Consider the following 55,761-nt stretch of genomic DNA (forward strand, 5'->3'; position numbering starts at 1 on the left):
GGCAATGCCGTTAAGTTAAGAAGAAAGCTCCCTCTCCTGCTGGAGAGGGTTGGGGTGAGGAGGATCAAAAATAAGGAAAAATACTTTATTTTGATCCCCCCATCCCAACCTTCTCCCGAAGGGAGAAGGAGCGAAGCTTCTCTTAACTTAATGGCATTGGGGGGGGTAACCTCAGCTGGCAACCTTGATCTTTTCCCAATGAAACTCGGGATGCGGCATGGGCTTGCCGATGCCGTAGCCCTGCGCATAATCAATGCCGATGCCGGCCAGCACCTCCAGAATGTCCTGATTTTCGACGAATTCGGCTATCGTTTTGATGCCCATGCCTTGGCCGACGCTGTTGATGGCGTTCACGAAAAGCTGATCTTCGCGGCTATGCACGATGTTTTTAACGAATGAGCCGTCAATCTTCAAATAATTGACCGGCAATTGTTTCAGATAGCTCATCGATGAAAAACCGACACCGAAATCGTCCAGCGCGAAACTGCCGCCGATGCTTTCGATTTGCAGGATCAAATCATGCGCGGCTTGCAGTCTCGTTACCGCCTGCGTTTCGGTGACTTCAAAAATGAAATGCTCCGCATCGAGGTGGTATTGCTGTAAAAACCGGCTGATCACGGTAAAGGCATCCGGGTTGGACAGCATTTCGGCCGACAGATTGATCGACATTTTGATATTGCAGCCTTGCCGCAAGAGTTCGGCCTGTGTTCTGAACGCCAGTTCGATTACACGCAGGTCGATTTGATAAATCAGCCCGGTTTGTTCCGCGACCTCGATAAACTTTGCCGGAGGGGATATTTCTCCACCCTCGCCAACCATTCTGAGCAAACATTCGTAATGCACAATCGTCCGGTCGGCAATCCGCATGATCGGTTGGTAATACAGTACGAAGCGGTTTTCCTCGAGCGCCTTTTCGATCCTGGCCTTCCAGGTCACCCGGCTCTTGATTTGTTTGCGGTTGATGTCGTCATGGCTGGCCAGCCGCCAGCCGCCCCGCCCTTCTTCTTTCGCCCGATACATCGCAATGTCGACCGACGCCAACAGATCATGCGCACTGCAATTGCCTTCCGGAAACATCAATAAGCCCGCGCTGACCGAGACGCGGTGCTGCTCACTGTCAATGCCAATGACGACGGTGGCCATTTCGCTGCATAATTTCTGCGCCAGATCCTCGGCCTGTTTTTGATCGACATTGGAGGCTAAAAGGATAAATTCGTCGCCACCGAAGCGCGCGATAATATCCGCCTGGCGCGTGATGTGCCGGAGTTTTTCGGCCACCTTGACCAACAGTTCATCGCCGACCTGATGACCGCTGCTGTCGTTGATATATTTGAATTGATCGATATCGAAGAACACGATAGCGGACTTGTGATCTTGCCGAATTGCCAGACTGATCGCATGTTCAAGCTCCTTCTCGAATTTACGGCGATTATAGAGGCTGGTCAGGGGATCGTGTTCGGCCAGCCAGGTCAGGCGATTTTCCGATTTTTTGCGTTCGGTCAGATCGAGACCAACGACCAAGGTTTCATCCGTCGATTCGACACCGAGTTCTTCGATGAACAGCGGCGACAAATACCAGGAAAGATAGAGCTCGGAACCGTCCACCGCAAAAATCGGACACTCGAACTGCAAACTTTTGGTCTGCGTTCGCTCAAAAACGCCGTTCGACGCGCGGATCAGTTCGGAAGTCTCTGGGGTAAAAAACAGCTCGGAAAATAGTTTGCCGACCAGATCGCTTGCCGAATAGCCGGTTAATTGCTCGGTAAATTTATTGACCGTGCGGATCATGCCCGTTTTGTCGATGGTCAAAATGATCACCTGCGCGGTGTTCAGCATATTATCGATAAAGTTTTTCTCGATTAAAAGCTCCTTTGCCTGATTCGACAGGGCTTGAGTGCGCTGATTGACCTGATCATCGAGTTCTTGCAGCGTGCAGATCAGTGCATGCGACGCGCTTTCCAGCACATCGATTTCGTCCTTGACCCATGCGCGTTTCGACGGCCGGATATGCTTTGCAACGGCGTGATATTGTTTTTTCGCAATCAGCGGGAACACATTGACCAGACTCTTGAGTCGTCGCGTCGGTCCGATCAATAAAAACAACAAGACACCGCCGGATAATAGCAGGCTCAACAAACCGCTCAGCGCATACAAGGCGGTTGCCTGCTTGACGCTATTCAATGATGAGCTGACATCTTCGATAATCAGCAACCGTGTTGAGTCGCTGCCTTCAAAAGGCAGTGAAATAAGGTCGTAAGTCTTACCGCCGACTTCGATAATCAGCGATCCTTGCGGCAAATCTTCAGGATGCCGCTTGCTGACTTCTGTCAGCAATGCCGAATTTTTGTTAAACTCGGTCATCGCGATCACGTTCATCGACCAAGGCTCAATCCGCAGAATGCTGCTATTGGCGCTGGGCGGATGCTTGGTCAGAATGCCGGCATCCAGACCGATCACTTTTTTCAATTTTAAAACCGAATCGGCCAAATCGATGCCAAAGATAAAAATGCCGAGGAAATCGCCGTTATGTAAAAATGGCGTCGTGCGGAAATGAATGCAACGATCCTCGCACCCGATATAGTCGTAAGAGGTTTCATTTTTAGCGGCGAGACGAACCCATTGATCAAACTGCTTTTGGTAGCCCGCGTCGCCCCAATTGCCGAGTCTTCGGGCATCCTTAGTGAACAGAAAAACCGAGGCAATCTGCGATTCCAGCTCGATTTGCGACCAGTTCCTGTCGATGGTTTTTTTAATGGCATCCAATGCCTTGTCCGGCCCCATCGTGGACTCCAAAAGTCCCGGTATTAACCAGCTGATGTCGATCCTGTCACTCTTGACTTGCTCCAAGATGGCTTGAAAAGCCTGGGAATACGCATGGTGCAAGCGGGACCGCTCCTGTTCATAATTTTTGTTCAAGGTGAATTGGCCAAAAAGCACAATCGCCCCAGAAGCAAGAAAAGTCGCAAAACTAACGGACAGTATCGCTTTCCAGACCAGACTCAAAAAACATTGTGTGTTTTTTTCCATAGCGGGGTGGGAAATTGATGCAATTTTCAGGATAAAACTAACCGAGTAATTCAGATTGTATCGTATCGTAAAGCGCCCGGTATTCCGAATTTAGATTTTTGTAGATTGGCTCGGGAAAAATGAGGTACGGCGCGCGATGGCCAAAATAATCAACCGTTTCGCCAATCTGGTGCAAGCCGACACCGAATCGCGTCAATAATCTGGCCAGGCGCGGCTCCATCAGGCCAACACCGTAATCGAGCTTTTCTTCCTGCATCAAAATCGCGGTCGCGAATATCATACAAACCGGCAAATAACTGACCGGGAAGCGTTTACCGTTCGCGTCGCCGGTTGCCTCTTGCTCGTTTTCAAAATCACCGTTCATATCGCTCTCCCGTCGCCGGAAAGAAGAAAGGATCAACATTCTGGACGCCTCGGCCGTTTTTCCGGTTCTGATATGCTCGACCGGCGCCCGGCTAAAGTCGAACGGTTTTGGATAATGTTCTTCAACCGGTAGCGTCTGCGTCGGACTGACATGCAGCGGAACCAGTCTGACATTGCCGATGGGTTGGTTGGTCGGTTTATGATAAAGTAACGCATGAATCGAACAAGGGTCCCATAAATCGGTTTCCAACCCCTCGCCAAGCATATCGGAGGCAATTATTTTTTTTTCTTCATAATAAACACGATAGCGTATATGAAAAGCAATTTTCTTTAGTTCAGGGCTGGTCGCCTTAATCATCCGGAAATATTTTTTATAATGCGATATCAGAGTTGAATCGCCCAGCATGTGAATCTCCTCGACCGAGTATTACATCATAAGTAATATAATTCATCGTTGCAATTTATTCAGACAATTTATGAGCTCTTCACAAGACTTCGACGGACAAGTTAGTTTTTTCTATCTTACCAAAACAGCGGCCGTCTTGGCGGCACTCAAACAACGCAGTTACGAGCGGCTTGCCGTCGGTAAAGAAAGCCGCCTGCTGGACTTAGGCTGCGGCCCGGGGGGGGATGTATTCGCTCTGGCCGGCATGATCGATCCTTCCGGCCAGATTACAGGTTTCGATAATGACATCGGCATGCTTAAGCAGGCCTCGACGGCCGGCGCGCATGACGCTTTAAAAGACCGGGCCGCTTTCATTCAGGGCAATGCGCAGGATCTCCCTTTTCAAGATAATGTTTTCGACGGCTGCCGCAGCGAACGGCTTTTCATGCATCTCGACCAACCCGAACGCACGTTGGCGGAAATGCAACGGGTGACCCGACCGGGCGGCAAAATTGTCGTGATCGATACCGACTGGCTTAGTTTATCGATCGATACGCCGTTTCCGGCGACCGAGCGCGCGCTGTCCGAGTATCGGCTGGCGCGCGTGCTCAAAAACGGCTATTCCGGACGCAGCCTATACCGTCAATTTAAACAATGCCAGCTTGCGGATGTCCAGGTTGAAGTTTATCCGTTATGCGTAACCGACCTGGACCTGTTTTATTTTTTGACGATGCAGGAAGCAATCGAAGAGCAAGCGCTCGCCGCGCAATGGATTAGCGCCGTGCAATTGGAAGATTGGCGCCGCGAAATCCGACGCGCCGCCGACGCAGGTTGCTTTTACGCCAGCGCGAACATGGTCATGATTTCGGCGGTAAAGCCCGAATTCACATAATGGACATGCATCGCCAGACCGCGGACGCAGGGTGTGCCTGTCCTTAATCCTACAGCCGAAGATTCCCCGCATTCAAGAAGACAATCCCGCTTCGCTTTTCGTTCGCAATCCAAAAAACTCTATCGAGTCGCACTCAAAAGAAAATCGCATCCGGCAATTTTTTATTGTGGTTATTTTAACTTTTCAGTAACCTACTCGACAGCTTGTGTAATTGTCAACCGCCCGATTCGCCGATTGTGGCGAAAAAATAGACTCACGCAACCGGATGGGCTGGGATCGAAACAAAATTATCTGCCTTTCCCGCCGGTTTTACATGCATGAAGGTTTTGGAGGGACTTTTTCATCATGTTGATGTGAAACAACAGGCTTTCCCGGCGTTTTTTCCGTGCGTTCCTGCGGAAACGCCTTGACCGTTGCCAAGCTATTTATCAATAACAATAACTAAAAATAGGAGGAACGGTGTTTAGCGCATCGCTGTCGATCATTATTGCATTACTGATGGGGCTTCTGGGCGTGATTTACGTCCTTTGGCAGTTAAAAATCATTCTTGGCTACGACCGCGGCAATGCCGCCATGCAAGCGATCGCGGAAGCCATTCAAGAAGGGGCTTCGGCTTTTCTTAACCGGGAATACCGGGTTCTGGCTGTTTTCGTTGTGATCGTGGCGTCGGTCATTTCATCTTTTCTGCAATGGCAGACTGCGCTGTGCTTCGTCGTCGGCGCCATCGCCTCCGCGGGCGCGGGTTATTTGGGCATGTATGTCGCGGTGCGCGCGAATGTCAGGACCGCCGCGGCGGCCAGCCGAGGTCTGCATGAAGGCCTTCGGGTCGCCTTCGGCAGCGGCGCGATCATGGGCATGTCTGTAGTCAGCTTCAGCCTGATCGGCATGACGACTCTCTATTTGATATTCAACGGCGATCCGAACCAATTGACCTATGTGACCGGTTTCGGTTTCGGCGCGAGCAGCATCGCGTTGTTCGCGCGCGTCGGCGGCGGCATCTACACCAAGGCCGCCGATGTCGGAGCCGACCTGGTCGGCAAGGTCGAAAAAGGCATTCCCGAGGACGACCCGCGCAATCCTGCGGTGATTGCCGATAACGTCGGCGACAATGTCGGCGATGTCGCAGGCATGGGCGCGGACCTGTTCGAAAGTTACAGCGGCTCGATCATCGCGGCCGCGACGCTCGGCGCGACGCTCGGCGCGGATAAAGCCGCCGCCTTCATCGGGCTGCCGTTTCTGGTCGCGGCGGTCGGCGTGTTGTCCAGCCTGTTCGGGATTTACATGGTGACCGGAGAAGAGCAAAATCCGGCCGAAGCCACAACCAAAATTTACCCCGGCCATTCCTTATGGATTCGCTACAGCCACCATTTGCGGCGCTTCGTGGCCAAAATCGACGAGCACGCCTCGCTGGAAGATTTGTTGGCGGCGCTGCGCCGCTCGGTTTGGGGCGCATCCGCCGCGGTCTTGGCGCTCAGCTTGTTGACCGTGCTGGTTTCCGGCGTCAGCATCAATTATTGGCTGGTAATCCTGGTCGGCCTGATCGCCGGCAATGGCATCGCCTACGCGACCGAATATTTCACCTCCTACACCGACAAACCGACTCTCTCGATCGCGCACGCCACGCAAACCGGCCCCGCGACGACGATCATTCAGGGCATGGCAGTCGGCATGCTGAGCACGCTGTTTCCGGTATTGATTACCGCAGCCGCGATTCTGCTCAGCATCTGGCTCGGCTACAAAGCTGACGGAACAATGGCTGCAGGTCTCTACGCGGTCGCATTGTCCGGCGTCGGCATGCTCAGCACGCTCGGCGTGACGCTTGCGACCGACGCTTACGGCCCGGTCGCTGACAATGCCGGCGGTATCGCCGAAATGGCACGATTGCCGGGCGAAGTCCGCCACCGCACCGATGCGCTGGACAGCCTGGGCAACACAACCGCGGCCACCGGCAAAGGCTTTGCGATCGGCTCGGCGGTATTGACCGCATTGGCGCTGCTGGCAGCCTATGTGACTGCCGCGAAAATCGAAAGCTTGAACATTCTCGGCCCGACCATGCTGCCCGGCATTTTGATCGGCGCGATGATGCCGTATCTATTTTCGGCTTTGACGATGATGGCGGTCGGCAAGGCCGCGCACGCGATTGTGATGGAAGTGCGCCGCCAGTTCCATGAAATTCCGGGCTTGATGGAAGGCACTGCGCAACCCGATTACAAAGCCTGCGTCGGCATCAGCACCGAAGGAGCGCTCAAGGAAATGATTCTGCCGGGAGCCCTGGCGGTGGTTGTGCCGATTGTAGTCGGCCATGTGCTCGGCAAGGAAGCCCTGGCCGGCATGCTGATCGGCACGATGAGTTCCGGCTTCCTGCTCGCGGTGATGATGGCGAACGCGGGCGGCGCCTGGGATAACGCGAAAAAGTGGATCGAAACCGGACAATACGGCGGCAAAGGTTCGGATGCGCATAAAGCCGCGGTCGTCGGCGATACCGTCGGCGACCCATTCAAGGACACCAGCGGCCCGTCGTTGAACATTTTGATCAAGCTGATGACAATCGTCAGCCTGGTGTTCGCGACGTCGTTCGGCTCAGGATGGTTAAGCTTTTGATTTTAAATGCATACTGACAGAAAAAGGTCCGAAGCTGTTCACAGCGATAGCGGCTCCGAAGCAATCGCCGGCCGAGCGGAGCCAAAGCCGGTTGTTCGCTTCGGCTCCGCTCAGCGAACAGCTTCCCTAAGCGAGCCGGGGTTTGCAGCCTCGGCCCATGCTTAAAGACTGCCCATAAGCGCAAATTTTCATGCATGCCCAAGCTCTCCAAACATTACCGACGGGATATATATCCCGTCCGGACCGAGGAAACAACGTTACCATTCGTCTAACTTTAATTTTAAGTAGAAAAACAAGATTTCTGTTTGGATTTTAACAAAAAAACGCACAGTAAGGTTCCGTTTCTACAAAAGTCAGTCTCTTTTATCTTTTCCCATTAGAATGACCGGCAATCCGTCAAACCCGGCTTCATGGAAAACTCAAAGCTTTGGGCATGAGAAGATCCCCTCCCCTTATCGGTAAAGCATCGTTAAGCTCATGTACCGCCTTGGTCAATCCAACGATCAATTTAGGCCTCAAATTTAATTCTCTTTTTTGATAGAGTGCTAGAAATTAAATTCGAATTTTTTCGAAAAACTATTAGACTTTAATTGCCATTTTATAATTCTTCAATTTTTTAGGACAAGACCATGAAAATAGTTACTTTACTGCTTAGTATAGTGATGCTCGTAGCAATGCCTTTAGCGAATGCGGCAACATCCAAGGATCTTAAACAGGAAGCAATACAAGTTGCAAAGACAAATAACAAAGCCTTTGTCAAGGCAGCGAAAGATGATGCTGCGGCCGCTAGAGCACAGCAAAAAGCAGAAAAAGAATTAGCTAAGTTACTAAAGTCTTCCAACCCGGATCCAGCCAAAATCGCTGCCGCTCAGGCAAAACTTGATGCAGCGTCCGCTCGCAAAGCTGCGGCAGCGGCACAATTAACGCTGGTAGCCGAACAAAAAAAAGCGAGTGACGAGGCATTACAACTCATAAAGGATAAAGCCGCCGCCGCTGTGCTTGCGGAAAAAGCAGAAAAGAAAGCCGCTAATGCACAACTAAAAGCAGAAAAGAAACTTGCTAAATTAGAAAACTCCTCCAAACCGGATCAAGCAAAAATCGATGCTGCTCGGGCAGCAGCTGAGAAAGCAAAGGCCATTAAAGAAGCAGCCGAAGAACTCGCTAAGAACGCTTATCAACAGCTGAAAGATCTAGTGGATCAACTCCATCCTGTTAGCCCTTCTTGAGCTTTTGTAAAAGGCTAGGGGCTGTTGCCATTTTACATGGGCAGCCAGATAAAACCGCAGGCCAAGGCGATGACTGAACGGGATGGGGGTTTGCAACCCCGTCCCGGACGTTTGAACTGCGCAAATCAACATACACATCCAAGCCTCTCTCCAAATGTTGCGTCCGGCTCCAGGTTCCTCTAGTTATCGGCATAAACAACTTCGGCATTGCCTCCCTTTCGTTTTGCCAACACCAGGAAAAGCAAAACCATCCAACTTCCGATCACATCGGCCAACCAGTCCCAAACGCTTGAAGTACGACCCGGCAGATAAGACTGAAAATACTCATGTCCCATGCCCAGAACGGCCATCAAAGCCAATAGCCGCCAAAATCTATGCTTGCGATCCAGTCCCCACCACAACAACGCGCTTAAAAAACCATAAACGGAAGCATGAACCAGTTTATCCCAGGGCGCTGAAACGTGAAGCGCCGTGCTGCCTTGCAGTTCCATCATGGCTAAAAACGTCATCAAGGATACCGCAGTCCCTAAACTGAATAATCGCCAAAACGAAAATCGCTTATGCCTGATCATGCTGTTTTATCGGAAAAAGAACTAAGCTGCCGGTAATGAAAGTAATCAACACGTCCCAAACTCCTCCAGAACCATCGTTAAACTCTGCTGCCAGGAAGGCATCCGGATACCAAAGGTCTCGAAAAGTTTGGCGTTGGACATCACGGAATACATTGGGCGAATAGCCGGGGTAGGATATGCGGCCGTGTTAATCGGCTTGATAACAAGCGGCTTATCCCGACCATCCAGCAATCCGTAAGCAACCGCTTCCTTAACAAAACCGCACCAAGTCGTCTGACCCTGAGACGTCAGGTGATAGGTGTCACTTAGCCTAGTCGGCAAATCGGCACTGTCACCAGGCGCATAAAGCTGCGCCAGCATCTGGGCCGTACATTCGGCTATCGCCCGGCTCCAGGTGGGGGCACCGGTTTGATCATTCACGACGCCAAGTTCGTCACGCTCCCGTCCTAATCGGCGCATGGTCAGTAAAAAATTCTTTCCCCGTACGCCGTAGACCCAGCTCGTCCGTAAGATCAGATGATTCGCTCCAGCGTTTCGAATCGCCTGTTCTCCCGCCAGTTTGCTTGCGCCATAGACATTCAGCGGATTGGGTTGGTCATCCTCAACGTAAGGCTCCCGCTTGATTCCGTCGAAGACGTAATCGGTTGAGTAATGTACCAGCAATGCCCCCAAACGCTTGACCTCCTCGGCAAGAACACCGGGGGCTATCGCATTCACCGCCATCGCCAAATCGGCTTCCGACTCGGCCTTGTCCACCGCTGTATAAGCGGCAGGATTGACGATAATGTCGGGCTTCAGCTGACGGATGAAATGACGTATCGCATCCGCATCGGCCAAATCCAACTCAGCGGAACCAATGCCTATCACCTCCCCCAGAGTGGACAAGCTGCGCCGCAACTCCCATCCCACCTGACCCGACTTGCCGGTGACCAGAATTTTCCTTACCCCGCACCCTACCTTCACTCGAATACCTCGGCATCCTTTAGCAATTGACCTGCCTGATCTTTAGCCGACAGCACCGGCGCCGCACCGTATAATTGCCAGTCTATGGCCAATGCCGGATCATTCCACAAAATCGATCGCTCGTGTTCCGGCGCCCAATAATCGGTGGTTTTATAAAGAAATTCGGCGGTTTCGCTGAGTACCACGAAGCCATGGGCAAAACCGGGCGGTATCCACAGCGTGCGTTTGTTCTCCGCGCTTAAAATGACACTGAACGACTTCCCGAAAGTCGGCGAGCTTTTGCGAATATCCACGGCCACATCCAGCACCTCGCCCACCACCGCGCGCACCAGCTTGCCTTGGGGCTGCCGTATCTGGTAATGCAGCCCACGCAATACATGGCGCGCGGATTTTGAGTGATTGTCCTGCACAAATGCCAAATCGACACCCGTCAGCTCGGCGAAGCCCCTGGCATTGAAGCTCTCATAAAAAAATCCGCGCTCATCGCCAAAGATTTTAGGCTCAACAATCAGCAAATCGGATATGCCCGTCGGTACGATATTCATAATCAGTCTCTTTCCCTTATCAGCCGTTGCAAATATTGCCCGTAGCCATTCTTGGCCAACGGCACGATCAATTGTTTTAGCTGTTCGACAGAAATATAACCTCTGGAAAAAGCGATTTCTTCCAGGCAGGCGATCTTCAACCCTTGGCGTTTTTCCAGGGTCTGAATGAACAGCGATGCCTCCAGCAAAGACTCATGCGTCCCGGTATCCAACCACGCATAGCCGCGCCCCATCACCTTCACGTCCAGATTACCTTGCTCCAGATAAATCTGATTCACCGTGGTAATCTCAAGCTCGCCGCGAGCCGAAGGCTTGATCGACTTGGCGATATCCACCACCCTGTTATCGTAAAAATACAATCCCGTTACCGCATAGTTGGATTTAGGACGAACAGGCTTCTCTTCCAGGCTAACCGCTTTACCTTGTTCATCGAACTCAACCACGCCATAGCGTTCCGGATCATCCACATGATAGGCGAACACGGTGCCGCCCTCCTGCTTGGTTGCCGCGGCATGCAACAACACATCCATGCCATGCCCATAAAAAATGTTGTCGCCGAGCACCAGGGCGCAGGCATCATCTCCGATGAACTCCTCGCCAATAATGAACGACTGCGCGAGGCCATCCGGTGAAGGCTGCACCGCGTAACTCAAATCGATCCCCCACTGTTTACCGTCGCCCAACAGTTGCTCAAAGCGCGGTGTATCTTGCGGTGTAGAGATAACTAAAATCTCACGTATCCCGGCCAACATCAAAATAGACAGCGGGTAATAAATCATCGGCTTGTCATACACCGGCAGCAGCTGCTTCGAGACAGCCTGTGTCACAGGGTAAAGCCGCGTACCCGAACCTCCCGCCAAAATAATGCCCTTCATGCCACACTCCTGTTCGCGTAATTTTTTTGCACCCAGTTTTGATAGTCGCCGCTGGTCACGTTTTGCACCCAATCGGTATTTTGTAAATACCATTCGACGGTCTTGCGCAGGCCGGACTCGAAGGTCTCTTGCGGTTTCCAGCCCAGGTCGCGGGCAATCTTGGTCGCATCAATCGCGTAACGACGATCGTGCCCCGGACGATCCTGCACGAAGGTAATCAATTGGCTATGCGGCGCGCCCTGCGGGTGTAGTTCATCCAGAATGGCGCAGATGGATTGCACGACTTCCAGATTGGTCTTCTCGTTCCAGCCGCCAATATTATAGGTCTCGCCCAGCTTGCCACGTTCCAGCACCAGGCGTAAAGCGCGCGCATGGTCGTCTACATAGAGCCAATCGCGAATGTTGTCCCCCTTGCCATAGATCGGCAGGGATTTACCGTTGACCGCGTTCAAGATCACCAGCGGGATGAGTTTTTCAGGAAAATGGTAGGGGCCGTAGTTATTCGAGCAATTGGTGGTGACGACCGGCAAGCCATAGGTGTGATGCCAGGCACGCACCAGGTGATCGGAAGAGGCCTTGCTGGCGGAATACGGGGAATTGGGCTCATAAGCCGTCTCTTCGGTGAAGAAGCCGTTCTCGCCCAAGCTGCCGTACACCTCATCGGTGGAGATGTGGTGAAAGCGGAATGCGGCCTTGCGCTCGACGCCCAGACCATTCCAGTATTCACGCGCGGCCTCCAACAAGGTATAAGTGCCAACGATGTTGGTCTGGATAAAATCGGCCGGGCCGGAGATGGAGCGATCCACATGCGATTCCGCCGCCAAGTGCATCACGGTACTCGGTTTACACTCGCGGAACACCCGCGCGACTTCGTCTGCATTGCAGATGTCCACCTGCTCAAAGCGATAACGCGGATTTTCCGACACCGAAGCGAGCGATTGCAGATTGCCCGCATAGGTCAGCTTGTCGAGATTGACCACGCTGCAATCGGTTTCGTGGATGAATTGACGAACGACGGCTGAGCCGATGAAGCCGGCGCCGCCGGTGATAAGAATGGTTTTCATCTAATAAAATCTCATACTATTTGGTATGTTGCGATAAGGTATTCATGCCGTTAATACCCGGCTCGTCGGAGCCTATTCACCTTCCGGCAAACCCAGGGCGAGCGGACTTCACTTTTCTGAGCGGGACGGGGTTTATAACCCCGTCCCAAAAGTTTGCAGACTACCCTCCTGCGCAAAGCATTACGCCAATCCAAGGCCTCAAACATTACGGACGGGCTGGGTCCAAGTCATATTGCTTGGCCCAAATATTCACTCCTGCTGGGGCATGCTGCCCCGTCCACAGAGTTTCCATATGCTTAGGAGTATCGGCAGCCCCTAAACGATGGGGACGGGATTGCAAATCCCGTCTCGCCGGGGTATTGTTAATAGTGGTAACGCCCCTGCAAGAATTCAACGCGATCTTGCTTGACTAAATAAACGCAACGGTGTTCTTGCGTGATACGCCGGGACCACACATCCGGTCCCAGATACTTTAGCGGTTCGGGTTTGCCAATGCCATCGAAGGGAACGCGCAGCGTGGCTTTCACAAGTTCCAATAAGCGCTTGGCGACGCGCCGGTCAGTCTCAACCCAATATTGCAAGTCTTCCAGAAATTCCGGATGAAAAACGGCAACGCGGTCGCCGTTACGCATCGATCCCCATCTTTTGCTCAAGGTCTGCAAGCGATATCGGCGCCATGTCTTCCGACCGTGCACGCGCCAATGCTGTCAGTAAGCGTTCCGCATTCTTGGGCGAACGCAGTAAATGTGCGGTTTCCAGCAAGCTTTCAAGTTCGTCCGCCGCAATCATTGCGACTGCCCCTCCGCTCCTGCGCCGCACAACAATCACCTCATGATCATCCACAGCGCGATCCATCAACGATTTCAATTGCTCGCGCGCTTGGCTATAAGTGGTTTCAATTGTCATAACACCCCCATTATTTGTACAGATATATTGTACATAAACAAATAGGCCAGGACAATTGTCAGCCCCCCCCTGCATGCCTTCTTGCGGCTAACCCACCCCGTCTGAATTTCCCTTATAGCGCGAATCCCCATGACGAAATCCATGACATGCTGAAAACTGTCCGCCTCGCGAATTATCCTGAAATCCTCAGTCTCTAAATATCTCGGACGGGATGCATATCGCGCCGGGGAAAGACGATATGATCGTGGACGAGCGCCCATGGCCACATTAATCGATGGCAAAACTGTCTGGAGAGAAAATTTTCTATGCTGAATTTAACCTGACAGACACTTCTAAAAATCCAAAGAGTTATGCCCGCAATGACGTTAGCCGCCTTTTATGCGCACCAGACAAGACCTGACAATTTCTTCGGCGCGCGCCTGTGTCCCGGCCTCCGCATAGCAACGCAGCTCCGGCGCATTGCCAGACGCCCTCAGATGCACAATCTCACCGTTCCCGAAGAACAAGCGCAAACCGTCGGTTTGATCGGAGCCCGCCGGCTGCCCGCACACCTCGCCAAGCAAGGAACTGACGGCCTGCTCTGAGCCCGCCAGCGTCTCAAGCAGTTGCCGGCTCTTCTCGGTCGCGAAGGCGGGAAGCCGGTCGCTGGCGGTAAATCGGGCCGGCAGGCTCGCCGGCAAGTCGGACAGTCTGACGCCGCGCTCCCTGGCCAGCGCCAGCAAGGCCAGCATCGGCAGCACCGCATCGCGCGTCGGCAACGGTTGCAAGCGGCGGCCGTCCTTGCGCAGTTCGGTCGCAACCAGAAAACCGCCGTTCGCCTCGAAACCGACCACCGCATCCAGGCCCTGCCCTACCAACGCCTGCATGCCTTCGATCACGTAAGGCGAGCCGATCCGGGTGCGCTTGACCGTAAAACGCCCGCACTTTTCGACCGCCGTATTGCTGCTGACCGGCGTAGCGATCGCGCCGGCGCCCAGATAATGCGCGCACAAGATGCCGACAATATCGCCGCGCAGCCACTGGCCGTTTTGGTCGCCGAGCAGAGGGCGGTCGGCGTCGCCGTCGGTGGACAAAATCGCATCGAATCCGTAGGTCTTCGCCCATTGCCTGGCTTTCGCCGCATCTTCCGCGCTGACCGCTTCGGTATCGATCGGCACGAATTGATCGGTCCTTTCGATCGCAACGACCTCGGCGCCCAAGGCTTCCAGCAATTCGCGCAACAGATCGCGCGCCACGCTCGAATGCTCGTAAAGCCCCAGCCGCAGGCCGTCCAGTTGTTGCGGCGCGAAAAATTGCAGATAACGGTCGATGAAACCCCGATAAGCCGAGCGATTGGCTTCCGGCAGCGCGGCAACGGCCAGATCGTCCGGCAGCGTCAGTTCCGCGGCGCCGATGGCCGCCTCATCCTGCTTGGTGATTTCCCCGTCGTGGCGATAAAACTTGATGCCGTTGCGGTCGAAAGGGATATGGCTGCCGGTGACCATCAGGGCCGGGATGTTTTGCGCCTGCGCATAAAAGGCCAGGGCCGGCGTCGGGATGATGCCGCAAAAATCGACCTCGAATCCGGCATGACGGATCGCCGCCAAGCAAGCTGCGGCAATCGCAGGGCTGCTGGGGCGTAAATCCATGCCAACCGCCACGCGCGAACCGGGCGTCGGCAGGACGCTGTGCAAAAAAGCCAGCGTATAGGCAAAACATACCTCCGGGTTCAAATCCTCCACCAAGCCCCGTGCGCCGCTGGTGCCGAAGCGGATCGGGCTGAGTGCAATGATTTCACGGCTGTTTTTCATGATTTCCTTGTGAGTGGGTTTAAATGCGGATAAAGAGCATTCCGTAAATCAGAGGGGTTTGATTTGGCGGCCGTAGTGATCGGAGAAGCGGACAATATCGTCTTCGCCTAAATAGCTGCCGGACTGCACCTCGATCATTTCCAGCGGAATGACGCCCGGATTTTCCAAACGGTGAGTCACTCCCAAAGGAATGAAGGTCGACTGATTTTCCGACACCAGCACCTGCTCCTCGCCTCGGGTCACTAAGGCAGTGCCTTTGACGACGACCCAATGCTCCGCGCGATGATGGTGCATCTGGAGAGACAGCTTGGCGCCGGGTTTAACCTCGATCCGTTTGGTTTTATGCCGTTCTCCCATGTCAATTTCGTCATAAAAGCCCCACGGCCGGTACACTTTACGGTGCACATCGGCTTCGGGGCGTTTGTCGTTTTTCAACTGCTCTACCAACAGTTTGACATCTTGCACCCTGTCCTTGGGCGCAATCATGACCGCATCATCGGTTTCCACAACCACCAGATCCCTAATCCCGACGACGGCAACGAGTTTATTCTCCGAATGGATAAAAGAATCATGCGTATCGACGGTAAGCACATCGCCGCGTATCGCGTTCCCCCGATCGTCCTTCGCCGTGACCTCCCATAAAGCCGACCACGAGCCCACATCGTTCCATCCCGCATCCAGCGGAATCACCATGGCTTTATCGGTTTTTTCCATCACCGCATAATCGACCGAATCCGACGGACAAGAAGTGAAAATATTCGCCGGGATACGAACAAAATCGACATCGCGCTGCGCGGCATTAAATGCCTCCCGGCAAATGGCCAGCATTTGCGGATTGAATTTTTCCAGCTCCTGTAGAAAAACTCCGGCTTTGAAAGCAAACATGCCGCTATTCCACAGATAGTCCCCGCTCTCCAAATAGCCTTGCGCCGTTTTTAAGTCTGGCTTCTCGGCAAACGCCGCCACCGGATACGCTGAATCGTCCATGACGGCGACGGCTCCTCGTTTGATGTAACCGTAGCCGGTTTCGGGATGCGTCGGCACGATCCCGAAAGTGACCAGGAAATTTTGTAATGCCAAGCGTTCCGCCTGTTTTACGGCGTCTTGAAACACGGACACCTGTAAAATGACATGATCCGACGGCAAAACCAGCAACACCTCGTCCGGATGGGTCGACAAGGCCGCCAAGGCAATGGCCGGCGCGGTATTGCGGCCAAAAGGCTCCAATATGATCGCGCCCGGCTTGACGTCGATCTCCCGCAACTGTTCAGCCACCATAAACCGGTGCGCTTCATTGCAGACGGCAATCGGCGAGCTTAAGGCGGGCACGCCCTCTAATCGTAGCCAGGTCTCCTGCAGCATCGTATTTTCCGATGTTAAAGGTAAAAACTGTTTTGGATAATGGGTACGCGACAGGGGCCATAGCCGAGTACCGGAACCGCCGGATAAAATGACTGGAATCATAAAAAATAAACCCAATTAAAAATTTTAAATGCTGTAATTAAGGAGCCCCATAAGGCATTCAGACAATTCTCTTCGCTGGACGGGGCATGTTGTAGCCCCGTCCGCAGAGTTTCCACTAGCTTTAGGCTATCGGCAGCCTCAAAACTAAGGGAATGGGATTGCAAATCCCGCCCCCTTAGTAGTTTTCATCTAATAAAAGCCCATACTCTTGATACGTTACGATAAAGAATTAACTCCGTTAATACTCAGCTTGTCGAAGTCCATTCACCTTTCAATAAGCCCAAGGCGAGCGGACTTCATTTTTCTTTTGGAAAGATCAGGCAACCACTTAACAAGCAACGCTTCATACTCCACCAACACTTTTTCCCAGGTAAATTCATCCTGGTGGCGCTGCAAAATCCCCTGTTTCATTTCGTCAAGCACACTCGGGCTTTGCAAAACCTCATCCAATCGATCGGAACACGCATCCGCGTCACTGAAATACCGCGCGGACTCACCCGCCACCCAGCGATTAAATGGGTTGTCGTGCGCGATCACCGGATTACCCGCGCCCATCGCCTCGATCAAAGACGGGTTTGTACCGCCCACCTGATGCCCGTGAATATAGGCGACTGAATGGAAGCGCAAAGCTCGCACCACGGCCTTATCGTATATCGCCCCAAGGAATAACACCTCTGCGCCGGCCGCATCCATCACGGCGCGATGGTACGCATTTTTCTCCGGGTCATAATTACCCAGCACGGCAAGTTGGTAACCTCGCGGCTTTTTCGAAAAACCTTTCACGATTTCCAGCAAGGAGTTTTCCGGCTCGGCACGCGCGATCACGGTTAAATAACGCTTAGGTTCCAAGCCAAGCACAATCACCTTTTCGGCATGTGCATCCGTAACCGCATCCGCACCGTAAGGAATCATCGTGATCTTGTCTTCACGCAGCCAGCGGCTTCTCAAATGCTCCTTGATTTTGGGATGGTCGGCCACGAGATGATTACCCAACCAACAACCCGCCCAATCATTCAGCCAGAACCAGGTCTTAGCGACGGGTCCCCACTTGGCGCGCGACCACTCGATGCCATCCATGTTGATCAGATTAGGCACCCCCTTCATGCGAAGCAAAGCGCAAAACGCTGCGGTATTGTAACCCAACGTCAAACACAAATCGCCAAACTGGGCAGCATGTGCTGTGGCCTTCCAGTCGAACACCACAGTGCCCTTCGGGCCTGTCTGCGCAACCGGAATATGTACCCGCTCAATACCTTGCCAAGTGTCTTCAAATACAGGACCGGGTCCGTCTTCCTGGCAATACACCACGACGCGCCAACCATGTGCAACCAGATACAGCGCCAGATGCTCTGCAAAGGTTTCAAAGCCACCGTGAGCAGCAGGGACACCGCGAGTACCGAGGATTCTTAAAGTCTTCATAGCTTATTTCATCTCGCTTGGTGCGCAGGGCTGACCTATCTGCGTACCACATTTACCCAAAACATCTTTAATTGTGTTTAAGTATTCAAAACCCCATTTTTTACTGGGCTCGATATACGCACCCTCAGCCCATTCATTCCACGATTGAATCATGACCAAAGGCATAACGCCTTTTTTATGGGAATCGATTAACGCCTTAGCCCCCTGTAACATCGACCTGAATTTCATGGGACTCGCGTCAGCCCTAACATGAGCCTTACTACCAAGCCAAGGTCTTGAATCACGTCCAGAACTTGTCGGTGGAAAATAGAGAATTTCACCTTTTGTTTTGGCCGCAGCATCATAAGAATCAAGATATGCATCGACCATAACCTGATAATCCAAGGTAACCGGTTTATTGGTCTCCCCCCCTATATTGCACCAACCTGTGTAAGCTGAAAAACCCTGCTTGATGAGATTGGCCTCAAAACTATCCGAAGGACGCGTGTCGTTTGTCGCCACAAAGAAGATGCCAGAGAGCCCCGCTTTTCGAGCCATCTCATCAGCACGATCTAAAAGGCTTTTAGCAGACCAGCCAAATTTTTTTGCGTTGATCTCAAGACGCCCGTTAGTAAAAACAAAAACCACGGGCTTCCCACCCATTCGATAATATTGAGGATGCCCAAGATAATGCTTCAGCCAGAAGCTCACCATATCATCGAATTCTTTTAGATTCCTAGGCACATCACTATGATTTGCCCATAACATGGAAAACTTGAGCTTTGAATTGTTAGAAGCCTTTAGGAAATTTTCAATCGCATGATTTGAACTGGGCGCCTTTCCCTCCCAATACCAATCATATGCAAAAAATGTCACTCCATACTTGTTTGCCCATTCGATATGCTGCTCGGCTACCTTGACATCCTCTTCAGCGTAAAGGCCAAGCAAAGGTTCTCGATCAGGCCAGGGCACATTGGGGGATCTTGAACCAGGCAACCCTTTTATATCGTTCCAATAACCTCTTTTGGAGTGCCATCCGGGGAAATAAAAAACCCCGACCTCGGTCTGTATTGGCTTATGTTTAGATTGGTCTTCCCCAACATTCAACAAACTCTCGGATATAGCATAATTACTGCTGACCAATAAGCCGAAAAATGTCAACAACGTAAAGACGGCATGCCATCGTGAAAAAAATATATTTATGCTGCAGTCTCGTGATTTCAACTTCATATTATTGATCTTTACTACTATCGCATTTTATGGTCAGCTAAAATAAGAGAAGTTAACCTCTGTGCGCCAATATCCCACGAATAGCGGTTACGTACAGCTTGACGTGCATCAGCCAACTGCGCATGATCGACTCCGCCATTGACGATGTTGAGGATTTTTTTCTTAAGCTCATCTTGATCGTCTGGTGCAAATAACCCATCCCCCAAAAAGTCAAAATCAGCCATTGCTGTCGCGTTGGAGCAAAGCGTTGGAATATTCATAGCCACTGCCTCCAACGGAGGAATACCGAATCCCTCGGCCTTTGAGGGGTAGACGAATAAATCAGCCGCGCAATAGAAGTTAACAAGATCGGACTGTCCGACACTGTCAAAATGACGGAAGGCTAATCGACGATCGGATGGTAAATCTGCAATAAATCGATCCAGTTCCGGCACAGGCAATGTCTGGCGACCAACAAAAACAAGCTGATAACCCTTTCGGTCAAGCTCCAGCTCAAAAAAAGCACGCGCAAGCGCCTCGTGATTCTTGCGAGGCTCCAGCCGACTCACGTAGAGAACATAGCGGTCGACGCCATAAGCGGCGCGAATTTGTTGCTTGGCATCTTCCCGTGAGTATGGTTCAAATAACGAGGAATCGACTCCGTTCGGCAGTACATGTATCTGATCTGCTGGTATGCCAAAATCTCTTTGTATTGTAAGTCGCGAATAATCCGAAACAGTCGTTTTGATTTCGGCCAGACTAGCTGCATGCCTAAATAACACATTTCGGAGCAAACGGTACGATAAGGGAAACTCTTCAGGAAAATCGTTAAATAGCAAATCATGAATCGTCACAATCCATCGGCAGTTCTTTATAGGTGGGCAAAAATATTGAAAATGTGCATAATCAATTTGGTATTTTCGAATGATTGATGGAATCTCAAAGCCCAATCGTGCATACCTGTTCTCTGTACGATACTTAATTAACTTAACTTCCGAGCCGAGCCAAGGTTCTTTCTCCAACAGATCATCTGACTGGGCTCCAATCATAATTTCGAATGGACTACCCTGACGAATCATGCTGCCATAGATACCGCGAAGAAAAGTGGTTGTGCCTTGATGTGGACCGTCGAAGACATGGCCATCAACAAATAGTCGGATGTGTGTCATAAAACCTCTCGCGTAAAACGTAAAGAATTAATGCGCATTTCAATATCATATGTGCGAGATGAAATATTATTCATAATAAATAGCATTGCCCATACATACCAAAACAATTGCGTATTAAAATTTGCATTAAACAGCAAAAGAATAATAATAAACGACTCAATAGAAATAAATCCGCACATTCCACGACGAAGAACAGTCAAGAACACAAGAATTACGCCAATTATACCATAATCATAAGAAAATGCAGGGAAAAACCCCAAATTAAGAGTACTAGACTCATATCCCTTATATGACGAGTCTATCACATCGTTAAATATACTCCCAAAATGGATTGCAGCACTTCCTGCCCCATATCCGACATATGTTTGCATAGAAAACCAATCTATTTCTTCCAAGTAAGAAAACAAAGGCCCAACCCTCATAAAAGCACTCCCATCAATGAACCTTAAGCTTTCTAAATTTAAATTACCAGAGGCAATAAGAAAAATGATCCCCCCAACTCTAGATTCTCCACTAATACCAAAGCTGCCTACCACCCCCCCCCCTAAAATTGCTATGAACAAGATTATTATGCGATTAATTTTGGTAGTTTTCTTATGTCTCAAAACCCAATCTAACCCAATCGCACTTAATATAATATATCCATAAACAGAAGAAAATGACCTTAATAAGAAAATAACTGACAAAAGGATAATAGCCTTTGATTTACGTGTGTCCTTAGTAAATCTGCTGTAAACTAGAAAAGCAACAAGCACAACAAATGCAGCATATGATGGCTCACTGGAAAACCCTTGAAACCTCATTACCCCAGACTTAGCGTCTAATGTCCCTTGAAAAAGCCACTCCAAGGATGACAACCCACCGATAAAAGCGAATAAAATTTGAGCTAATAATACATTTATTAAATAAGAATAAATAATTATCTTACTGGTTTTTTGAATACGCTCTCTAGAAAAAACATATTGATGCTGAGCTATAAATAAAAAAAACACGCAAAATAAAATAGAATACCAAAAAGACGACCAGCGGACCTCACCAATATTAATCAAGCTAACAAAAAATAAATAGCCAGCCAAAATAACTACCCCAGGATTATCTAAGACAGGCAATCTGTTTTTTAACCGAATTAATACAAAGTAAACAACAACAGGAAAATATAGAATAAATACAGTAAGCGGCGCAACCCCATCAATTGTAATTACAACAAAATTGGTAAGCGCAATTAACAGCAAAACAAGTACAATACCCCCTCTCTTCATTTAATCACCGCAATAAAGGCATCAACTACTTGTTTAATATTTTCAGCATTCATACAAGCACGATTTGAAACGGGATCACTAATACAACCTTCCGCACTATGCTCATTAAGCCATTGTGTAAACTCTGCGTTAGCCTCTTTGTCTATCGTATGAACTAGACAGTGCAAACCACCGGCGCGCAGGTTTTCAAGTCCAATCTTACGACACCCCGGCAGTTGGTTAAAAAATACGTCGCCAAAAGTCAAACTCGGTATTCCCATAAGCGCTGATTCGTAAGCCATGGTGCCTGAGACGGTAACGACTGCGCGTGAGCGCCGAATGATGGTATGGGAATCGGCTTGTTCGTCGACCAACACAACATTTCTTAACTGACGGAGTTTGCGATAAAAACCCCATGATCGATCACCTACTGCATTGCTGTGCTCTTTTACAAGCAGTAACCAACCATCTGGCAGTGCACGCCAAATGTTAACGATATTATAAAACTGATTTTCATAGTAACGACCGATTACATCGATCGATGCTTCCGGCTGCTTGTGCAAGCCCAGAAACACAAAATTCCGGTTCGCCAGAGTCTCATCGAAACTTGCTTTCGGAACAAGATGGTATAACTCGCGGTTGATTTCTTCAGCGGCTCTAAGTCTGAAGGAAAGCCAACGATTAACTATTAGAGTCGGATCCTTGGCGTCGATGTTTTCCATAGTAAAATAGCGTTTCAGACGTGACAGCCTGGCACTGAAGGTGCGCGCTTGCTGTAACCTCATATCGTTAAGCGCCAGATAATCCGGCTTTTCTGCAATAATCGGAGATAAATTGCCTTCTGACTTATCTTCCTTAATCGTAGGCAACGGGACAAGCTCTGACTGGTATTCATCCCTAAAGAAACCAAATCGTCCTGTGGGCATACGAATAGTATGAGGGCAATAATAGACGGCCTTCAGTTCTTGACAAGAAGTTACCACCCGATGAATTAGAATCTCATGTGCCCAGGTAATCTCCCCGAAGACGAAGCGCACATCGTGCTGCTTCAGGAACTCGTAGATCGGCTGCTGAATGTTATTTAGAAAGGAATATGCCCATCGAACCTGGTATCGTAGCGCGCGATCGCCATGCACCAACTCATTGAGGCGAAAATCGCCTACTGACTCTCGTGCCTGCTCAGCATCATCCTTGCTTAAATAGAGAACAGCATCCGACCCATACTTATCTATCAAAAAATCACGTAGCTTCCGGTTGACGACGATCCAACAGACATCAATACCATTGGCTTGCAAGTGAGTTGCAATTTCATGAAAAAAATATGTTTTATAGTAGTTTGCGACGAAGCAAATATTAATTTTTGACATACTAGGTAACGATTGAGTCATCTATTGGTATTAATTGCTTGAAACTATCAGCATTGAATCCCATATTTTCGAGCGATGATTTCCAGGAACAAAAGGTTATGAGTCTCTACGACCTGCTCATATTCGTGCATGGTCCACTTGCCATTTTTATCGATTCCCCGCTGATACAATGGGCCAAGTTCAAGCTGCTGTCCAATTTCAGTGTCTTTGAGGACGGGGGTATGAAACAGGTCAGTGACATACTCACTCATGCAGCCATTCAAGTACAAATGATTAGTCACGCAAACGGCCTTGTCGCGAAAAATCATGTGCGGTGTTAGGTCTTTCTTATAAGCCTCTCGCAATACAAACTTATTGACTCGTTTTTTAGCTCCACTATGGCCTGCCCGGCCCACTGTCGTCTTTAGTGCCATATCCATTGGAATCGACGCAGAATAATTTGCAAGATCACGATCGTAAAAGGGCAGGCTACACTGATTTCCATATGATCTCGTAACTCCCCCCATGTAAGCCATATCGGAAGTATATTGGCGATCCCATGCAAGATTAACAATATCGTTAAATACTTCTCTTGATGAATTTCCAAAACTTACGTTTTCAACAATATCAGCAAGTAGTTGCTCGGAGGCAAGTCTTCCGCCCGGTGTTCGCGTCCCTAACTGGTGACAGTGATAAAAGTATCTAGCGACGTAAGCGCTTAAATCGGCCCCCATGAAAAGTCGCTCACCTCCCTTATGTATACGCCCATCCATAAACAAACCCTTAATAACGAAACCAGTTAACTTCAGAATCTGTCTACTAAACTGACTATCTAAAAAGTGATGAAGGACAAGTCGATCTAAAATATTGTAAGACGGGGTGTGTAGTCGTGTGTCCTGACCTGCAAAAAGAGTAATGCCATGGAGTTCAGCGCCTCTTATATGATCAGCAATGCATTCTAAAAATATTGCACCCGGATATGGGAAATTCGATCTATCTATCACATCGGAGAGGTCAACCGAACGAGTTGGATCGACAGATACGCACTCGTAACTTAGACCCAACTGCTTTGCCACATTTTCAGCCTCTTCAGATTCGTCCTGTTCGGCCCCGATGGTTCGAAATGTCAAAGCGTGAACTTGTTCCAGACCCAAATCTCGTTTCAAGGCAATTGCCATTACTGTAGAGTCAATCCCTCCTGATAGATAAATCCCATTGGTATGACCAAGTCGCTTTTGATGCGCCCGAGTGATACTATCGCGCAATCCTGAATATAACTCGACTCCTTCTACAGCTAATGGAATAAGTTTGCTGCAACCTTTAATAGTAATATTACCGTCAACATTAATAACAACTGTTTTTCCACGAGGAACGCAGAATACACTATCAAACAGCGTTTTCGGCTCTGCAACATACTCATATGCTAAATACTCAGCACATGAGACTAACGAGAATTTTCTATCATGTCTCGAAGAAACAACTTGATATACATTACTTCCAACGATTAGCCTATTCCCTTCAATAGTATAAAAAATATTTCTGACACCAGACCAATCGCGCGCAAGTACAATCTCACGCCGCACAGGGAATACCGCAGCAATTGCGAACTCTCCATCAATATCATACCCAGTTGTCGAATTACCAACTCCAGGCAGCCATTTGTCTACAGCTATATCGAGTGACTCACCGCAATATGACCGAAAATCAGCTAATACAAAGGCATCATTGAACTTGACTGCGCTGCTCTTGTTCGCACTCATTATCTCGTTCGCTTGCACTATCCATGCATCCGGAGATAGATTTAGATTAACCTCAAATAAAAAACTCATAATTTCGCGTCTCTACTGATTGTAATATTGCTTTGGGTTGCGGCAGGTAAAATTCTTCGCACAAACTTAAAGCCGTTGTAGTCGGTTAAGGCATCTGTTTTGGTATAATTTGGTACATCGCTTTTTCGCACTAACCCAGACGAAACATAAAATCCCGAATGATCGATTGATCGAGCTACTGTCGTACCGGCACCAATAACTACATCGTTTGCAACATGGGCGCCGCCCAGAACCATACACCTAGACCCTATGTAAACACGATTCCCAACCTTTATTCCGGCTTGTATTTTTACATGTTGCAGGTCGAAACCGTGTGTCCAAAATTGAGACCCCTCACCTGCTATTGTTACGTTATCTCCAATTATCAGTTCGTCTGAGACATCCAATAAGTGCCTATTTGTTATAACGCAATCTTTACCGAGATAGAGTTTTTGAAAGCCTTCAAAAGGCGAGATACCCGGCCTCGTGCCAAAGGCGACATTTCCTGTCACAATAGTTGTACCTTCACCCACATAAATCTCTTCCAACCACTTAAAACGATTTAATTTACCTATTCTTACATCATCTCGAAAATTAACTTTCTTTGCAGAAATGTAGTTTAAGAAACCGATTGACACTTTCCCTATTTCGCAATGCTCCGCGATAATAAGCGTGAATGGAGCAATCTTTGCGCCTTTAACAATGCGATAATCAAGCAGTCGACGGTAAAGAAATAGCCGGAAAAAATTGAAAGGAACAAAAGCGATTAAAATAGCAAAATATTTTTTCATTAATTACGCCTAATAATAAAAAGGCTCATAATAAGAAACATTACATTCGATGCGGCTCCCAAAGCCATAGCTGTTGCAATCCTGCTTATCATTGGATATCGAGTAAACATAACCCAAGCGAGAAAAACGCCTGCTGCCGTAATTGCACTACCAAGAACGAGAGAGTTCCTATTTACTCTATTAAGGTAGAGTTCGAGATACCCGCCGATGCACCACAGCAGCGTGTAGATAATGATCAAGGTGAATGTCGTATCTATCTGCGTTGAGGATATAAAGCCAAGGGATGGTGCAAACCATGCTGCGCTATAGGCTACAATGGTTGCCATTAATAGTGTTATTAAATACACAGCAAAAGTTTTTTGATGGAATCTTCTCTGCTCGCTAACAAACAGATGCTTTGCCATGTAACCGCTTACAGCGAGGTGACCCAACTGTATAATAAGCGCCATACGCTGTGAAAAAGAGAAGTTAAACATTTCTTTTTCACTAAGGTAGTTATAAGCATATAACTTACCGAAATTAGCTACTACCATGGTGAGCAATACACTGGCCAATATTGGCCAACCATATTTGAGCGCTGCACTTATATGAACAATTAGTGCGCACATGTTTCCTCTGCCGACAGAAAATCCTATAAATGCGGCTAATGCCACAGCAAGCAAATGCGGCACAACCAATGCTATAGAAAATCCTGTATCACTTATATCACCCAAGAGCCAAATCAATGCTCCGGCAGCGACATATACCGGTATTGATAAAATAAATACCCTGGAAGGCTTGTCTGCAATCCGGTACCAGACTGCGACAAAGCCAACCATGGACAAAAACAGAGCGCGGGCAGTTGCTCCACCCCAATCAAGTATTCGCTCTGGCATCCACAATGACATACACACAAACGCCATTGCTAACACGAATAAATATCCCTTTAGCAGCACCTTGTAAGAGGCAAAAATCGGCTTAATCCGCTCGACGGACTGCTCACTCTGCTTGTATGCATACAAAAGGTAAGTTTTGAGGCCTCCGTCTAAAAATAGCGCGCTCACCGCGGCAGTCGAGAAAATGAACTCGATTTGATTGTACCGTGCTTTGTCACCAGTCAAATACAACACCGTAATCGGAAAACCGAAGATCAATGCTTTCTCAATGTAACTTAGCCCAGCATAGGAGAGGAACCGAACAACTCTTGACCACAACGGACTATGCACTCACACCTCTTGTTTTTATTCTGCACCCCATGCACCAATCCGCATTTACCATTAATGCTTTCACTATAGGAACCCAACAACAAGCATAAATCGCATGTGTTACAAAAGATCGAAATTAAGCGCTGTCCCACGTTTCACATCCTGCTTCACCGGCTTGCCCAATACTTGTTCCTGATATTTGGTAGGTAAACCAAACCCTGGGCGTATCGCCCGAACATTCTCCTGGGTCAACACATCACCAGCTTTAAGATCCTTTACGATATATAGGGAACGCCGGAACTGAAGAGATTTTTTTTCGGCCTCGGTTGCGCCGTAACTCACTTTCCCAAGCGCTTGCCAAGCGCGTTCGGTCTCGACTACCAGTTGCGCCATTTCAGCGGGTTCCATAGAAAATGAGCTGTCGACCCCTCCATCGGCACGATTGAGGGTGAAGTGCTTCTCGATGACCGTGGCACCCAATGCGACGCTGGCTACCGACACGCCCACACCCATAGTGTGATCCGATAAGCCCACTTCACAACCGAACAACTCACGCAAGTGCGGAATAGTCAGAATGTTGGTGTTCTCCGCCGTGGCGGGATAGGTGCTGGTGCACTTGAGCAGGATCAGGTCTTTACAGCCGGCTTCGCGGGCTGCGCGAACCGTGTCATCAAGTTCGGCAATGCTGGCCATGCCTGTGGAAATGATCAACGGTTTACCGGTCGCGGCCACCCGCCGAATCAACGGCAGGTCGGTATTCTCGAACGATGCGATCTTGTAGCAAGGCACATCCAGGCTTTCCAGAAAGTCCACCGCCGTATCGTCAAACGGCGTGCTGAACGGGATGATACCCAGTTCGCGCGCACGATCGAAAATCGGCTTGTGCCATTCCCACGGCGTGTAGGCTTCGCCGTACAGCTTGTAAAGCGACGTACCCGCCCACAGACTTTTGGGATCGCTGATGTGAAATTCGCGCTCGTCCAGGTCAAGCGTCATGGTGTCCGGCGTATAGGTCTGTATCTTCAGCCCATGCGCACCGGTCTTGGCGGCCGCCTCGACGATTTCCAATGCCCGTTCCAGCGACTGGTTATGGTTGCCGGACATTTCGGCGATGATGAAGGGGGCATGGTTTTGCCCGATCAACTTGTCTGCGATTTTGAATTCTCTGGTCATGTTTTTTAATTCAGCTTTTTTAGATAATTTGTATTTTCGACTCGGTAGCCTGCCCCTAAAAACAGTCGATGCGAAGGTTCGTTACCACCTAGCACATTGGCTTGAATACAGTGGATGTCAGGCCGGTTGGCGATCAGCCATTGTTCCACGCTGAGCAGCAGATTTCTCCCCTGCCCGGAATGGTTGGAATCCGGAACCAGATAGATCGAAATCTCAGCACAATCCTCGCGCTTATCAAAACGCACGACGCCTACCGGTACCTCGTCGGTCTCTCCAATGAGAAGGACTCTATCCTGTGAAGCCAGCACAGAAGAAAACCACTTCTGATGATTTTCCCAGGAAATAGGATCAGCATTCCTCGACACTGACCTGATGCTTGGGTGGTTCCGCCATTCGAATAGTCTGGGAGAATCTTCTTCTTTGGCATTTCTGATCGCAATCCCACTGCATCCCAAGTTACCAATGATCCGCGACACCCCTCGCCCATCGACTGCCTTCATGGCTTTGTCAGAAATAAGCCGCCGAAGATACGGATTTTCAATCAGTGCTGAAGCATGCGTCTTGATTACACCAGCCAAATCTTTATCGAACGCTGGCGCATACAACAACCCTTTCTGTGCGGCATCAGCTATCTGTTGTTGCTGGTTGTCGGCCACGCAAATGCTCAGCGCCGGCAAGCCTAAACAACAACGCTCCCACGTTGCAGAACCTCCCGCCCCAATCGCCAGATCGGCAGCCGCCATCAACTCCGCCATCCTGTTTGTTTGCACATGGCAAACAAACCCTTGCGAAGCGCAATTAGTTTCAATTTCCGCACGGCATGGATGCTGTGCACCGATCACCACATCCACATGCAGGCCTTCGACTCCCATCTCGGCCAAGGCCTTGATGGCGAGTCTCGTGTAGTTATCCGCATCCACACCGCCAAAAAACACCAGGATTCGCTTTACTGGCCCTGTGCGCGGCCTGACTTGCTCACGCAGTTTTCGAAATTCATCACGTAGCAAGGCATAACGTGGGCCCAGCAATAATTGGCAATGCGCGGGCACTTTATCGGCATAACGCGTTTGCATGTCTGCATAGAAATTCTGATCCAGCAGCACATCGCAATCGTGGCTCCGGTCGGCGATGTCATCGATCACCATAATCTGTCTGGCAGAGGTGCGCATTGCACTTTCCCAGCGCGCATCCAGTGCATAGTGGTCGATAATCAGCCAATCCCAGGTTTGGTCAGACAGCGCCTGAATGGTTGCTTCCGCATCCTGTGCCTGACTGGTTCCCAGCCAATGCGAATGCGCAAGGTCGTCAGTAGCTGACGAACCTTCATTACTGCTTAGTAATGAGAGCTCCATGCCTTTTGCTGCCAGCATGTCGCGTAAATGCGAGGGTAGTCCTCGGCTGATAAAACGTATCTGCGCCCCTTTTCTCTTCAGCGCATCGGCCAAGGTCAGGCAACGCATGAAATGGCCTGTCCCGATCTGGCTGGTGGCATCGGCGCGGAAAGCGATATTCATGACGCGTTACCTCGCTGGGTATTCTCCCCAGCCATTTCGAGGACGGTTTGTATCAAATTCTCGCTCATAAAAACCGGACTGGCGGCAATTTGTTCGATCAAGGGAGCAATACGAGGAATCAAACCGATTCTTTTGGCTTGAAGTAATACTCCTAATGAGCCCACCGTTTTAATCTGGTTAATTTTTGCAACCTTGCGCCCACGCTTGTCGTCAATAAGCAAGTAGTCAGCAGACACTTCCTTGTAGAGAAGCATCGCCTGGGTTTCGCCGGCATCGGCAAAAGCATCCAGGTAAACATATCGCTGCATATCCACCACACGAACTTTATCGTGCAGATAGCTTCGCAGACGTGCGGATTGCGGCTTGCCAGGAACAGTTACTTCGGAAAAAACTGCCTCGGGTACGAGAACGTTGCCGAAAAGCGCTTCAAGCAGGGCGAGACTGTCGCAGGCCGCAAGGACAATTAGCGCTGAAGCATCTGCTACCAAAATCATGTTCGGTTAAATCCAGCCAGTTCTTCAAGCAGTTCATCGCGCGTGATGTCAACGACGGGTAACCGGTTTGCCTTGCAGATGCTCATGAAGTCATAAAGGTTGACTCCTGCCAATTCTGCGGCTTTAACAAGCGTTACTCTCTCACGCTGGTAAAGCCAAAGAGCATAAGAGGTCCGCACTTCTTGCTGAATGTCGGATACAGCCTGAAATGCGACAAAGTCGTTAGGTAACTCGATTGCTATTTGCATGATTGCTCTCCAATTGGGCGCAAAGTTAGAAATGCTGCGTCACGTTGTTCTAAGCCGTCCGCTAAAATCAGACCGCATATGAAGAAGGCTGGTTTAATTTGGCTACTGGAATGAATGCGGAAGCCATGCGATTTGCTTTGCATGCTCAATTTTTATGCTGCATGATAATTGGCGCCAATATCTCGGCGCGCTCCCAATCATCCTGCGTATCAATATCTTGCACTCGCCAACGGGGAATCATGACCGGTTTCGAGCGCCGGTCAAAGATGCGCCGGCTCTCCAACCATGATGCAGACCGCCCCCAATAGAACTGTCCCGCATCATGCAACGCTACCGGCAAATCCTGCGACCGCGTGACAAAATGTTCAGGAAAGAACATCTCTATGCCGCCTTCGGCTGTTTGTTTAAACGAACGAAAGATCGGCGCGGCAAAGTCGGTTGCCGTGAAAGCATAATCCCAATCACCCGATCTCAACGCCTCCCATCCTTGTATCAAATCATCTTTCTGCACAAACGGTGCTGTCGCATAGATGCAGCATACCGCTTCTAGGCTGAACCCTTGATCCAACACCCATTGCGTTGCATGAGCAACGACCGGCGTCGTGCCGGCGTAGTCGTTGGATAGTTCTTCAGGGCGCATGAAGGGAATTTCCGCGCCCCACCGTATGGCCGTTTCGGCAATATCCGCATCGTCCGTGGAGACGATGATGCGCTCAAACAGTCCGGACGCCTTGGCCGCCTCGATCGACCAGGCGATCATCGGCTTGCCGCAGAAAGGCTTGATATTTTTACGCGGAATACGTTTGCTGCCGCCGCGCGCAGGAATGACGGCGATGTTCATTTTGCAGTAACCTCGCGTAATACGTCGACAACTTTATCTTGCTGCGCTTCGGTCAATCCCGGGTACATCGGCAGACTGATCGCTTCGTCATAGTAGTGCTCTGCTTCCGGACAATAGCCTGCCTTGAATCCAAGCCCTTCGTAGTAAGGCTGGGTATGAACCGGGATATAATGCAGGTTGACGCCGATGCCGGCTGCACGCAAGTCCTCGAACACTTGCCGATGGGTACCGCCAATTTCTTTCAGCTTCAAACGAATCACGTAAAGATGCAAACCGGAATAGCTGTCCGGGTGCTGCCAAGGCGTAACGACCGGCAAATCCGCCAATAACCGATCATAGCGCTTGGCGATGGCGTGCCGCCTGGCGACGAATTCGTCCAACCGCTGCATTTGGCTCAGGCCCAGTGCGGCTTGCAAGTCGGTCATGCGGTAGTTGTAGCCAAGGTCGATCTGCTGGTAGTACCAGGGACCATCCGGCACATGAGTCATCTCGTTCACGTCGCGGGTAATGCCGTGGCTGCGCAGTAACTGCATGCGTTTCGCCAACTGCGCATCTTTGGTCATGGCCATGCCGCCTTCCGCCGTGGTGATGATCTTGACCGGGTGGAAGCTGAATACGGTGATGTCGCTATAGCGGCAATTGCCGATCGGTTCGCCGCGGTATTTACCGCCAATCGCATGCGAAGCATCCTCGATGATCTTGAAGCCATATTGCCGACTGAGCGCATGGATGCTCGCCATGTCGCAGGGCTGTCCGCACAGGTGTACGGGGATCACGACCTTGGGGAGATTGCCGAACTTTTCCGCCTGCGCCAGTTTTTCCGCCAGGCGCTCCACGCTCATGTTGTAAGTGCGCGGATCGATATCGACAAAATCGACCTGTGCGCCGCAATAAAGCACGCAGTTCGCGCTCGCCACAAACGTGATCGGGGTGGTCCAGACGATATCGTTTGGACCTACGCCCAGTGCCAAACAGGCAATGTGCAGGGCACTCGTGGCGCTGTTCACCGCAATGCCGAATTGCGCGCCGCAATAGCCTGCGACACTGTTTTCAAAAGCGGGAACGGCCGGGCCTTGTGTCAGGTAGTCGGAACGCAGTACATCGACAACCGCCTGAATGTCTGCGTCGGAAATATCTTGCCGACCGTAAGGGATCATCGTAGTCATATTTTGCCGACTTTTTCGCGGTTTTGGACGATCCACGCTTGCAGCGATTCAACACTCATCCATTCGGTGTTATTGTCCGAGCAGTAGGTAAAATCTTCGGCGACTTTCCGCCCGTCCTTGATGCGGTAGGGATCGTTGCTCCAGTTGTGTATGGCGGGTAGTATTTTGAAGTGCTCTGGGTATTCATAAGTGTAAAGCGCATCTTCTACCCCGATCATTTGTTCGTGGAGCTTCTCGCCGGGACGGATGCCAACGATCTCGTGTTTGGCGTCAGGCACGCTGGCGAGTGCGACGTCGGTCACTTTCATCGAAGGAATTTTTTTGACGTATATTTCCCCGCCCATCATGTCATCAAAGGCATGCCATACCAATTCCACACCTTGTTCCAGGGTAATCATGAAACGGGTCATGCGGTCATCGGTGATAGGCAGTGTGCCTTTGTCCGCAATTGAGAGAAAGAAAGGAATCACCGAACCGCGCGAGCCCATCACATTGCCATACCGCACTACCCCAAAACGGGTATCGTGAGCACCGGCGTAGGAGTTGCCCGCCACAAACAGTTTGTCGGATGCCAATTTTGTCGCACCGTACAGATTAGCCGGGCTGCTGGCCTTATCGGTCGAAAGCGCAACGACGCGTTTAACGCCTCGATCTATACATGCATCAATCAAGTTCATCGCGCCCATTACGTTGGTTTTAACGCACTCGAATGGGTTGTATTCGGCGGTGGGTACAATCTTGGTCGCGGCGGCGTGGACTACATAATCAATGCCATCCAGTGCGCGCGAAAGACGATCCTTATCGCGCACATCGCCAATGAAGAAGCGCACGCGCGGGTCATTGGCATAGAGTTTGGCCATCTCCCACTGCTTCATTTCATCGCGCGAATAAATGACAACTCGCCGCGGATTGTATTTGGTCAAGGTCATCGGGACGAAAGTGTTCCCGAATGAACCTGTTCCCCCAGTAATAAGAATGGATTGATTTGATAACATTTTTAGTCTTGTTTTTGGTTATTACATTTAATTAAGGTTGAAACCGTATTAATCCACGGCTCGCCGATTATTATGATTTCAAGTTAAATTGATATAACTTAAGGGCAATAGCTATGCAATTGGCGCTGAGTCGTACTTTTTATTTGTTCTTCGCAAACTCGAACAAAATTGGCGTGCGACAAGATTATGCTTGTATCAAAAAGCTCGCTGTGCTGCATTCGATCCATCTCCAACGCTTGCGCCACGGCTTGCGATACGTGCAGACGTTCCGCGTCCTGCAGGATCGGCCAATAATTCAATCCCGCTATTGCCACGCCATATTGAACCGACCGCTCCCAAGGCCCCAAATACAGCGCCCGTTCAATAGCGCCGGCTAATTCGTCATCGAATTGTTTTAGCGCCAGCTTACTGATAGCCAACCGCTTCCAGAGATAAGGCCAGGAAGGCATTAGATATAGGCCGCGGCGCGCGTAGTCCAGGGCTTTAGCTTCGTTATCGTTCCAGGCCAGCTCCTGGATAAGGGGATTTCCGCCGAACTCCAAGGTATCCAGCTTCTGATAAAAATTTTCCGCCAGTTCGAAATAACGCGCATAAGCAGGGCGCAGTTCCAGGGTGCGATCCAAGTGCTGCCGGGCCAGACGCCATTGCTCGGCATTTTTGTTCGATAAGTTGCGATCCACGGTATCCAGGTGATGGCTCAGCTGCGTCGCATAAACATCGGCCAACGACCAGCGTATTGCGGTATTGGCCAGCATGATCAGCCCCACTATGGCCGATAGGTATAAGCCGGCCTGGAATGCCGGTTTTAAGCCGGAATGGCCGCCAGCGATCATGACAGCATCGTTTCGGCATTGCCGCTGAACAGGGCTCGGGTCTTATCGCCCCCTATGATCGGCAATAACATATCGTGCGCGGCTTTCAGGGTTGGCCGGCGTTTGTAAAGATTGTGGGCGTCGGTCGCGATCAGCATCGCCATGTCTTTTCGGATGAATGAAAGCGCCAGTTGTTGAGAAACTTCGCCAAACAACCCGGTTACCGAGTCCGCGGTAATTTGCAACAGGCAACCTCTGCTTACAAAGGGTTTGATCTTTTCCGGGTGGCGCATCACGCCCTGGTTACGTTCGGGATGCGCGATAAGCGGAAGTATGTCGCGCCCAATCAGCCAATCGATGAGTTTGTCCGCGCCTACCGGAATCTGATCGTGGGGGAACTCCAGCAAGATCAGCCGCATGCCTTGCCAACGCCCGAGAAAGGGAATTCTTCCCTGATTAATCAAGCCGGGTAACTCGGCACACACACGGACTTCGGCGGCCATGCCAACCTGCAACGGGATATTCTCGCCGGCCAGCCGGTTTTGGAATGCCTCGAATACGCGCCGGATGTTTTCGATATCGTTATCGTAGCATCCCGGTTTAATGTGTGGAGTCAGCACACAGCGGCGGGTGCCGTGGTCAACCGCAAAACGCGCCATTTCCAGCGCTTGCTCCATGGTTTTGGGGCCATCGTCTATGCCTGGCAACATGTGGCAGTGCAGATCAATCATGGGTTAGAGTTTGTTGTTTCGGGGTCAATATTTATGCCAGTGAAAATATGCTTTGAAACGGCGTATCATGCGCGATAAAGCAGCAGTTAAATCAAGAAGAACCGGCTTCATCCGCGCCATACGCCGATTGGTAATAGTAATAGCCGCTGTATTCGCCGTGCCCGTAATACTTGCTATTTTCGACATCCATTTGGGTCAGCACCACGCCAGCCAATGGCGCGCCAAACCGTTCAAGCGTTCTGAGCCCATCTTTTACCGCCTTGATCGATGTCGCATCAGCTTTCACGGCATAGATAACCGAGCGCACATGTTGAGCCAACCATTGCGCATCGCTAACCGTGTGCACCGGCGGCGAGTCGATCAGGATCAGACTGTAGCGTTTTTCCAGCTCTTCCAATAACTCGGCAAATGACTTCGATGCCAATAATTCCAGCGGGTTTGGAGGCGGCATGCCGGCAGGCAAGATATCAAGAGCCAAGTCCTCCACGGCATGCAGGCATTCATCCAGTTTGGCGTTGAGCGCCAACGCATGTGTCAAGCCTGGAGCTTTGAGTGGGAGTTGAAAGCGTTTTGCCAGCGTCGGCCTGCGCAAGTCGGCTTCTATCAGCAGAACTCGTTGCTCAGTATTTTCCATTTGCGCGAGCGATTGCGCCAGGTTCATCGCCAGCGTGGACTTACCCTCTCCCGGAAGCGATGACGTGACCATCCAGATGTTATGCGGACTGTCCAATGCGGACAACACCAAACCCGTTCTTATTGTACGCACGGCTTCGGCGAACACTCCCCGCGGTTCGCGCACGACCAATTGCCCCAAGGCTTCGGGCTGGTTGCGCAGCCTATCCAGCAACGGGATGACGCCAAGGAACGGCTGATCGAGCTTTCTTTCAACATCGTCCGGCGATTTGAAGGTGGAATCCAGATAGTCCAGCAGGAAGGCAACCAGCACACCGAAAAATACCATGCCGACAAAGGTCAATGCCAATATCAGTTTCTTCTTGGGCTTGACCGGATCGAGCGGAATGCTGGCTTTATCGATGAAACGGATGTTGGCGGCGCCGAGTTCGGCGGCTTCATTCGCTTCCTTGAAGCGGTTGATAAAGGTTTCGTACAGATTTTTATTGGATTCGACTTCTCGCTGCAATTCGCTAAGCCGACTTTGCTTGCGGCCAATTTTCTGCACTTGCGACTTGTTGCCTTCTATGCTCGACAGAACCGCTTGCTCGTTGGACCTGGCAATTTCATAGCGGCTCTTGATGCTGGAGACGATGCTCGCCAGTTGTTTTTCCAGTAATCCGTGGATGGCCGAGCGCTCCGATTGAAGAGCCAACATTGCCGGATGTTGCGGCCCATAGCGTTCGCCAAGATCCGATTCCTTACTGGCCAATTCGGCTTCTTTGTTTCTCAAATCCTGGATCACACGATCCTCCAGGACTTCGGGAACTTGTTCCAGCCCGTTGCCCGATTTAATTTTGTTATAGGTGCTCTCCGCTTCGATACGCATCTGGCGCACACTAGCCAAGGTTTCGGTGTTTTTTTCGATTTCCTTGGCGCTCAACGTTAGCACGCCTTCCAGATCGACCAGATGCTCCTTGGCCAGATAATCCTGCAAGCGGTTTTCGGACTCGGTCAGCCTGTCTTTTAAGGATTGCAATCGATCGGAAAGCCATTCCGCCGCCTTGCGTGTGTCCTCCATGCGCGCTTCGAGGCCGCTCTCGATAAATGTCTCGCCCAGCGCGTTCACCACATCGCGCGCCAGCTTGGGGTCCTTGGCATCAAAACTGACATCGACCAACTGCGTTTTTACGCGGGGTTTGACGTTCAGACGCTCCAGGAAGTCTTTAAGCAACAGTTCTTCAGCCTTTAAAGTCTCGTCAACCCCTGTGCCTTCCGGCTTATCCTGAGCGAGAGCCGGCAACATCGCCAGCCAGTCCTTCCAAAACGGCTGACCCTCGTTTTCAGGCGGTATCTCCTTGAATTCCGGATGGGTAGCCAGCTTCAATTTCTGAATGACTTTGCGCGCCAAATCGGGGGACTTGATAATTTCGAACTGGGTTTGAAAATATTCCGCGCGAGTAGTATCCATCGAATAAACGTCTTCGATCGACAGCAGATTGGAGTGCTTGCCTTCCACCAGCAGTGTTGCGGAGGAACGATAGACGGGCTTCATCGTAAAAACGAAGAGGCTCGCCAATACCGTTGCCACCAAAGCCAACAGCAATATCCGCCATTGATATTGGCGCACGACACGCCAATAGTGGCGCAGGTCTATGCTGTCTTCCTCCATAAAAGCTTCATCCTGAAAGGCTCTATCCATTCTGAAATTTTGTTCCCGCAAGGCTGTTTGCCCCGTGGCCCTTAGTTTTAAATCATTCATCAGAAAAAGCTCTCCTCGACGATCACGATATCTCCCGGAGCGATAGGCGCATTCAACTCCACTTCAATGCCTTCACGATTGGCGTCTTTTTCGCGCTCGAGCAGAACGCTGGATTGCGAAGCCCGCTCGGTAAAGCCGCCGGCTATCGAGATAGCCTTTTGTACGGTCAGCCCTGGAAAGTAGGGGAACGCCCCCGGTTGTTTGACTTCACCGTTCACAAAAAACTCGCGGTACTCCAGAACCGACACGCTAACGCTCGGATCTTTCAAATAGCGGCCGCTTAAGCCCTGCGTGATTTTGTCTTTGAGTTTGCCAACCGTTAAGCCTTTCACATTCATTTCGCCCAGGAAAGGAAAGATGATGGTGCCGGCGTCGGTCAACTTGGCTTCCATCGTCAGATCGGGTTCGCGGAACACCGTAATCAGAATTTTGTCCCCCGCGCCAAGCTCATAGTTGGACATTGAACCGTTTCCCGCATTGGTCTCGGCATTTGCGGAAGCAACAGCCGAGATGAGTAGCGCAACATATAAAAATAAAATTTTGTTCATGAATGTATTTGTCACTTCAATACCATGTAGCCCAGGGGGTTTTGGCTTCGTCGGAAATACGCGGATTGCCGGTAATATAAAACATAGCCACATTCTGATTAAAATTCAGTTGATTATTATCCGACTTCAGGCTTCGATACGAGTAATTGATGCCAACGCCCAACCAGCGCCGGACGCCATAATTCAGGTCGAGACCAAACGAGGTATAGTCATCCTGTCTATGGATGCCCACATTGTCGGCATTTTCGCGCGCCCCGAACAATTGGGTCGTCACGCGCGGGGTCCAGTCATGCGTCCAGTTCAAACGGAAGCGGTCGGATGCGCGGATATTACTGCTTGCAATCGTCGGCACCGCATCGCGGGCAATGCTCAAATTAAAACGCGAATAAGTCAACGGCGCCCAATAGGCGGAAAGGTCCCATGTCGCATCGGAAAATCCCCTTGATCCGGAGTTGTCGAATGTCTGCCGCAAATAACCGATTCGCGCGCTCACTCGAGTTTTGGCCGAGTACAACCACGTGCCGCCGACCAGAAAGCGTTGTTTGAGGCTATCGAAGGCCGACGCCTCCGTCTGCCTGTACTTGACCCATATATTTTCAACCTGGGTCTGCAACGTGGTCTTTGGCGCCACCCGGAAATAAAAACCGGGTGTCACAGCAAACTGCGTTCTATCTTGTCTCGCAGTAAATTCGGGATTATTTTGAAAGGCATAGTCCTGAACATTGAACTTCAACTCCAAATTGCCTTTGGCTTCGACCCTGCCGTAACGATAGGCCGCATCGACGCTATGCAGGTGGTATTGATCGGGTTCGGATCGTCCTGTTATGCCAAGCGAATCTTTGCCGATCGTCCCTATTGGATTAATTAAATCTCTGCCAAGGAAAATCCCTCTCTGGTAATGGCTATCCAGATAGCCGAGATTCACATCCAACCGGTTGCGGCTGGTAAATTCAATATGCGAAGTCCCTCCGACAAAATGATCGACATAATTGTCTTGCGGGCTGTCATGATACTGAGAGCTTTGCAGGGTATAAGTCAAAGCATATCGGTTCATCTGCCTTTCCAGCGCCAATTGCCCTCCCGCATGAAATTGCGTCAGGAAGGAAGCTTTTTTGAATCTATTTTGCTGAAAGATATTGTCATTGTACGACTCCGCCGCTTCGAAGATAGGCGCGAACTCAAAGGGGCCGGCGGGAATGATGACAGGTTCTTTTTTTATATCGAGCACTTCAGCCCATGCCGGATTGCAGGAAACTAACAAGCACCAGGCAAGCTTACGATGATTCACGCGCATAGTCATCGGATTAAATCGAAGTACGATCGGTAAGCGCTTGCCGGGCAACCTGCGGCAAAGCCAGGAGCGCTACAAATAACAGAATGTTGGCCGGAATCTGTAAATTGAAATCCACCGTGGAATGAATCAGCAGGCTGACCGTCCCCATAATCGATGCAAATCCCACACCTCTGAGCAGCCTTGATTCACTGCGCCGCAGCAGCGACCATCCATTCAGCAATCCGAACATCACCAACCCAGCCAAAGGAATACAACCGATGACGCCCAGTTCGACCCATAGTTGCAGATAATCGTTATGGGCATAATCGTAAAAGCCGCCGACGAATTGGCTGTATTTCGGAAAAATGTAAGCGAATGTGCCCGCTCCGGTTCCCGCAAGCCAAAAATCCGGAAGCATCTGCATCACGTATTGCACCGCTTCGTCTCGGGTTTCATGGTCGAGACCGGTATTTTCGATTCGGTTAATGACTTTGCCAATATCGAACCATGTACCCAACAGCAGAATATCCACCGTGACAATACTGAGTATGATGGAAATAAACCCCGGACGGCGAAATTGCCGGGTTGCAACCAAAGCGATGACAGACGTAATCAAAAGCGCATTAAAAAACCCTGCATTACCCATACGGGAATGCGTCATCAACAGGCCTATCACCATGATGACCAGCAAGCATCGCAATATTGCGATCGGGCTCATCAAGGTTTGCAGGATATAAGTCAAAACGCCGCGCCAATGTTGGCGAACTTGATCTGAAACCTTGCGTGAGCCCAATAATAAGCCAATGCCTACCGCCAAAGTCATTTCCAGGTATCCGGCCAAATGGTTTCGATTGACGAAGGTTCCTGTCGCATTGCCGATATAAGCCTTTTTGGGCACAAATAATAAATACTCCATGCCGGTCAACACCATCACCGTACCGTATAATGCCTGAAAAACGCCCGACAAAACGATCACATAACAAAACTGAACCAAGCGCTGGCGGCTGTTAATCAGTCCCTGCATCAGGATGACCATCGCAAAACACGCCAACGTCAGCATGGCTTGATCGATTGTTTTTCCCGGCTCCAATGAAATCGGAAATGCCCTCGAAGTTTGAGCAGGCTCCAAAATATTTTGCGCAGACGTATAAATTTCCTGCGTGACCGGGGACAGCTTGGACATCCAGCCGGCCGGTAACTCAAGGGTCGTCTGAGCCCACATCCAGACGGCGACAAGCAGCAACAAAAATGCGCAAAGACCGAAAGGCTGTCTATGTTGTTTCGCCGCATCCCTTAGCAAGCTATTGCATTCGATAATTAAATATCCTGTCAGCAGCATTAGGAATACGGCAGACAAGGCGAGAAATGCCCATCCTCGGTTACTGCCCAAGGGCAACGGAGAGATAATAAACACCGCCAAAAAAACCACATAGATCGAACGTTCCATCCAGCGAAAAAACACGGATCCGTTCATCTTCATTTAAGTTTACCCAGCTTAAAAATTCGCATCCAATCCGCTACAAGTCTGATCATTACCGCTTGTGGTAAGCAAGTCCAAGCAACAATTACAACGCCCTATTGTTAATGTTGCATCAAAAATGCGCTGCCCTCAGGACAATGCCATAAAAATCACTGCCGTTCCGGTATACTCATAATGAACAAGGGGATTGACGGAGCTCGGAGCCTAACAAGACAGGCTCGGAGGTTGTACGGAATCAACTCAGCCGAAGCCTGCCTTACTAAAACATTTTGACGTTAGCAAGGAGAAACATTCCCTCTGCAGTGGCCGGGCGCATCGTCACCATGACCATTACCACCGCCGTGATTGTGACCATTACCATTACCTTTGCCTTTTCCCTCACTATTACGAAAACCAGCGGCATTAGTGTTTTTCGCTCCAGTGATTCTCAAGCCATCGCGTGCATCGCTTCTTCATTCTGCAAAGGCCTGACTGCTAGCCATAAAAGTAAAAGCCACCGAAACCAGCAATTTAGTCGTCATAGATTATCTCCAATAATTAAAAAATCCCACCTCCCCCAAATTAAGCGCGAGAAGTGAAGAATAAAAAATATCAAACAACATGATCAATAAAAATCCCTTTATGGAAGAAATTAAAAGATTACCCCCCTGCGCTATATATCCAACGAAGACATTTTATTCTATCAATAAGCTAATAATCCGTAACTCCATAACAAATACAAAAATTAATCTTCTAATGCGCATTGGTTGTTTGAAACACTACACCAAATGTTCTGATGATGATCAGAATATCTAATAACATAGTCCAGCTCCTTAGGTATTCCAAATCATACTCAACCCTTTTTTCCATTTTATCGAGGGTTTCCGTTTCACCTCGCAATCCGTGCACTTGCGCCCAACCGGTAATCCCCGGCTTGACCTTATGACGCAACATATAACCATGAATCCGCTTTCTATATTCTTCATTATGCGCAACGGCATGAGGCCTAGGGCCCACTATGCTCATATCGCCTTTGACCACATTAAAAAACTGCGGAAGCTCATCCAAGGATGTCTTTCTTAGAAAAGCTCCAAAAGGGTAAATCCTAGGATCGTCTTTGGTTGCCTGTTGTATGCTCGGCCCGTTTTCGCATACGTTCATCGTTCTAAATTTGTAGACCTTGATTTCTCTGCCATCAAGTCCGTATCTTGATTGCTTAAAGAGCACCGGACCCGGCGATGACAGCTTGATAATCAATGTGATAAACACCAATAACGGCGAAATGAACAGCAAAATACATATGGACCCGAAGAAATCGAACGCGGCTTTCCAAATCGCGTTCAGATGCTGAATCGGGCTTTCCAATAACGATACGACAGGGATGTCGTGTATGGCATCAACACGCGACTGAATCAAGTTAAAACCCGAGATATCCGGCACCAGATAAATCGAAGACGTGGTATCACGCAATTCATCCAATAAATGAGTCATACGTTCTTCATATCCGACCGGCAAGGCAATAAAAACCACTTGAATGCCGTGCGCTTTGACATACGGTAAAATCTTATCAAAGCCGCCTAAAACTTTTTCCCGGCATTCCGGCATAATTCTGTTTGGCTCGCGCGCATCGAAAAACCCTTCAACTTGTATCAACAAGCTTGGATCTTTTAGGATTTCGCAGCTGAGCTGATAACCCACCCTTGTTGCGCCAACAATCACACTTTTGCGCAGCCTGATTTTCTGGTGCTGATTTTTCAGCCAAATATGAAGCAACCCATGCGCCGCCAACAAAAAGAAGGGCATGGATACCAACCAAGCCGTCATGATTGGCCTTTGCAGATGCCGAGCATACTGCGTATTTAAAAACAATGAATAAATCAGAAAAATAAATATGCTGCCACCCAACAGCATGACGGCTATATACGAATAGTCGTTCCCTCCACGAAAATTTAGCAGCGGCCTTAGCATTTGCGAGATGATCCAAGAAAACAATATTGCCGCTATGAACAGGATAGACAAGTAACTGTCCCATGGAACCCGATAAAAACAGATAAAAGCCAGAAAGGTCAATCCACAAATAGACGGATCCATGATTCTTTTAGCTAATGCAATAATCGGTGGTTCAGATAGAAACTTCATAGCTGTCATCCCTTTTTAAAATCAAAAAATCAGTCTAATACGCATAAAGAGCCAGAATAACGCCGCCAGCCAAGAGAGCCATTTCGCTCTTTTCTCTAAAGCCACCTAAACCCGATATCCATTTATTGCGACTTTTCCCTGTAAAATATGCTCTGCATTAACTGCAGCAATACCCAGGGCGATTGCATGAACAGTGATTGCTAATATAGGTAACTAAAAAAGCCACTTCTTAGGCCGTCTAAAATCTCAAGCGAAGATTATTCTGCGCGGAATTTGTACAAAATAAGGCTGGTATTACAGAAATTTATGTTCTCTCGTCCAAGGTATATTAGCAATTTCTGTTCGTGCAATTGCCCTGCAGCAATACCCTTGATTTTAGTTACATTAATTGCGTTTGAATTCGTGTTATTTTTTGTCAGAGAAACTATTGTAAACGTTATTCTTTACCAATCCGTGACTTCAATTTCCAACGATATAAAAAAATCCTGAACGTTTTTAGCGCGACAAAGAATAACTCGAAATATATCTTTAAATAACACTTAAACTCAGCGTCAAAGCCTCAGCTACCACACGAGAAAAACAGCCAATGAAGCTTCGCGATAAAAACTAAAAAACTAGCCGCAGCCGACTGTAAAACCTGTGGCATACAAAAAACACGACTTATAATCGAATTCTACTTGGGGAACATTAAAAAGATATTAATTAAAAAAGATTCAAAATTGTGACACCTAGTAATTATAGACCTCATTGCGGGATAAAATCCAGACATAGCACAAAAAAAAGGGCCTTACGGCCCTTTTTAAAATAGACGCAACCCAAAGTAGATTAGTCTTCTTTCTCAGCTTCCTTCATGCTCAGCCTGACGCGTCCCTGACGGTCGATCTCGAGCACCTTGACGCGGACCAAATCGCCCTCGTTCAGTTTGTCGCTGACTTTATCGACATGCTCGTTCGAGATTTGCGAGATGTGCACCAAACCATCCTTGCCCGGCAGGATCGTCACGAACGCTCCGAAGTCCATCAAGCGGACGACTTTGCCTTCGTAGATCTTGCCGACTTCGACTTCGGCGGTGATCTCTTCGATCAGACGGCGCGCTTCTTCGCCAGCCGCCTTGTCGACCGAGGCGATCTTGACGACGCCGTCGTCGGTAAGATCGACGCTCGCGCCAGTAATTTCGGTGATGCCGCGGATCGTCGCGCCGCCTTTGCCGATCACTTCGCGAATCTTGCTTGGATCGATCTTGAAGGTGATGATGCGCGGCGCATAATCGGACATGTGTTCGCGCGCGGTCGACAACACCTTGTTCATTTCGCCGAGAATGTGGATACGGCCTGTCTTGGCTTGCGCGAGCGCGGTCTTCATGATCTCGGCGGTGATGCCGTCGATCTTGATGTCCATTTGCAGTGCGGTGATGCCGTCTGAAGTACCCGCAACCTTGAAATCCATGTCGCCAAGATGATCTTCATCGCCCATGATGTCGGACAATACCGCAAACTCGTCACCCTCCTTGATCAGGCCCATCGCGATACCTGCAACCGGCGCTTTGATCGGCACGCCGGCGTCCATCAGCGCCAAGCTGCTGCCGCACACCGATGCCATCGAGCTGGAGCCGTTCGATTCGGTGATTTCGGAGACGACGCGGATCACATACGGAAACTCTTCCATCACCGGCAAAACGGCCAACACACCGCGCTTGGCCAGACGTCCGTGGCCGATTTCTCGGCGCTTCGGAGAACCGACGAAGCCGGTTTCGCCGACGCTGAACGGTGGAAAGTTGTAGTGCAGCATGAACAGATCTTTGTATTCGCCGGTCAGCGCATCGATAATCTGCGCATCGCGCTGGGTACCCAGCGTCGCGACGACCAAAGCCTGTGTTTCGCCACGGGTGAACAAGGCCGAGCCGTGCGTTCTTGGCAGCACACCGGTTCTGATCGTGATCGGACGAACCGAATCGAGTTCACGGCCGTCGATCCGTCTCTTCTCGCTCAGGATCGCGTGACGGACGATGTTGTATTCGAGATTTTCGATAATGTGGCGAATCGCTTTTTCAGTATACTCGCCGAGAGCGGTCAGCTTTTCGACCACCGCGGTGCGGATCACTTTCAGACGGTCCTGCCTGACCAGTTTTTCGGCAATCCGGTAGGCTTCCTTGATGTCTTCCTCCACTTCGGCGGTCACCAAGCGGACCAGTTCGGCATCGGCATCGGGAGCGGTCCATGTGACCACGCCGGCGCCAGCCGCCGCGGCAAATTCATTTATCGCATTGATGGCGATCTGCATTTGATCGTGACCAAACAAGACCGCGCCGAGCATTTCATCTTCGGTCAGGCAGTCAGCTTCGGATTCGACCATCAACACAGCATTGGCGGTACCGGCAACGACCAATTGCAGACGCGACTCTTTCAACGCCACCGGCGACGGGTTCAACAAATACTGGCCATCCTTGAAGCCCACGCGCGCCGCGCCGACAGGTCCGTTGAAGGGCAGCCCTGAAACCGCGAGCGCCGCAGAAGCGCCGATCAAGGCCGGAATTTCGGTATCGACTTCCGGATTCAGCGAGATGACCGTCGCGATGATCTGAACTTCGTCGGTGTAGCCTTCCGGAAACAGCGGACGCATCGGGCGGTCGATCAGGCGCGAAATCAACGTTTCCTGTTCGCTAGGGCGTCCTTCGCGCTTGAAAAATCCGCCGGGAATCTTGCCGGCTGCATAGGATTTTTCCTGATAATTTACCGTCAGCGGAAAAAAGTCGTTGCCGCCTGTGTCTTTTTTGCTAACGACGGTCACCAACAGCGAGGTGCCTTCGACATCGATGATCACGGCGCCATGAGCCTGGCGTGCGACTTCACCGGTTTCCAACGTCACAGTGCGATCGCCGTACTGAAATTCTTTCCTGATAGGATTCACTATTAGGTTCCTTTGCGTAGATGTTGTTTAAGTTAAAACTGAGGTAACGCTGAAATGCAAACGGCGCCGAACCGGCGCCGTTTGCTGTCTGGTTTTATTTGCGCAAGCCAAGACGTTCGATCAGCGTGCGGTAGCGGTCGCCGTCCTTATTTTTTAGATAATCGAGCAGTTTGCGGCGTTGATTGACCATCCGCAACAGACCACGGCGCGAGTGGTTGTCTTTTTTGTGCGCGGCGAAATGCGGCGTCAGGTGCTGGATGTGCGCGGTCAGGAGTGCGACCTGCACTTCCGGAGAACCGGTATCGGTTTCGGACAGACGGTATTCTTCAACGATTTTTTTCTTTTGTTCCGCAGTAAATGGCATTTTATTAAACCCTATGGATAGTTAGATAATTAAAAAAAGCCCTGATAAGGGCCGGTAACACACCCATTTCCACGATAGGGGGTAGAAGATGGGTACAGGGTGAAGGCACACGATTTAAGAGCAGTATTTTCTCCCAAACCTTACTAGCTGAGCCTTACACCTCAATTAAAATTGAACAATCTGCAAGGCGCTAGTTTACCATCCATTCGCATTTCGCCCAAGCCTAAAAACGCGCCGGCATGGTACAAGCGCACCTGACCTGGCGGGAACAATTCGGTCGTGACCGTTTGTCCGTTCCTGATCTTGCCGGCATCGAGATCGTGCAGTTCGACAGCAGGCATCGTTTGCAACGGCGTATCGACTTCGAGCAAACAGGCATCGAGTTGCTGCGCGTCCATGGCGCGTATTTGCTCGATCGTCAACGCCTTGTCGAGATGGAACACACCCGCCTGCAAGCGGCGAAGTTCCGCGACCGTCGCGCCGCAACCGAAATGCGCGCCGATGTCTTCGGCGAGCGAGCGGATATACGTGCCTTTCGAACAGAACACTTCCAGCTTCAGCCTGTCGCCCTTCAAAGAGAGCTGCTCCAGTGCGTAAATGGTGATACGCCGGGGCTTGCGTTCGACCGTCTTGCCTTCGCGAGCCAGTTCGTACAGCTTCTTGCCGTTCAGTTTCAATGCCGAATACATTGGCGGCACCTGGTCGATTTCGCCGGTGAAGCGTTGCAGGCATTCATCAAGCATCGATTGCGTAATCTCGGGTACCGGCCTGGTTTCGAGTATCAGCCCTTCGGCATCGCCGGTATCGGTCAACACGCCGAGTTGAATTACGACGCAATAGCGCTTGTCGTCATCGAGCATCATGCCCGACACCTTGGTCGCCTCGCCGAAACACAACGGCAATAGCCCTGTCGCCAACGGATCGAGGCTGCCGGTATGGCCGGCTTTCGCCGCATTTAGCAAGCGTTTGACTTCCTGCAATGCCTGATTCGAAGACACCCCGAGCCGTTTGTCCAACAACAAGATGCCGTGCACGTTGCGCCGGTTATTACGTTTGTTCATTCCTGATCTGCGTCTTGGCCGGTCTTGTCGATATCGCTGAGCAGTTCCGCGACGCGCATGCCGGTATCGAACGAATCGTCGTAAAGAAACCGCAGTTCCGAAATATGACGCAGCCGCATCCGCTTCGCGAGTTCGTGCCGGATCACCGGCGCCAGTTGGTTCAACCATTTGACATGATTGCGCTTGCCAACCGTATCCGCGTTTAAGACTGTGAAATAGATTTTCGCAACCGCCAGATCCTTGGTCAAATCGACTTCATTGATCGTGACGAAACCGAGCCTGGAGTCTTTCACGATCCGCTGCAGAATGAACGACAGTTCCTTCTGCATTTCGGATGACACGCGGGCGCTGCGTCCAAATTCTTTTGCCATGACTATTTACAATACGCGTTTGACTTCGGTCCGTTCAAAGACTTCGATCTGATCGCCGACTCTGACATCGTTATAGTTTTTGACGCCGATACCGCACTCCATGCCCATCTTGACTTCGGTCACATCATCCTTGAAGCGGCGCAGCGATTCGAGCTGGCCTTCATAGATCACCACGTTTTCACGCAGCACGCGAATCGGCAGATTGCGTTTGACGAATCCCTCGATAACCATACAGCCGGCGACCGCGCCGAATTTCGGCGAGCGGAACACATCGCGCACTTCGGCAAGCCCTACGATCTGCTCCTTGATTTCCGGCGCCAACATGCCGCTGATCGAGTTTTTGACTTCATCGATCGCTTCATAAATGACGCTGTAATAATGCAGATCGATGCCTTTATCTTCGATCAGCTTGCGCGCGGTCGCATCGGCGCGTACATTGAAGCCCATCAGGATCGCGCCGGACGCCAGCGCCAGGTTCGCGTCGCCTTCGTTGATGCCGCCGACGCCGCCATAGACCACCTTGACTTCGACTTCCGATGTCGAAAGATCGACCAAGGCGCTGCGTAGCGCCTCGAGACTGCCCTGCACGTCGGTCTTGATCACCAGATTCAGGCTCGCGATCTCGCCGGCGGTCATTCTGGAGAATACTTCGTCCAGCTTGGAAGCCTGCTGCGCGGCATGACGGGTGGTCCGCTTGCGTTCTTCCCGGTGCTTAGCAAGATCTTTGGCAATCCGTTCGTTTTGTACGACAAGGAACTCGTCGCCCGCGTTCGGCGTACCCGACAAGCCGAGGATTTCGACCGGAACCGAGGGGCCTGCTTCCTTGATCGCCTTGCCGTTTTCGTTGAACATCGCCCGTACCCGGCCGAACTCCTGGCCGCAAAGCACCATCTGGCCGCTTTCGAGCGTGCCTTTTTGCACCAGTATGGTGGCGACCGCGCCGCGGCCTTTGTCCAGGCGGGACTCAATCACGATACCTGAAGCCGGGCCTTCGACCGGCGCTTTCAGTTCGAGAATTTCGGTTTGTACGATCAAGGCTTCGATCAAATCGTCGATGCCCTCGCCGGTCTTCGCCGAAATTTTCAGGAACTGCACGTCGCCGCCCCACTCTTCGGCCAAAACGTTGATCACCGACAATTCCTGCATCACCTTATCGGGGTTCGCATCCGGCTTGTCGATTTTGTTAATCGCGACGATGATCGGCACATTCGCGGCGCGGGCGTGTTCGACCGCTTCCTTGGTTTGCGGCATCACGCCGTCATCGGCCGCGACCACGACGATCACCACGTCGGTCAGATCCGCGCCGCGAGCCCGCATCGCGGTAAACGCGGCATGGCCCGGCGTATCGAGAAAGGTGACCGAACCATGGTCGGTTTTGACTTGGTACGCGCCGATATGCTGGGTAATACCGCCCGCTTCGCCGGCCGCGACCCGTGTTTTTCGAATATAATCGAGCAGCGAGGTTTTACCGTGATCGACATGCCCCATGATAGTGACAATCGGCGCGCGCGGCAGCTCAGGAAAGACTTCTTCCGCTTGCGCTGCCTCGGCGAGCATTTCTCTTTCGAGATCGTCGTCGCTCTGCATGATCGCTTTGTGCCCCATTTCCTCGACTAAAATCGCCGCGGTTTCCTGATCGATGCTCTGGTTGATCGTCGCCATCATGCCGAGTTTCATCAATTGCTTGATGACCAGCGCGACCTTCACGCTCATTTTTTGGGCCAGATCGGAAACCAAAATCGTTTCGGGGATCGTGACCTCCTTCACCATCGGCGCGGACGGCATTTCGAACTGATGCTTGCCTTCAACCTGCGCACCCGAACGCTGCTGCTGCGGCGCCTTACCTTTTTTCTTCGGCCGGCGCGGTGCGTCCCGGCCTTCGGTAAACGGACTGTCATCGCGCTGTTTTTTGCGATGCAGCGTTTCCTGCTTCTGCTGGGCCTGCTGCCGGACTTTTTCGGCGGTGCGATTGATCGATTCCTCGACTCGCTGCTCCTTTTCGGTCATCTTCTTTTTGACTTCGACGACTTCCTTGGGTTTGCCGGCTTTTTCATTTTTGACTTTTTTGACTTCCTTAGCTTTGACTGCCTCTAATCGAGCTACCGGAGCCAGCTCAAGAATCGTCTCTTCCAAGTGCTCGGCAACTGGCACGGCTTCTTCCAGCTCGTACTCTTCCACAGGCTTTACAACCGGTTCAGACGCCGGAACGGTCGCTTCCAACACCGGTTCGGCCACCTTGACCGCTTCAATCGGCTTTTCTTGTTGCTCAAGAACCATGGCCGGCTCAACCGTTTTCACGACCGGCTGTTCTTCAGGCACCGGTTGCGGTGGTGCAGTCGTCTTTGTTTCAGCGGTTTCAGAAAGATCGCGCTTGTTGATATAGGTTTTCTTTTTGCGAACTTCGACACTGATCGTTTTGGTCGCAGTGCCCGGCACGCTCGCCTGTTTGATTTCGATTACCTTGCGCCGCTCCAGCGTCACGCGGCGGGGCGCGGTTTTTGACTCGCCTTCATCCTTGCCGTGGCGTTTGCGCAAATGCGTCAGAAGCCGCATTTTTTCATCTTCGCTGATCACGTCGTCCGGCGTATTGGCCGATAAACCCGCTTCCTTCAACTGTTCCAATAATCTTTCCAGAGGTATTCTGACTACCTCGGCCAATTGCCGTACTGTTTGATCGCTCATCGCCTACTCCCGCCTTACTCGCCTTTTTCTTCAGAAAACCAGGGCTCCCGCGCCTTCATAATCAACTTTGCCGCTCGATCTTCGTCCATCTCGGGTAAGCTCAGCAAGTCGTCTATCGACTGTTCAGCCAGATCGTCCATCGTGATTATACCGCGGCTTGCCAATTCATAAGCCAGATCCTTGTCCATACCCTCCATCTCTAAAAGATCCTGGGCAGGCTCGTTAGTTTCTATTTTTTCCTCGGCCGCGATCGCGCTGATCAACAACGAGTCTTTCGCGCGGCTGCGTAACTCGTTCACCAAATCTTCGTCAAAGCCTTCGATTTCGAGCATTTCGCTGACCGGCACATAAGCAATCTCCTCGATCGTATTGAAGCCGACTTCGACCAGAGTCATCGCTATATCGTCATCGACGTCGAGTTCCTTCACGAACATATCCTTGATCTTAATCGCTTCCGCTTCGTTATTCGCTTCGGCTTTCGATGCATCGATCACGTTCAGCTCCCAGCCGGTCAATTGGCTCGCCAAACGCACGTTCTGGCCGCCACGGCCGATCGCCTGCGACAGATTGTCGGTGCTTACCGCCAGATCCATTGAATGTTTGTCTTCATCGACCACGATCGACTGAATTTCGGCCGGAGACATCGCATTGATTACATACTGCGCTTCGTTCGGATTCCAAAGAATGATATCGACGCGTTCGCCGGCCAATTCATTCGAAACCGACTGTACGCGCGACCCGCGCATCCCGACGCAAGCGCCGACCGGATCGAGGCGTGGATCGTTGCTCTTGACCGCGATTTTCGCACGCGACCCCGGATCACGCGCCGCACCCATCAGCGAGATCATACCTTCGCCGACTTCGGGCACTTCCAGGCGAAACAGCGCAATCAATAATTCCGGCGCGGTGCGACTAACAAACAACTGCGGACCGCGAGGCTCGGAGCGCACATCCTTCAAATAACCACGAATACGGTCGCCGACGCGAACCGCTTCGCGCGGAATCATGTCTTCTCGTGAAATATAAGCTTCGACATGGCCACCGAGATCCAGATAGACGCTGCCCTTTTCAACGCCCTTCTCCATCCCTTTTTCAATCCGCTTGACGACGCCGGTAACCAATTCGCCGACCCGGCTTTTATAGGCGTCGACGATTTTTTTACGTTCCGCTTCGCGAACTTTATGGATGATCACCTGTTTTGCAGTCTGCGCCGCGATACGGCCGAAGTCAACCGATTCGATCTCCTCCTGAGCCACATCACCGACCTGGGCATTCGGATTGTCGAGCTTCGCCACGTCAAGCAAAATCTGCGTACTCGGAAACTCGACATCGCCGTTGATTTCGCTATTCGGCGCAACTACGTCCCACAGCCGATAAGTCTTATAATCGCCGGTCTTTCTATCGATCTCGACGCGGGCCTTGATCGGATTGGGATAGCGCTTGACCGTCGCCATTTCCAATGCCGATTCAATCGCCTGGAAGACAACCTCTTTTTCGATGGCTTTCTCGTTGGAAAAAACATCCACGACCAACAAAATCTCTTTATTTGCCACTGCGTACTCCTTTTTCGATTAAATAGTCCGGCACCAGACGCGCCTTACTGATCGCCGAAAACGGCACATCGAAACTTTGGCCATTTTCGGTCAATGTAATGATCTCTTCTTCGACTTTTTCGATCCGACCGGTGATCCGTTTACGTCCGCCGATCGCCTTGAATAGATTGACTTGCACGGTGCTGCCCTGGAAGCGTTCAAACTGACTGATCTTGAAAAACGGCCGGTCCGCCCCAGGCGAAGACACTTCCAACTGATAATTGTCAGAAATCGGATCTTCGACATCGAGCACGCCGCTAATCTGGTGGCTCACCTTCGAGCAGTCGTCGACCAGGATACCGTTGTCGCTGTCGATATAGATTCTCAACAAACCATGACGCGGATGCGGGTGATATTCAATGCCGACACATTCATAACCCAAGCCTTCCACGACCGGCTCGATCAAGGCAACCAAATGTTCGGGGGCCTGCTTCATTGTTCCTCGCTTTTTCACCGCACAAAAAAAAAGAGCCCGAGGCTCTTATCATTAACAACCAAATGCTGCAACCACAAAACCGGGGCCCGGAAAATAAAAAACCCCATAATGGGGCTTCCGTGTAAGTGGTAGCGGGGGCTGGATTTGAACCTACGACCTTCGGGTTATGAGTTCGCCCTGCCCTCAATGTTACACGCCGTTACGCGCTGATACATCCTAAGAACAGCATTGTATAACACTTTTTTTGTTTTTTCAACGTGTTTCGAAGCGCAAAACTAAAAATCCGAGTGCCCTAGGTTGTGCTCTAGTCGCGTCTATGCCCGAGGGTTAAGTGCCATGACCACACCCAAAGTGCCGCCAAATTTTTAGGAAAATTGACCAACGGGTTGTTTTCCTTATGGTCGTTTTGGGGCAAAAAATGAACTTTTAGAGATTTTTCAGGGCACAACGACCTTCGGGATTCCGGAAAAACTGGTCAACATTGCCAGCCAATTAAGGATTTTTGAGGTAATTTGACCCATAGGTTTACGACCCGTTGGTAACAAGCTGATCGCCAGGCAGGGTTCTAATATTTCATCAATATTGCAAATACTTAATAAATTTCGATACAGGTCTTATCGTCGGCAAACAAGGCCTGCTCGATGATGGGCTGATTATCCAGTAGGGTTTTAATCATGGCGGCTTTGGTTTGATTGCCCACTTTCAGCCAGACGATTTTAGGCGGCTGCCCGTAAATCAAGCTGAGTTCGTAAAAATCGGCGTCCTGAGTCACAATCACATAATCGTGATCTATCGCGTATTGGCGGATACTTTTATCGTTCGCTTGCTCCAGCCCGAGCAAAGCCACTTGGGTTGAACCGGGATAGCGGTCCAGAATAAAGGGTACGATTCGTCGCGACAGGTTTTCATCCAGCAGCAATTTCATAAGGCCCGGACGCTGGCTAGGTTATGCTCCCGATCGGCCGCGAAACATAAACAGGCGCTGATGTCGTCAGACGTCAGTTCCGGAAAATCATCCAGGATTTCGGCTTGCGTCATACCTGCAGCCAACCATGACAGCACATCGTAAACGGTAATCCGCAAGCCTCTGATGCAGGGCTTACCGCCTCTTTTACCGGGTTCCAGGGTGATGATGTCTTGATAATGGGTCGTCATATGAGGCTCCTTCGGATCATATCCAGACAATAATCCGCTCACGGCCCCGCGTCAATGCGCCAGGCACAAAAAAACCGGCTTAACGCCGGTTCTGGATTTGGTTTTTTCGCGTGAGCCAGTAATGTCCATAAGACATGAAGCCCGCTCTTGCCCAAGGTGTCATAATCAAACCTATGTTGTTGGAAAGGAAGCCGGCCACGAAGGCAACATGATTAGATCATGTAAGAGGCCCAACGTGAGTTTTTAAATGCTGACAATTGATCCTTCTGCCGGCGGTCGTGGTTTTTTCGGCACTCACGACTAACCCGCCAGCCGCATCTAGAAGACGCGGCTGGTCATGAAAATCACGACACGCGTGAAATTAGGTAGAAAACTTCAAACACTTGATCGCATTGGAGTCACGAATACTCCAGCCTGTGCGCTTGTAGACGTAGACGCGTAAATTCGGCTTATCCGTGAAAGGATCGAGTAACACTTTGTTTCCGGGTCGTTCGACGGCCCGTATACCTGTCGCCCAATCACCGAACCAGATAGATTTGCTATCCGCCGCAATGGCCGGCGCCGCTTCCGAGATAATAACCGGCCGGCCCATAAGTGTGGGCGGATCGCCAGCGGCAACCGCATCATTCCACAAATATTGGCTATTTTGGTCTTTCTCTTTCGAAATGGCCGCCGCTGTGGCGCTATTCATGACCCAGCTTGCCCGCGAGCGATACCCGGCCTTGAGCTTGTAAAACAGCGTTTTAATCGGGTCTAAAGGCCCATTGGTTTCGGTTGGAAAATCCCCGGAAACCCCGGAAACCACGTGTTCCAATTGGCCCCATGCGCGGCTTACATCAGCGGTAGCCGCTGTGGTGTAGCTTAACAAGCCCTTGGGCGCAATGACGCCATCACCATTAAACAAGGCGTCTTCCTCGGCCTCAGCGAACGACAAACCGCACTCGTTAACCAGGAAATCAACCATTGCGGTGCTGCTGTCGTCGGCTAAACGCTGGCTTAACGTCGGCATGGCGTACAACTCAAGCAATGGCGTGGTGATTTTTTTCAAGTTGGGCGTATTGGTCACCGGACGGCTCGTAGTCTCGCCCACCCATGACGCCCCAACCGCAGAAGCCGATACCAATTCTTCGTAGCTGTCGCCTGTTTCCAGTTCGACAAAATTAACCAGGCTACGCAGCGCCGAATTATTGCGAACAATTGTGCCGATGCCGTCGGCCAGGAACGGATAGACCGTCCAACCGCCATCCGGCCCGCTGCCGGATGACATCGCCTTAATTTCGCCGCGTGAGCGGATAAAATCGGCCATGCTGGCTTTGCTGTCGTACAGCTCGCCTGATAACCTGGAGCCGCCGCCTACATTTGGCCGGTTGGCTTTTATCAGGATGTCGATCACATCCTTCTCCAGTGATTTGATCTTCTGGTCGTTTCGTTTTACAAAATCCTCGAAATGCTGACCTTGTTTTTCAAGCAGATCGTTGATGTCACCCAGCGAGACAGTCCCAAGACCAGCTAAAAAAATGCCTTCGTGACCTATATTCCAGCCAGCCCAAGAGGCAATAAATGCACCTAGAACGGCTAACAAACCCCATGCATGGGATTTAATGTAACTTGTAAACATAAGATTTTTCCTTTGAAAGTAAATGGATAATATTTCAAAGGCTTTCATTTTGCCCGCATCTTTAAACGCTCTTCACGTCGCAGGGTTTCAACCTCGGCTTGCGCCTGACTTCCGTTTTGCCCGCATCTTTAAAGGGGTTAGCCTCGCAGGGTTAGAAGCTAATATTATTATAACATCACATATTAATTATTAATCAATATTACTCGTTCAACATCAACCATAAAATACCGAGAAAATCATTTGTCGCTGGCTTGGCCTGACTATTGGCATACCCAATTGATTTTAACTTTTTCTCAATATCACGCGGCCTTGTTGTTTGCATGAATACCCAAATTGCCAGCTTGCGAAACAGAGTTTTAATGATGCCCACGCGCCTGCCCTCCTGTAGTTGGCCGCAATACCTCTAACTGGGTTGATTCGACTATAAGCAAAAGCTGCTCACAGAACACCGCTGTGTTATGGGCAGCGCGTTCAAATTCTGACTTTCCACCCTGAGAGAGCACTTGATAAGCCATAAGCATGATGACATCAGCCAGTAAGTCATCATTTAAGTTATTCCCCAATGAATCAACTATTGCATCCCGGCCAGCAATATAGGCATTGTGGAGTAATCTTTTTCTTTCTGTTTCATTCATGGTAGTTTTTCCAGTGATTTAAAATTCAAATTAATTCAACAATATCTGTATTAAGTGGGTTTTTTCTATTTAATTCAAAATTCGCGAATACAAGACTTGGGCACGCTGAAAGAGGGAAGGAATGCAGAGATTTACCCCGCCCCCGCCCGCTCTTCATTCCGCGTCTTTGCGCTATGGCATGACATGCAGAGCGACTGCAGATTGGCTTCGTCATACTCCGCCCCGCCTTGCGATCTTGGGGTGATAAGTGCCTCGCAGAAAGTTGATTGGCGTTAAACTAAAAGCTTTTTAGAACCAGCAGGAAACAGAGTTGGCAAGGGTTGCCCGATTAGAACTATCAGAAAACGATGACGCATG

The 55,761-nt window shown here is 50.5% G+C and carries 49 protein-coding genes; 4 read left to right on the top strand and 45 right to left on the bottom strand.

Annotated features, from left to right (window positions below):
• Positions 1 to 171: 171 nt before the first annotated feature.
• Both U2W12_RS04690 and U2W12_RS04695 read right to left on the bottom strand, forming a co-directional pair.
• Positions 172 to 3,027 (bottom strand): EAL domain-containing protein, encoded by a 2,856-nt coding sequence (locus U2W12_RS04690; RefSeq protein WP_326499510.1) that lies wholly within the window; start codon positions 3,025 to 3,027, stop codon positions 172 to 174.
• Positions 3,028 to 3,064: 37 nt separating this feature from the next.
• Positions 3,065 to 3,796, bottom strand: a complete 732-nt coding sequence (locus U2W12_RS04695; RefSeq protein WP_326499511.1) for a PEP-CTERM/exosortase system-associated acyltransferase — start codon at positions 3,794 to 3,796, stop codon at positions 3,065 to 3,067.
• Positions 3,797 to 3,866: 70 nt separating this feature from the next.
• Between U2W12_RS04695 and U2W12_RS04700 the strand changes: the two genes are divergently transcribed.
• From U2W12_RS04700 to U2W12_RS04710, 3 genes are all read left to right on the top strand, one after another.
• On the top strand, positions 3,867 to 4,667 hold the full coding sequence (locus U2W12_RS04700; protein ID WP_326499512.1) for a methyltransferase domain-containing protein: 801 nt from the start codon (positions 3,867 to 3,869) through the stop codon (positions 4,665 to 4,667).
• A 459-nt stretch (positions 4,668 to 5,126) separates the two neighbouring features.
• Positions 5,127 to 7,268: a V-type H(+)-translocating pyrophosphatase gene (locus tag U2W12_RS04705; protein WP_326499513.1), complete on the top strand. Its 2,142-nt coding sequence runs from the start codon at positions 5,127 to 5,129 to the stop codon at positions 7,266 to 7,268.
• 629 nt (positions 7,269 to 7,897) lie between these two features.
• Positions 7,898 to 8,494: a hypothetical protein gene (locus tag U2W12_RS04710; protein WP_326499514.1), complete on the top strand. Its 597-nt coding sequence runs from the start codon at positions 7,898 to 7,900 to the stop codon at positions 8,492 to 8,494.
• Between the two features lie 179 nt (positions 8,495 to 8,673).
• Here the strand turns inward: U2W12_RS04710 and U2W12_RS04715 are convergent, their stop codons facing one another.
• The 30 genes from U2W12_RS04715 to U2W12_RS04860 all read right to left on the bottom strand — a co-directional run bounded on the left by U2W12_RS04715 (position 8,674) and on the right by U2W12_RS04860 (position 40,465).
• The gene (locus U2W12_RS04715) at positions 8,674 to 8,988 is read right to left on the bottom strand and encodes a VanZ family protein (protein WP_326499515.1); all 315 of its coding nucleotides are present in this window, start codon (positions 8,986 to 8,988) and stop codon (positions 8,674 to 8,676) included.
• 123 nt (positions 8,989 to 9,111) lie between these two features.
• Positions 9,112 to 10,029 (bottom strand): dTDP-4-dehydrorhamnose reductase, encoded by a 918-nt coding sequence (gene rfbD / locus U2W12_RS04720; RefSeq protein WP_326499516.1) that lies wholly within the window; start codon positions 10,027 to 10,029, stop codon positions 9,112 to 9,114.
• Complete coding sequence (gene rfbC, locus U2W12_RS04725) at positions 10,026 to 10,574, bottom strand: dTDP-4-dehydrorhamnose 3,5-epimerase (protein ID WP_326499517.1); 549 nt, start codon at positions 10,572 to 10,574, stop codon at positions 10,026 to 10,028. Before rfbC ends, rfbD begins: the two co-directional genes overlap by 4 nt.
• A gap of 2 nt (positions 10,575 to 10,576) precedes the next feature.
• A complete protein-coding gene (gene rfbA, locus U2W12_RS04730; protein ID WP_326499518.1) occupies positions 10,577 to 11,449 on the bottom strand; it encodes a glucose-1-phosphate thymidylyltransferase RfbA in 873 nt (290 codons plus the stop codon).
• Positions 11,446 to 12,513 carry a dTDP-glucose 4,6-dehydratase gene (rfbB, locus tag U2W12_RS04735; protein ID WP_326499519.1) on the bottom strand — a complete coding sequence of 356 codons (1,068 nt, stop codon included), beginning with the start codon at positions 12,511 to 12,513 and terminating at the stop codon, positions 11,446 to 11,448. The genes rfbA and rfbB overlap by 4 nt, the downstream gene beginning before the upstream one ends.
• Positions 12,514 to 12,875: 362 nt before the next feature.
• A complete protein-coding gene (locus U2W12_RS04740) occupies positions 12,876 to 13,145 on the bottom strand; it encodes a Txe/YoeB family addiction module toxin (protein WP_326499520.1) in 270 nt (89 codons plus the stop codon).
• Positions 13,138 to 13,419, bottom strand: coding sequence for a type II toxin-antitoxin system prevent-host-death family antitoxin (locus tag U2W12_RS04745; protein WP_326499521.1), 282 nt, complete (start codon positions 13,417 to 13,419; stop codon positions 13,138 to 13,140). Before U2W12_RS04745 ends, U2W12_RS04740 begins: the two co-directional genes overlap by 8 nt.
• Before the next feature lie 365 nt (positions 13,420 to 13,784).
• Positions 13,785 to 15,209 (bottom strand): phosphomannomutase, encoded by a 1,425-nt coding sequence (locus U2W12_RS04750; protein ID WP_326499522.1) that lies wholly within the window; start codon positions 15,207 to 15,209, stop codon positions 13,785 to 13,787.
• Between the two features lie 48 nt (positions 15,210 to 15,257).
• Complete coding sequence (locus U2W12_RS04755) at positions 15,258 to 16,673, bottom strand: mannose-1-phosphate guanylyltransferase/mannose-6-phosphate isomerase (protein ID WP_326499523.1); 1,416 nt, start codon at positions 16,671 to 16,673, stop codon at positions 15,258 to 15,260.
• 264 nt (positions 16,674 to 16,937) lie between these two features.
• Entirely contained in the window at positions 16,938 to 18,092 is a 1,155-nt protein-coding gene (locus U2W12_RS04760) for a DUF1972 domain-containing protein (protein WP_326499524.1), read from the bottom strand.
• A 3-nt stretch (positions 18,093 to 18,095) separates the two neighbouring features.
• Positions 18,096 to 19,301, bottom strand: coding sequence for a glycoside hydrolase family 99-like domain-containing protein (locus U2W12_RS04765; RefSeq protein ID WP_326499525.1), 1,206 nt, complete (start codon positions 19,299 to 19,301; stop codon positions 18,096 to 18,098).
• Between the two features lie 17 nt (positions 19,302 to 19,318).
• Positions 19,319 to 20,449, bottom strand: coding sequence for a glycosyltransferase family 1 protein (locus U2W12_RS04770; RefSeq protein WP_326499526.1), 1,131 nt, complete (start codon positions 20,447 to 20,449; stop codon positions 19,319 to 19,321).
• Positions 20,446 to 21,708, bottom strand: a complete 1,263-nt coding sequence (locus tag U2W12_RS04775) for a hypothetical protein (protein ID WP_326499527.1) — start codon at positions 21,706 to 21,708, stop codon at positions 20,446 to 20,448. Before U2W12_RS04775 ends, U2W12_RS04770 begins: the two co-directional genes overlap by 4 nt.
• Entirely contained in the window at positions 21,705 to 23,054 is a 1,350-nt protein-coding gene (locus U2W12_RS04780) for a hypothetical protein (RefSeq protein ID WP_326499528.1), read from the bottom strand. The genes U2W12_RS04775 and U2W12_RS04780 overlap by 4 nt, the downstream gene beginning before the upstream one ends.
• 47 nt (positions 23,055 to 23,101) lie before the next feature.
• Entirely contained in the window at positions 23,102 to 24,862 is a 1,761-nt protein-coding gene (locus U2W12_RS04785; RefSeq protein WP_326499529.1) for an asparagine synthase-related protein, read from the bottom strand.
• Entirely contained in the window at positions 24,859 to 25,632 is a 774-nt protein-coding gene (locus tag U2W12_RS04790) for a hypothetical protein (RefSeq protein ID WP_326499530.1), read from the bottom strand. The genes U2W12_RS04785 and U2W12_RS04790 overlap by 4 nt, the downstream gene beginning before the upstream one ends.
• Complete coding sequence (locus U2W12_RS04795) at positions 25,632 to 26,732, bottom strand: hypothetical protein (RefSeq protein WP_326499531.1); 1,101 nt, start codon at positions 26,730 to 26,732, stop codon at positions 25,632 to 25,634. The genes U2W12_RS04790 and U2W12_RS04795 overlap by 1 nt, the downstream gene beginning before the upstream one ends.
• A 204-nt stretch (positions 26,733 to 26,936) precedes the next feature.
• Positions 26,937 to 27,989, bottom strand: coding sequence for a pseudaminic acid synthase (gene pseI / locus U2W12_RS04800; RefSeq protein WP_326499532.1), 1,053 nt, complete (start codon positions 27,987 to 27,989; stop codon positions 26,937 to 26,939).
• 5 nt (positions 27,990 to 27,994) lie between these two features.
• On the bottom strand, positions 27,995 to 29,503 hold the full coding sequence (gene pseG, locus U2W12_RS04805; protein WP_326499533.1) for a UDP-2,4-diacetamido-2,4,6-trideoxy-beta-L-altropyranose hydrolase: 1,509 nt from the start codon (positions 29,501 to 29,503) through the stop codon (positions 27,995 to 27,997).
• Positions 29,500 to 29,997 carry a DUF3368 domain-containing protein gene (locus tag U2W12_RS04810; RefSeq protein ID WP_326499534.1) on the bottom strand — a complete coding sequence of 166 codons (498 nt, stop codon included), beginning with the start codon at positions 29,995 to 29,997 and terminating at the stop codon, positions 29,500 to 29,502. The genes pseG and U2W12_RS04810 overlap by 4 nt, the downstream gene beginning before the upstream one ends.
• Positions 29,994 to 30,245, bottom strand: coding sequence for a UPF0175 family protein (locus tag U2W12_RS04815; protein ID WP_326499535.1), 252 nt, complete (start codon positions 30,243 to 30,245; stop codon positions 29,994 to 29,996). The genes U2W12_RS04810 and U2W12_RS04815 overlap by 4 nt, the downstream gene beginning before the upstream one ends.
• 145 nt (positions 30,246 to 30,390) lie before the next feature.
• Positions 30,391 to 31,086: a pseudaminic acid cytidylyltransferase gene (gene pseF / locus U2W12_RS04820; protein ID WP_326499536.1), complete on the bottom strand. Its 696-nt coding sequence runs from the start codon at positions 31,084 to 31,086 to the stop codon at positions 30,391 to 30,393.
• Complete coding sequence (gene pseC / locus U2W12_RS04825) at positions 31,083 to 32,252, bottom strand: UDP-4-amino-4,6-dideoxy-N-acetyl-beta-L-altrosamine transaminase (RefSeq protein ID WP_326499537.1); 1,170 nt, start codon at positions 32,250 to 32,252, stop codon at positions 31,083 to 31,085. Before pseC ends, pseF begins: the two co-directional genes overlap by 4 nt.
• A complete protein-coding gene (gene pseB / locus U2W12_RS04830; RefSeq protein ID WP_326499538.1) occupies positions 32,249 to 33,247 on the bottom strand; it encodes a UDP-N-acetylglucosamine 4,6-dehydratase (inverting) in 999 nt (332 codons plus the stop codon). Before pseB ends, pseC begins: the two co-directional genes overlap by 4 nt.
• Positions 33,248 to 33,345: 98 nt before the next feature.
• Positions 33,346 to 34,080 carry a hypothetical protein gene (locus U2W12_RS04835; RefSeq protein WP_326499539.1) on the bottom strand — a complete coding sequence of 245 codons (735 nt, stop codon included), beginning with the start codon at positions 34,078 to 34,080 and terminating at the stop codon, positions 33,346 to 33,348.
• Positions 34,077 to 34,790, bottom strand: a complete 714-nt coding sequence (locus U2W12_RS04840) for a CpsB/CapC family capsule biosynthesis tyrosine phosphatase (protein WP_326499540.1) — start codon at positions 34,788 to 34,790, stop codon at positions 34,077 to 34,079. The genes U2W12_RS04835 and U2W12_RS04840 overlap by 4 nt, the downstream gene beginning before the upstream one ends.
• Positions 34,791 to 34,881: 91 nt before the next feature.
• On the bottom strand, positions 34,882 to 37,164 hold the full coding sequence (locus U2W12_RS04845; protein WP_326499541.1) for a polysaccharide biosynthesis tyrosine autokinase: 2,283 nt from the start codon (positions 37,162 to 37,164) through the stop codon (positions 34,882 to 34,884).
• Entirely contained in the window at positions 37,164 to 37,712 is a 549-nt protein-coding gene (locus tag U2W12_RS04850; protein WP_326499542.1) for a polysaccharide biosynthesis/export family protein, read from the bottom strand. Before U2W12_RS04850 ends, U2W12_RS04845 begins: the two co-directional genes overlap by 1 nt.
• 16 nt (positions 37,713 to 37,728) lie before the next feature.
• Positions 37,729 to 39,000, bottom strand: a complete 1,272-nt coding sequence (locus U2W12_RS04855) for an outer membrane beta-barrel protein (RefSeq protein ID WP_326499543.1) — start codon at positions 38,998 to 39,000, stop codon at positions 37,729 to 37,731.
• Between the two features lie 16 nt (positions 39,001 to 39,016).
• Complete coding sequence (locus U2W12_RS04860; RefSeq protein ID WP_326499544.1) at positions 39,017 to 40,465, bottom strand: O-antigen ligase family protein; 1,449 nt, start codon at positions 40,463 to 40,465, stop codon at positions 39,017 to 39,019.
• 323 nt (positions 40,466 to 40,788) lie between these two features.
• On the opposite strand from U2W12_RS04860, the gene U2W12_RS04865 reads away from it, so the two are divergent.
• Positions 40,789 to 41,043 (top strand): hypothetical protein, encoded by a 255-nt coding sequence (locus tag U2W12_RS04865; protein ID WP_326499545.1) that lies wholly within the window; start codon positions 40,789 to 40,791, stop codon positions 41,041 to 41,043.
• 154 nt (positions 41,044 to 41,197) lie between these two features.
• Here the strand turns inward: U2W12_RS04865 and U2W12_RS04870 are convergent, their stop codons facing one another.
• From U2W12_RS04870 to U2W12_RS04930, 13 genes are all read right to left on the bottom strand, one after another.
• Complete coding sequence (locus U2W12_RS04870; protein WP_326499546.1) at positions 41,198 to 42,583, bottom strand: undecaprenyl-phosphate glucose phosphotransferase; 1,386 nt, start codon at positions 42,581 to 42,583, stop codon at positions 41,198 to 41,200.
• An 825-nt stretch (positions 42,584 to 43,408) separates the two neighbouring features.
• Positions 43,409 to 45,493, bottom strand: a complete 2,085-nt coding sequence (gene pnp / locus U2W12_RS04875; protein WP_348529886.1) for a polyribonucleotide nucleotidyltransferase — start codon at positions 45,491 to 45,493, stop codon at positions 43,409 to 43,411.
• Positions 45,494 to 45,584: 91 nt separating this feature from the next.
• The gene (rpsO, locus tag U2W12_RS04880; RefSeq protein ID WP_326499548.1) at positions 45,585 to 45,854 is read right to left on the bottom strand and encodes a 30S ribosomal protein S15; all 270 of its coding nucleotides are present in this window, start codon (positions 45,852 to 45,854) and stop codon (positions 45,585 to 45,587) included.
• Positions 45,855 to 46,015: 161 nt separating this feature from the next.
• Positions 46,016 to 46,915 carry a tRNA pseudouridine(55) synthase TruB gene (gene truB / locus U2W12_RS04885; protein ID WP_326499549.1) on the bottom strand — a complete coding sequence of 300 codons (900 nt, stop codon included), beginning with the start codon at positions 46,913 to 46,915 and terminating at the stop codon, positions 46,016 to 46,018.
• A complete protein-coding gene (gene rbfA / locus U2W12_RS04890; RefSeq protein ID WP_326499550.1) occupies positions 46,912 to 47,286 on the bottom strand; it encodes a 30S ribosome-binding factor RbfA in 375 nt (124 codons plus the stop codon). The genes truB and rbfA overlap by 4 nt, the downstream gene beginning before the upstream one ends.
• Positions 47,287 to 47,292: 6 nt before the next feature.
• A complete protein-coding gene (gene infB, locus U2W12_RS04895; RefSeq protein WP_326499551.1) occupies positions 47,293 to 49,968 on the bottom strand; it encodes a translation initiation factor IF-2 in 2,676 nt (891 codons plus the stop codon).
• Between the two features lie 14 nt (positions 49,969 to 49,982).
• Positions 49,983 to 51,521, bottom strand: coding sequence for a transcription termination factor NusA (nusA, locus tag U2W12_RS04900; protein ID WP_326499552.1), 1,539 nt, complete (start codon positions 51,519 to 51,521; stop codon positions 49,983 to 49,985).
• Positions 51,511 to 51,996 carry a ribosome maturation factor RimP gene (gene rimP / locus U2W12_RS04905; RefSeq protein ID WP_326499553.1) on the bottom strand — a complete coding sequence of 162 codons (486 nt, stop codon included), beginning with the start codon at positions 51,994 to 51,996 and terminating at the stop codon, positions 51,511 to 51,513. Before rimP ends, nusA begins: the two co-directional genes overlap by 11 nt.
• Positions 51,997 to 52,588: 592 nt before the next feature.
• Positions 52,589 to 52,921 (bottom strand): DUF5615 family PIN-like protein, encoded by a 333-nt coding sequence (locus U2W12_RS04910; protein WP_326499554.1) that lies wholly within the window; start codon positions 52,919 to 52,921, stop codon positions 52,589 to 52,591.
• Positions 52,918 to 53,151, bottom strand: coding sequence for a DUF433 domain-containing protein (locus U2W12_RS04915; protein WP_326499555.1), 234 nt, complete (start codon positions 53,149 to 53,151; stop codon positions 52,918 to 52,920). Before U2W12_RS04915 ends, U2W12_RS04910 begins: the two co-directional genes overlap by 4 nt.
• A gap of 361 nt (positions 53,152 to 53,512) precedes the next feature.
• On the bottom strand, positions 53,513 to 54,817 hold the full coding sequence (locus U2W12_RS04920) for a phage major capsid protein (RefSeq protein WP_326499556.1): 1,305 nt from the start codon (positions 54,815 to 54,817) through the stop codon (positions 53,513 to 53,515).
• 151 nt (positions 54,818 to 54,968) lie between these two features.
• Complete coding sequence (locus U2W12_RS04925; RefSeq protein WP_326499557.1) at positions 54,969 to 55,139, bottom strand: hypothetical protein; 171 nt, start codon at positions 55,137 to 55,139, stop codon at positions 54,969 to 54,971.
• Positions 55,126 to 55,404 (bottom strand): hypothetical protein, encoded by a 279-nt coding sequence (locus U2W12_RS04930; RefSeq protein WP_326499558.1) that lies wholly within the window; start codon positions 55,402 to 55,404, stop codon positions 55,126 to 55,128. Before U2W12_RS04930 ends, U2W12_RS04925 begins: the two co-directional genes overlap by 14 nt.
• Between the last annotated feature and the right edge of the window lie 357 nt (positions 55,405 to 55,761).

It is taken from the genome of Methylomicrobium sp. Wu6, assembly GCF_035916875.1.
Taxonomy (GTDB): Bacteria; Pseudomonadota; Gammaproteobacteria; order Methylococcales; family Methylomonadaceae; genus Methylomicrobium.

Excerpts from the sequence above, each read along its gene's own strand:
- U2W12_RS04690 (WP_326499510.1), bottom strand. The coding sequence starts at position 3,027 with ATGGAAAAAAACACACAATGTTTTTTGAGTCTGGTCTGGAAAGCGATA.
- U2W12_RS04695 (WP_326499511.1), bottom strand. The coding sequence starts at position 3,796 with ATGCTGGGCGATTCAACTCTGATATCGCATTATAAAAAATATTTCCGG.
- U2W12_RS04700 (WP_326499512.1), top strand. The coding sequence starts at position 3,867 with ATGAGCTCTTCACAAGACTTCGACGGACAAGTTAGTTTTTTCTATCTT.
- U2W12_RS04710 (WP_326499514.1), top strand. The coding sequence starts at position 7,898 with ATGAAAATAGTTACTTTACTGCTTAGTATAGTGATGCTCGTAGCAATG.
- U2W12_RS04715 (WP_326499515.1), bottom strand. The coding sequence starts at position 8,988 with ATGATGGAACTGCAAGGCAGCACGGCGCTTCACGTTTCAGCGCCCTGG.
- rfbC (WP_326499517.1), bottom strand. The coding sequence starts at position 10,574 with ATGAATATCGTACCGACGGGCATATCCGATTTGCTGATTGTTGAGCCT.
- rfbA (WP_326499518.1), bottom strand. The coding sequence starts at position 11,449 with ATGAAGGGCATTATTTTGGCGGGAGGTTCGGGTACGCGGCTTTACCCT.
- rfbB (WP_326499519.1), bottom strand. The coding sequence starts at position 12,513 with ATGAAAACCATTCTTATCACCGGCGGCGCCGGCTTCATCGGCTCAGCC.
- U2W12_RS04740 (WP_326499520.1), bottom strand. The coding sequence starts at position 13,145 with ATGCGTAACGGCGACCGCGTTGCCGTTTTTCATCCGGAATTTCTGGAA.
- U2W12_RS04745 (WP_326499521.1), bottom strand. The coding sequence starts at position 13,419 with ATGACAATTGAAACCACTTATAGCCAAGCGCGCGAGCAATTGAAATCG.
- U2W12_RS04750 (WP_326499522.1), bottom strand. The coding sequence starts at position 15,209 with ATGAAAAACAGCCGTGAAATCATTGCACTCAGCCCGATCCGCTTCGGC.
- U2W12_RS04755 (WP_326499523.1), bottom strand. The coding sequence starts at position 16,673 with ATGATTCCAGTCATTTTATCCGGCGGTTCCGGTACTCGGCTATGGCCC.
- U2W12_RS04760 (WP_326499524.1), bottom strand. The coding sequence starts at position 18,092 with ATGAAGACTTTAAGAATCCTCGGTACTCGCGGTGTCCCTGCTGCTCAC.
- U2W12_RS04765 (WP_326499525.1), bottom strand. The coding sequence starts at position 19,301 with ATGAAGTTGAAATCACGAGACTGCAGCATAAATATATTTTTTTCACGA.
- U2W12_RS04770 (WP_326499526.1), bottom strand. The coding sequence starts at position 20,449 with ATGACACACATCCGACTATTTGTTGATGGCCATGTCTTCGACGGTCCA.
- U2W12_RS04775 (WP_326499527.1), bottom strand. The coding sequence starts at position 21,708 with ATGAAGAGAGGGGGTATTGTACTTGTTTTGCTGTTAATTGCGCTTACC.
- U2W12_RS04780 (WP_326499528.1), bottom strand. The coding sequence starts at position 23,054 with ATGTCAAAAATTAATATTTGCTTCGTCGCAAACTACTATAAAACATAT.
- U2W12_RS04785 (WP_326499529.1), bottom strand. The coding sequence starts at position 24,862 with ATGAGTTTTTTATTTGAGGTTAATCTAAATCTATCTCCGGATGCATGG.
- U2W12_RS04790 (WP_326499530.1), bottom strand. The coding sequence starts at position 25,632 with ATGAAAAAATATTTTGCTATTTTAATCGCTTTTGTTCCTTTCAATTTT.
- pseI (WP_326499532.1), bottom strand. The coding sequence starts at position 27,989 with ATGACCAGAGAATTCAAAATCGCAGACAAGTTGATCGGGCAAAACCAT.
- pseG (WP_326499533.1), bottom strand. The coding sequence starts at position 29,503 with ATGAATATCGCTTTCCGCGCCGATGCCACCAGCCAGATCGGGACAGGC.
- U2W12_RS04810 (WP_326499534.1), bottom strand. The coding sequence starts at position 29,997 with ATGATTTTGGTAGCAGATGCTTCAGCGCTAATTGTCCTTGCGGCCTGC.
- U2W12_RS04815 (WP_326499535.1), bottom strand. The coding sequence starts at position 30,245 with ATGCAAATAGCAATCGAGTTACCTAACGACTTTGTCGCATTTCAGGCT.
- pseF (WP_326499536.1), bottom strand. The coding sequence starts at position 31,086 with ATGAACATCGCCGTCATTCCTGCGCGCGGCGGCAGCAAACGTATTCCG.
- pseC (WP_326499537.1), bottom strand. The coding sequence starts at position 32,252 with ATGACTACGATGATCCCTTACGGTCGGCAAGATATTTCCGACGCAGAC.
- pseB (WP_326499538.1), bottom strand. The coding sequence starts at position 33,247 with ATGTTATCAAATCAATCCATTCTTATTACTGGGGGAACAGGTTCATTC.
- U2W12_RS04835 (WP_326499539.1), bottom strand. The coding sequence starts at position 34,080 with ATGATCGCTGGCGGCCATTCCGGCTTAAAACCGGCATTCCAGGCCGGC.
- U2W12_RS04840 (WP_326499540.1), bottom strand. The coding sequence starts at position 34,790 with ATGATTGATCTGCACTGCCACATGTTGCCAGGCATAGACGATGGCCCC.
- U2W12_RS04845 (WP_326499541.1), bottom strand. The coding sequence starts at position 37,164 with ATGAATGATTTAAAACTAAGGGCCACGGGGCAAACAGCCTTGCGGGAA.
- U2W12_RS04850 (WP_326499542.1), bottom strand. The coding sequence starts at position 37,712 with ATGAACAAAATTTTATTTTTATATGTTGCGCTACTCATCTCGGCTGTT.
- U2W12_RS04860 (WP_326499544.1), bottom strand. The coding sequence starts at position 40,465 with ATGAAGATGAACGGATCCGTGTTTTTTCGCTGGATGGAACGTTCGATC.
- U2W12_RS04865 (WP_326499545.1), top strand. The coding sequence starts at position 40,789 with ATGACCATTACCACCGCCGTGATTGTGACCATTACCATTACCTTTGCC.
- U2W12_RS04870 (WP_326499546.1), bottom strand. The coding sequence starts at position 42,583 with ATGAAGTTTCTATCTGAACCACCGATTATTGCATTAGCTAAAAGAATC.
- rpsO (WP_326499548.1), bottom strand. The coding sequence starts at position 45,854 with ATGCCATTTACTGCGGAACAAAAGAAAAAAATCGTTGAAGAATACCGT.
- truB (WP_326499549.1), bottom strand. The coding sequence starts at position 46,915 with ATGAACAAACGTAATAACCGGCGCAACGTGCACGGCATCTTGTTGTTG.
- rbfA (WP_326499550.1), bottom strand. The coding sequence starts at position 47,286 with ATGGCAAAAGAATTTGGACGCAGCGCCCGCGTGTCATCCGAAATGCAG.
- infB (WP_326499551.1), bottom strand. The coding sequence starts at position 49,968 with ATGAGCGATCAAACAGTACGGCAATTGGCCGAGGTAGTCAGAATACCT.
- rimP (WP_326499553.1), bottom strand. The coding sequence starts at position 51,996 with ATGAAGCAGGCCCCCGAACATTTGGTTGCCTTGATCGAGCCGGTCGTG.
- U2W12_RS04910 (WP_326499554.1), bottom strand. The coding sequence starts at position 52,921 with ATGAAATTGCTGCTGGATGAAAACCTGTCGCGACGAATCGTACCCTTT.
- U2W12_RS04915 (WP_326499555.1), bottom strand. The coding sequence starts at position 53,151 with ATGACGACCCATTATCAAGACATCATCACCCTGGAACCCGGTAAAAGA.
- U2W12_RS04920 (WP_326499556.1), bottom strand. The coding sequence starts at position 54,817 with ATGAAAGCCTTTGAAATATTATCCATTTACTTTCAAAGGAAAAATCTT.
- U2W12_RS04930 (WP_326499558.1), bottom strand. The coding sequence starts at position 55,404 with ATGAATGAAACAGAAAGAAAAAGATTACTCCACAATGCCTATATTGCT.